The sequence below is a fragment of the Paenibacillus amylolyticus genome (assembly GCF_036894225.1).
Lineage (GTDB): Bacteria > Bacillota > Bacilli > Paenibacillales > Paenibacillaceae > Paenibacillus > Paenibacillus amylolyticus.
The window spans coordinates 2,249,187-2,306,857 of record NZ_CP145892.1; the positions used below are offsets into that span (position 1 = coordinate 2,249,187).

Genomic DNA, 57,671 nt, shown 5'->3' on the forward strand with positions numbered 1-57,671 from the left:
TCCGCATGTTCAGCATGACATGTGACCTGTCAAATCTCTTACTTTTACATATATTGTATGATACTCAAGTGTAAAGGAGAGGTGAGGAACGTGCATCTATCTGTGAATACCTTTGCTGTCATCTCGGGAGCATTTGTTACGTTTGCTTTTGGCGGATGGGATCAATTGCTGAGCCTGCTCGCGGTCGCGATGGCTGTGGATTATATAACAGGTTTGGCAGCGGCGGTAAGAACAGGTACCGGGTTGAATAGCAACATTGGATTCTGGGGGATTGCTCGCAAAGGGCTCATGCTGACAGTTGTTTTGCTTGCTCATCGAATTGATCTGATCATGGGAACCGATTTTATCAAAGGCGGAGCTATTTATTTCTATCTGGTGAATGAACTCATTTCGATTACAGAGAATTATGCCAAAATCGGTCTTCCATTGCCTGCAAAGCTCAGACAGGCCATTGCAGTGTTGAAGAAACAGGAGGATCAGGAGTATCTGACGAATCGTGAATGGTCCAAACCGCAGCAAACCCCGGACGACATCAAACAGCAGGCTGAAACAGGACAAACTTTGCAGGATGACTCCGCGAAACAGACGGAGGATGGATCGCAAAAGAAATCCGAATCGAAAGGAAACGGTTCGGATTAGTTTTTCTTAATCAAGAGAACGTTTCCAAGTATCCTTTCGTAATAGAGAACGTTATGATATATTTTGGATACATGAAAATTCATTCATTTCTACTATTATATTAAACGAGGTGTTTGCCCAGATGATAAAACATATTGTCCTGTTCAAAATGAAAGATCGCTCAGCAGAAAGTATTGAAGCTGCAGCTCAGGTGCTTCGCAATCTGGAAGGTAAAATTGATGTCCTGGTTTCACTTGAAATCGGGATTGATGTGCTTCGCTCGGAGAGATCGTTCGACATTTCACTCACAGCAGAGTTTGCATCACTGGAGGATCTCCAGGCGTATCAGGTACACCCGCTTCATCAGGAAGTTATCAAGTACATGAACGAAGTCAGAGAACAGTCAATTGCAGTGGACTACGAAATCTGATCTATCATTCAAACTACGTTGAGATAAAGGGGACTCTGCATGAGCGATTTAAGAGACGTTATGGAATTTCTATATATTTTTGTTGTGTTTCTAATCGCATGTCCTGTGATGATATTCTGGCTTAAGCGAAGAGGGAAACGGAACCGATAACTCACTGAACGGGAAGTGAACGAATGTATTATGTGAACAGAGAACAGATTGCCCGCCGGCTTGCTGCTGTACCGGAAGTAGCTGAAGGGCTTCGCGGGGCAGCAGAAGCTTGGGATGGCAGTCTCATGCTGGGTATGGTACAGGAACGTTGTCTTCACCTGGCGATCGAGATTGTTACCGATGTGGGAAGTTATCTGATAGACGGCTTCATCATGAGAGATGCAAGCAGCTATGATGATATTATTCAGATTAATTATGAAGAAAAGGTTTTTGATAATCCTACCTATGAGATATTGCGTCAGCTTGTCACGTTACGCAAGCCACTGGTGCAGGATTATTACACTTGGGAGCGGTCTGAGCTCCATCCGCTTAGCGTAGAGTTGCCGAGTATACTTGAACATTTTACTACTCAGGTTAGCGCCTACGTGGAAAAAGAACTTGGTCCTTTCAATACGGCACAAGCCGAGGGACGGCGTAAGGAATGAGGGAAATCGCATGACAAATGAATCAAAAGAATTCAATGAAGCAAATACTGAAAGTAACGAAACAAATGAAACACCTTCCGGATTCCATCCGGTGTATATGGTTGAACTTTTGTTCCGGGAACGTCCAGAGGTGGATCGCCTGCGTTTGCAGGAAGCTATGATCCGTCATACAGGACAAGTCCGACTGGATGTGAAACAAGAGAGCGGAGGGCAAAAGCATGAGATGCTTGTCTTCTATCATCTGGACCACAAGGTATCCTTCCAGGAAGGGGATATCCCTGCTCAGACTTGTATGCTTCCTGTGAATGAAATCGCAGATCGTGCTCGCTTTGGCGGTGCTCTGCAACAAGCATGGCATTGGCCGGATGCAGGACAAGCTGTGGAAGCTGCGCGTTACTCCATTCGGATACATGATATGTTCACGGCTGCCATGCCTCGTAAACAGCGCCTGGAGCTGTTTCAGAAGACTGTACTGGCAATCATGGAGAGTTTGACCTGTGATGCGCTGTATTGGTATGGCAGTGATAAGCTGGTTGAACCGGAAGCATATACGCAAGCTCAGGAACGTGAGGAACATCTGTATGCAGCCATGAATGTTCGAATGTATCAAGCCGGAGGTACAGAGGAACAGCGCGGTTTGGTCATGGATACCGTGGGATTATCTGCGCTGGGTGTACCTGATGTCCAGTGTCACTTCGTCGGTCTTGATCCCGATACGGTGGCTCAGACCTTACTGGGTGCAGCGTATTACATATTTGATCAGGGGGATGTTCTGCAAGATGGACAGACGCTGGGTTCTTCAGGTGGACGTCGCTGGCGTTGTGAACATCAGGCAGCATTGATTGCACCTGGACGATATGTGATTGATTTGGACCCGGGGGATGAGCATGCCGCGGCTGATCTCGAGCCGGCTCGTCAGAACTGAGTTTAAGCCAAGTCATTTGCATCCATTCAAAAAGGGCGTTCAGATTATTTTTAACATCTGGAGTGTCAAGTCAAGCCTGTGCTGCTTATAATGCATCAACAGAGTAGGCATTCGCCCGGATGGCTGAGCGACAGACCGTTGCTTCTAGTCCGGTACTTAAACAATAGTAAAGGGAGAGATGTGACGTGAAGGATTCTAACAAAAGTTTGTTGTGGGGAGCTCTTATTGGCTCCGTGGTTGGTTCAGTAACGGCATTATTGCTGGCGCCAAAATCGGGACGTGAACTTCGTCAGGATATTACAGAAGGTGCTCGTCAGGTATCGGAGAAAGGTCAGGAACTGGCTGGTATCGTGGGAGAACAAAGTTCGCAGATCGTATCCAAAGTTAAAGAGACTGCAGATGTCGTAATTCAGGATATTCAATCCTGGCGCAATTGCGCTGAAGGGAAAGAAATTCGCATATCGGCAGCCATTGTTGATAACGATATCGATAAAACAGTGGATGAACCGGGAATTGACATCGTAGCGAAGCTTCCTGCGGATGAGTCCAAGGACGACAACTAAGCAAAGCTTGGGATAAGCAGGCTTTCCTCTATTTAGAGGAGAGCCTGCTTTGTTGCGTGTCCACACATAGATGACGTAGCGCGTGGATTTAATTTGAACCCTGCGATGAAATCGGGTAAGATGTAGGTACCTTTTTGCCGGAATGTTCATACGGTAGGAAGAAAGCTCTGAGAAACAATCGTTTTGAGAACCAATTCAATGAAGAAGGAAGCGGTGTGTTCGTGCAGCAAGCAATCGCTATATTAGACTCCGGTGTGGGGGGATTGACCGTCGCCAAGGAAGTGATGCGTCAACTCCCGCGGGAAAAGATCATTTATTTTGGGGATACTGCCCGGACACCGTACGGACCCCGTTCGTCCGAACAAGTAAAACAATTTACGGAACAAATCGTTGATTTCTTGATCCAATTCGATCCGAAGGTTATCGTTATCGCCTGTAACACAGCAACAGCAGCCGCGTTGGAGTATATCCGTGGCAAGGTGAATATGCCTGTCATTGGTGTTATACATCCGGGTGCGCGGGCCGCAATCACAGCGACACGTACAGGACGTATTGGGGTGATTGGTACCACAGGTACCATCGGTAGTGGGGCTTATACATCGGCACTCAAGCAGTTGTCCCCCTATATTGATGTGGTCAGTCAGGCTTGTCCGGCGCTGGTGCCGTTGGTGGAACAAGGTGAATTTCGTTCCGAGCACACGACACATACGGTGGAACAATCATTGGGCGAGATCAAACAACAGCCAATCGATTGTCTTATTCTGGGTTGTACGCATTATCCCTTTCTCATGGACACGATTCAGGAAGTTATGGGACAGGAAGTGAAGTTAATCAGTTCAGCAGATGAAACGGCACGTGAAATCAGTACGATTTTATATGATAAACGAAAGCTGGCCAGTGGGGATGAGACTCCGGTGCATCAATTTTTCTGCACGGGTGACCCGAGAATGTTCCAGAATATCACCCGTCGATGGTTAGGGGAGCAGATCTCCAAGACCCCTGTTGTCTGGCAGGTAACGCAATTATCATAGTTATATTCAAATTATGCATGAATAAGACTTTTAATTAATGTATTTTGGCTGTGGACTATCCCGGAACTGTGAAGTTCCGGGATTTTTTGTCGTCATTATGCATTAACCGGAGATAAACATGATTCTTGTCACATGACGGACAACCTGACCTGCATACATATGGTACAGACACGAAATCGGTCAGAACTGGACAGGAGACCTGTCTTTTCCTGTGGAAAGGAGAACAACATGGATCTACAGTGGATTATCGTTCAGCGGGGAGATACGTTGCCGCGAATTGCGTCAGCACACCATATGACCAAAGAGTTCCTTGCTGCACTAAACCCGGAAGTGGCTTCCCAGCCATACTTGCTGGCAGGTCAGATGCTGCGTATTGCCCCCGGGACAGGTCGCAGATACGCTGTACCGCCTGGAGAACGTGTAGGGGAGATTGCAGGGAGATTTGGTATGGACGAAGAGGTGTTGCGCCAGGCCAATCCCGAAATCACCAATATAACCGACTGGGTTGGTCGCTGTATTCATATTCCGGCTTCGAATGGAAAAACTATTGTAAAGATTCAGGGAGAGTATGGTTATCGAGAATTAATCAGGGATATAGACAAGCTGGAGAATCAATACCCGTTTATTGAAACAGGGTCCATTGGAACAAGTGTCATGGGGAAGTCGCTGCCTTATTTGCGTATTGGGCAAGGGTCGAGACATATCCATGTTAATGCTTCCGTTCATGCGAATGAGTGGTTGACAACAGCAGTTCTGATGAAGTTTATCGAAGAGTATGCCGAGGCGTATAGTTCGCATAGGACATGGCATCAATACCAGACAGAACGCTGGATGCAAGAGACGACACTTTGGGCCGTGCCGATGGTTAATCCGGACGGGGTCGAACTGGTTCAGGAAGGTGTGGTCAATCAGCATCCACATGCACAGCAGTTGTTAGCCTGGAATGCCAACAGATCACATTTTACCCATTGGAAGGCCAACATCAGAGGGGTGGATCTGAATGATCAATTTCCAGCCCATTGGGATGAAGAAGCAGCGAGAAGAGGTATAACCTCACCTGGCCCCAGGGATTATGCGGGGGCAGCGCCACTGACAGAACCGGAGGCACAGGCGCTTGCGCAGTGGACGCGGCAACACACATTCGATGCGGTTGTCTCCCTGCATAGTCAGGGACAGGAGATCTATTGGAACTACCGTGATCTGGAACCCAGAGAGAGTGGACCGCTGTCGCGTAGACTCGCCAAAGCTTCCGGCTACAAGGCGGTGAAGCTCGGTGGCAGTGATGCCGGATACAAGGACTGGTTTATTCAAGATTTCGGTAGACCGGGCTTCACGGTAGAAGTTGGATTGGGTGTTAATCCGCTTCCCGTAGAACAGTTTGATGATATTTGTATAGAAGTGGGAATGTTGCTGGCTGAACTTTTATCCAATGGACAATGAGGCAAGACCCCGAATTACGAAGGTGTGAAACTTAACAGTAGATCATTCGTATAACAGGAACGGACGCTATGAGCGACGTTCCGTTTTTATTATTTTTGATAATGACAGTCTACATCATTCGTTCTGAATGGTTTTCGAACGGGTAATGATGGATGTGCCATTTCGGCGACATATATAATGTTACGGAGGGATTCAAATGAAGTGGAGAAGACTGCTGTCGTTCAAACGATGGACACAAGTTTTCAAAAGGCTCCCCCGGCTGCTCCGGGCTCCGCAGATTCCTTTGGGAGAAAAGTTGTTGTTTATTATTCCGGCGCTGTTATACTGGGTACTTCCTGACGTAATGCCGTTTATGCCCATCGATGATATCGGGGTCACTTTGATTCTGATGAACTGGTTTGTAAGCCGGGCAGAACGTAAATATCCTGTGCTTCAGGAGGGGGCACCTTCTTAATTTGCGGCCCAATGGATCATATTAACATTGAATTCGCATCAATGTTATTGCGAAGAGCGGTAACTTTCTTTACAATAGATGCTGTAGTTTAAGAATGCTGAAATTGTTGAAATCTGCAATTACAATATAGGAGATGAAGAGAATGAACTGCAAAATTACGCGTAATGCTGCTAAAGTATTGAAGCTTGAATTGGACAAGCCGGAGAACGAAGGGAAAAACCTGCGCGTTGTCATCACCCATGCACATGGTGACCATGCTCACTACGGGCTTGATATCGACACACCAAAAGAAAATGATACAGTTGTATCTACCGATAAAGAGATTGATGTCATTCTCGCGAATGATCAGCCTTTGTTGAACGGTGTTAAAATTGACTACCTCTACTTCCCGGAAGAGGGATTTGTTATTACGAATCCATCCCAAGGTAATCACGGCGACCACTAAGGGCGCGAAGAAGGGGAACTCATGGCTAACGATATCCGCGTATGCGAAAAATGTAATCATGTCCGACTGAAATCGATTGTGCCCAAGTTGCAAAAAATGGCTCCAGACACGGAGATCAAGATTGGGTGCAAATCCTATTGCGGTCCTTGCGCGAAACGTGCATTTGTCTTTATTAATGGTCGGTATATCAGTGCGCCGACAGAAGAAGAAGTGCTCGCCAAAGTTGCAAAGTTCGTGAAGTAATAGGATATAACACGGTGAGTGGAGAAAACTGTCCACACATCAGAAAGGAGGGGCTACGTGCCTCTCCTTTTTTGCGTTTGGGTAGCAGTGAAAGGATGTGTTACTCCATAGCACCTTTGACCAACTCAGTAATTTGGAAGGTATCTTCTCGAATTTCAATGGCAATGACGGTAGTATCCTTTTTCAGAAAATGTACATGCCCCATTCGTTCTTCCTGCAATTCGACCCAACCTGTATCCGCTAACTTCTGAAAATAATCCATTGGCGGGTAGAGTCCTTGCTCACCTCCAATATGTTTCAGCTCATACTTAACACCTTCTTTAAGAGTGGGATGATCGGAATAAGCTATGTTTTCAATAAGTTTTGCATTGGTTGGAACCGGGATGTCTGGGTTCATGGATGACGCTGTATATCCTTCTATCTCGTATGTTGCAGGAGCGCAGCCTTGTACCCAAATGAGCAAGGGCAACATGCAGAGTGTCAATATTATTTTCTTCAAATGATTGCCTCCTGATTCGTCATGATTATCTAATTAACGTAGTGTAATCAACTAAAGTTACGATAAAAACACAAAAGAAGAATAAGGAAGGCTTGTGTTATCCATCCTAAAGGGGTAACAGGAACATGATAATCCCAAGGAGGAATACTCATGCCGAAGCGTTATGATTCCAGTTTGCAAGCCGATACCACCGTATCTCAGGCGCAAAATGCGGTGAACAAGCTTCATTATGCTGTATCTCAGGCCCTGTCTCATCCGACGGCACAGACCATTTTACAGGCGGAACGTCGTCTGGCACATACGGAGCAGGCGATGCGACAAGCAGAGCTTTCACTCGGAGGGCAAGGTGTTGAGTTGGCAGAGGAAATGTTCATCGAGGAGAAGAGAAGATTGAATTCAATCCAGAGTCAGCACGGTCAAGGGAATTTATAACGTTCCTGTCACATCAGAACCCGCAGGGCAGTAATGCTTTGCGGGTTTTTCATATCTTTTGCAAAGACTCTCGATCATGGGTTTACTCCCACAGTATGTCGAATGGCCGCTTAAAATTCTGTGAGAAGGTTAATAGAACAAGAGCAGGCAAAATTCCATACGGGAGGTACAGAATGACAAAACATATTACAGATTGTACGATTCTGAACAACGGAGTAACGATGCCATGGCTAGGATTTGGAACATATAAAGCAAAAGGTAAGGAAGTACAACAGGCGGTTGAGACCGCTTTGGAGGTTGGATATCGCAGTATTGATACCGCGTCCATCTATGGCAATGAGGAAGAAGTGGGACAAGCTATTGCAAGCAGTGGTGTTGCCCGTAACGAACTGTTTGTGACGACCAAGCTCTGGAACGAGGATCAGGGATTTGATTCAACGTTGAGAGCATTTGAAGCCAGTCAAAAGGCACTTGGACTGAATGTGATTGATCTTTACTTAATTCACTGGCCTGGCAGAGACCAGTATAAGGAGACGTGGAGAGCATTCGAACGTCTATATAGCGAAGGAAGCATTCGTGCGATTGGTGTGAGTAACTTTCAAGTACACCATTTGCAAGATATCATAGATGAAGGTGGCACGGTGCCTGCGGTTAATCAGGTAGAGCTGCATCCGGGTCTGATCCAACAAGAACTGCAAGATTTCTGCGGGGCGCAGGGAATTCAACTGGAGGCTTGGAGCCCGATCATGAAAGGTAAGCTGAACCAAGAGTCCACCCTCAAAGCACTGGCCCAAAAATATGGGAAAACACCGGCACAGATCATTCTGCGCTGGGACATTCAGAATCAGATTGTGACGATTCCGAAGTCGGTTACCCCGGAGCGTATTCGTGAGAATGCGGACATCTTTGACTTTGAATTGACACCGGATGAGTTGAGACAGATTGATGCACTTGATTCCGATAAGCGGACGGGTCCACATCCGGATCAACTGTTCTGGGATTAAGTGGGTAGACGCTAATTGAATATAAGTGTTTGATGAACTACTTGTGGTTGTTCCGGTTACGGATCGTTCTTCGTGGGTTTAAGATGTAGCATAATCGGTCACGCTAAGACACTACTTGTGCAGAACAATCTTTCGATCGCCGTTATCCCCGGATTTTTTTGAAATTCCCTGTATCAAGGGAGAAATCCGGTGATAAATGCGAGCGCTCCGCTTCTCCAGCTTTTTTCTGCCCACTCCGTTATCGTGAAAATTACAAATCCATCTTTAGATTTGGTGGGTAATTAAGAAGTATAAAAAAAAGCAACAGGATCAGGGGATACTCCCTGATCCTGCTGCTTTTTTTGTGAATTGGCTTAATTTTTTTTCGGTACTTCGCAGCCGTCATCTGTGCAGATGCCACTGCCGTCTGTTTCTGTTGTGTTGGATTCAACCATGGTGAATGGGGAACGGTCGTCCCATGCTTTTTGAATGGCATCCAGGAACACCTCGTCAGGCTGAGCGCCCGATACGGCGAACTTGCGGTCGAATACAAAGAATGGTACACCGCGGATACCAAGTTGCTCGCCTTCTGCTTGGTCAGCACGGACATTGTCGGTGAATTGATCACTGGACAGCACTGCCGCAGCTGCGTCACGATCCAGACCTACTTCTTCTGCTAACTGAGCCAACACTTCAGTGTCGCCGGAGTGTTTACCTTCAATAAACACAGCTTGGAAGATTCGTTCACTCAGTTCAAGCGCTTTGCCTTGTGTGTCTGCCCAGTGTGTCAAGCGGTGAGCTGAGAAGGAGTTCGTAGGGATCATGGCATCGATATTGTATTCCAGTCCTGCCGTGCGAGCATTGGCATTCATCTGAGCATTCATACCTTTGGCCTGTTCCACGCTAATATTATATTTGGAAGCCAGATATTCCGTATTGGTTTTGCCTGGGTTCAATGCAGCATTTGGATCAAGCTCGAAGCTTTTGAATTGCAGCTTCACTTCATCACGGTGTGGGAACTGTTCCAGTACATTCTCCAGGCGGCGTTTACCGATATAACAGAAAGGGCACAGAAAATCAGACCATATCTCAATATTCATTTTATTAAAACCTCCATCATTCTTCTCTTTTAGTTGAAACTAATATGGTTACAATTATAAAGCCACTTTCTATAATTCGCAAGGAGATTACTTATTATCCCGATATGCCTTGGACCAATGGTACGGTTGAATCTCATCCAGTCTCTTAAAGAGCAGTTGACCAGAAGGATCGTATACGGCAGCTTTGACTTCTTCGCCCCAGTAAAATAATCGTTCCTGGCATACACCGCAAGGTGTAAGAACCTTAAATTCTGAATGCTCGTCATCACGAGCGATACAGAGGGAGTGGGTGACACGTTCGTTCAATTTGTGGGCTTCCAGATAAGCTCCTGTTTCCATACACAGATGCGTGGCATCGTTGATGACCTCTGGAGCTACGCTAATCAGCAGGGAGCCAGTTTTGGTATAGACGGCACCCGCACCGCCCCATCCCTGAGGATAACGTTGCTTCACAAATTTTGCGGCTGTATCGAACAATTGCTGTTCAATATTGAGTGGTTCATTGTGTGATGTCATGTAATGCAAGTTCCCCTTTTTTAAATCCAATTTAATTCATTTCGTGTATTTGTTTAGCTTGTCATTACGATATTGTTCATTGCGATGTTGCTGCTCCACTGTCTTCCTCTCGAAAGCGCTGAATCAAATCATAAGTAATGACCGTGTCCGAGACATGCAATCGCTTGGTTGCTTCATCATGACCGGGGCGGCAAGCATTGATGTCCGTTTTGTCACGTGTGGACAGGTCATAACAAGCACCGCTCTCATAGATATAATCATCCGATGGAATATAGAATACAGAACCATCCGAGAATGTGCCATTACGTAGCACAACCGTACGCCCAGACCCGTCATATACGTCGTTACCCATATGATAATAGGACTGGTCGGATAAGCCTAGCAAATGCAGTACGGAAGGCGTGATGTCCAGTTGTCCCGAAGGTTCGTTGATGGTTCCGGCAGTTGCTCCGTCCGGTAAATGCACGAGCAGGGGAACCTCGTTCATGATCTGTGTCATATCCAGTTCGTTCAGCGAACGTCCCAGGAACTGTTCGTATTGTGATTGTTCCTTAATTGAGTTGTCGTGGTCTCCGTAGAACATAAAAATGGTATTTTCCCATAATCCCCGATTTTTCAGATCTTCCACCATCTTACCGAGTGCTGAATCCACGTAATGAACGGATTGCAGATAGTTACCAAACATGGTCCCCTGGAACTCGCCTACATCCAGTTGCTGTTTCTCTTTAGGCAAGGCGTATGGATGGTGACTGCTGAGTGTAATGAGGAAGGAATAGAACGGTTCGGTCACCTCACTGCTCATTTTCTCAACGGATTGGCGGAAAAAGGATTCATCAGACAGGGACCAGCCAAGTGGGTCATCCTGTGCAAAATCATTTTTACTATAAAACTTGTCGTACTTCATGTTCTGATACATCGTATACCGATTCCAGAAGCCACTCTCATAAGCGTGAAATACGTTGGTGCTATACCTGTTATCCTTCAGAATGGAAGGAAGGGAATCATACGTGTGGTCTGCATAACGTACAAACGCTGATCCAACCGGAAGTGGATGCAGGGAAATGTTTGCTCCAAAATCGGCATCTGACGTTCTACCCTGACCTGTCTGGTGGTAAAAGTGGCTATAATACTGACTTTCTTTCATCAGTTCATTAAAATGCGGTGTGATCTCCTGACCACCAATGCTCTGGCCAATCATGAAGTTCATAAAAGCCTCACCCTGAACAATGATGACATTGCTGTCTTTATATTTGCCAAACAAGGCATCATTCTGCGGGGCAGTTCCTTGCCTTTCGGCGAAAAACGCCTTTGCTTGTTCAACATCAGCGGGATCAGCCTGCGGCCCGGAGCCGATGTGGTCTTTGGCATAGTTGTATAGATCATAACCGTGAAAAGCGAGCAGTCCGGTCACATTATACATGGATACATTCCACCAGTTGTTATCGAACAGGCCTTTGGCCCATGTTTTGCTGTAGAAATAAATCGGGCCAACCGCGAGGCCAAGTCCCAGCACAAGGGCGATGCTGCCAGCCGTGAGACGGCGGCGCAACCGTGCCTTGCCATCGTTATACGAATAACTCCCGTAACCAGTAACAGATCTACTGGAGTACTTCGAACGGTAACGTCTGCTGAACAGTACGATAGCTGCGAATGGAATGACGACAAGCCAATCGGCAAAGAACCAGAGATCACTTGTGTAGATCAATGTAGCGATGCTGTCACCCAATGCGTCAACTTGTCTTGCCTGCAACAATACCGGGATGGTCAAGAAATCCTGGAAATAGCGATAATACACCATATCGGCGTAGATTAGTGCGGTAAGCAGTAGGTTAAGCACTGCGAGAGACACGATCATTCCTCTACGTGGCAGCAACCAGGTCCAGAAGGATAAGAGTAGTAAAGATCCAATAGCAATGACTTTATCCAGCAGTCCCATCGTAATGTTATAAGCGTGAAGATTGTGATGGAGCCACATGAGTTTGAGCAGCATGAGCACAAGAAAAATAAGATATAACGTTAATGGATGATTTAAAAGCCCGCGTGGCATGGAGCTACGCGTAGGCCGAGTGACAACCATATGTATGTCCCCCTTGCTTTTGTTGTTTTGTTATCGGAATGTAAAATAGGGCTCCATCCATTATAGCGTGGCCTCATGTGTTTTCAACTATGCCTCAGGGAGAATTGATTTCTGCGGAAGCGAAGACCGAAGTCGGTGAATTCATATGACTAGAATAACGCACAAAAAAAAGCGCCCCGGCCATAGATGGCAGGAGCACTTTAGATTCGAAATAATTATGAAGATTGTGGTGTTTTATTTCGTGGGGGCAGTGGGCCCAAATACTGATAGTACTGGGTTTCAATTCGTCCGTTGAACAACTTGCGACGTTTGTCTGCCTTATGACCGAAATACTCCTCAAAAGCTTTGGTCGACGTGATGGCAAAAAAGGACCATGTTGGCATGTCGAGGTAACTGCGTCCTAATGAGCGGAGCAATTTCTGAACTTCTTTTTCTTCACTCAAACGTTCACCATATGGGGGATTGGTAATGATGACACCATATTCACCCTGTGGTCTTGCGCGATGAGCGGGCAGGACGCTGACTTCAATATCTTTGGCAAAGCCAGCACTTTTGATCGCTGCCATAGCAACTTCAATCGCTTCAGGATCAATATCGCTACCTGAAATTTGTAACGGGACATCGTCACGTACAGCATCGAATGCTTCTTCGCGCGCCTGTTCCCACAATTCTTCAGGAATGACAGCCCAGTCCTCAGAGTTGAAGGTCCGACGAAGTCCTGGTGCAATGTTCCAGCCGATCATAGCTGCTTCGATCAGCATTGTGCCTGATCCACAGCACGGGTCATAGAATGGACGGGATACATTCCAGCGGCTGAGCTGAATAAGAGCTGCAGCAAGTGTTTCTTTGAGTGGTGCTTCGGTGACGAGTTTACGATAACCCCGTTTATGCAGACCTGGTCCCGTCGTATCTAAAGTAAGCAGGGCGCGATCGTTCAGCAGAATGACCTCAATCACATAACGAGACCCATCCTCTGGGAACCACTCTGTGTCATAAGTCAGCTTCAGTTTCTCTACGATTGCTTTTTTCACGATCCCTTGTGATGCAGGCACACTGCTTAACTGGGATTTTTGAGAACGACCCTCTACAGGGAATTCGCCGTCGGCAGGAATCCACTCTTCCCAAGGCAACGCTTTGGTGCCTTCAAACAATTCGTCGAAAGTCGTGGCAGGGAATTCACCCATTTTCACCAATACACGATCCGAACTTCTCAGCCACAGATTACAACGGCAAATATCAATATAATCTCCTGTGAAGAAAACCCGTCCATTGTCGATCGTAACGTCTTCATACCCCAGTTGTTTCAGTTCCCGGGCAACAACAGCCTCGAGTCCCATCGCCGAGGTTGCGATCAATTGCAATTGAGCCATGTGATTCATTTCAACTCCATTTCAAGCTGGAGAAGGGAAATCCTTCTCTCTGCTGTATAGTAACGGTGCGGCCTTGCCGCTTTCCGTGAAAAAACTTACAATGAGAAATGCGGTGAACGTATGCACGCCTCTTCGAAGTGATGCATCAGTCAACCGCCTGTGTTGATAACAAACATTTATTATAGAACATTGGCATCCATATGGAAAGCAGTCCAAGTGTCCAAGGAGGATTTTAGTGGTGAATCTGACCCCTGATGAATATGTAAATCAATTATTTCAAGAGGATGAGCTTTTGCTGAAAGTGAAAGAGGCCATCCGTTCGAACGGTATGCCGGAAGTTTCGGTTGCGGCGGCATATGGACGATTGCTCACGTTTCTAGCGAAGACATCCAAAGCAGAAGCTGCGCTCGAAATCGGCGTGCTGGGCGGTTACAGTGGGATCTGCATTGCGCGTGGTTTGCGTGAGAATGGAACCCTGACTTCGCTGGAACTGAAAGAGGAATATGCGGCAATGGCGTGTGGTCATCTGGAGGAAGGCGGTTTTGGCGAAAAGGTAGAGTACCGTATTGGCCCGGCGGCAGACAGCCTGGAGCAATTGGAGCAGGAAGGTCGCACATTTGATTTCTTCTTTATTGATGCAGATAAGGAGAATTATCCGGTATATCTCGATTATGCCATCAAGCTGGCTCGGCCAGGTGCTGTTATTGTTGGTGATAACTGTTTCCTGCGTGGTCGTACACTGAATCCGGACAAGCAGGGCCCGGCCGTGCTTGCTGTTCGTCGTTTCAATGAACAGATGGCAAGTGACCCGCGCCTGGTGACGACCATGTTGCCGGATTACGATGGGCTGGTACTTGCCTGGGTGAAGTGAAGGGAAAAATTTCCTAAAGATAAAACTCCGATGGAGCACGATCTCACGCTTTTGTGTTTGTGAGGGGGCGTGTTCCATCGGAGTTTTTTTAGTGAAGAAGAGATCATAACTAACTTTCAGTTATTTTATGGTAATATTGTATATAATAAGTTATAAATTTCTATATATGGAGGTGTTGAATTGAGACCTTTATTTATTTTTCTTTCTTTGCTTCTGATCTCAGGTTTCGTATTTCATTTTCTTAACGTATACACGCCCTTTTTAATACTGCCAGTTTATATTGTACTTATTGCAACCCTAGTTTTCTTTGTTGTTTATCTGTTTAGGTTTTATTTAACTAAAAAAATAATCATAAAATCTGAAAACACACAAAGAAGAGACGACACACCTTGAATCACAGGGAGTATCGTCTCTTTCTTTGTATTTACAGATATTGTTGTAGTAGTTTTATTTAGACTTCAGGTGTTCCGTACGTTTCAAACCATTTTTTGATGGTGTCAAAATCATCACTGAAGGACAGGCCCAGCATCAATAATACACGAGCTTGTTGTGGACTCAGGTTGTCGCCTGCAATGATACCTTTGCCGCCACCGTACACACTTCCTGAACCCGTCCGAGTGGTGGTCACAAAGATGACACCTTCTTCAATGGCTTTGGTACGAGCTTGTCCCATAGCTCTGGAGATACCGCCAGCTCCGGTACCGGAAGTCACAATTCCTTTGGCACCGCTGCTCACGAATCCTTCAATGGCTCCGCCGCCAGCTTCTTGATACGAGATCGCAATTTCTACTTTGGCCAGATCTGCCTTTGTGATTTTACTTAGATCAAATACGGGCTTTGCTGTGCCTTCAGGTTTCAAGGCACGTGCAGGAGCACGGTAGATTCGGATATTTTCTTCATCAATATATCCTACAGCGCCGAGCATCGGCGTTTCAAACGTATCTGTCCGATAATCATTTGTCTTGGTTACACCACGAGCAAGCTGGATTGTATCATTCAACATGAGTACTGTGCCAAATGAAGTGGTACGACCACTGCCTGCAAGTTTGATGGCGTTGTACAGATTGGCTTGAGCGTCAGAACCGATGACGGTCCATGGACGCATGGAGCCTGTGATCACGACAGGTTTGTCACTCTGAACAGTCATATCGAGGAAATAAGCGATTTCTTCCATTGTATCTGTACCCGTGGTAACGACAACACTGTCATACATTGCCAGAGCTTTGTCTACCGTCTGCGACAAGTCATAGAGGTCGGTCATGCTATAGGAACCTGAACCTGAGTTTCCGAATTGGAGCGTGCTAACATCAGCGATCTTCTGTTTATCCGGTAAGGCGTCTACCATCTCCCCAATCGGAAGTGTACCTGCCTTGTAATTCTGGAAGCTGGTGGCATCCTCGGATTGACCGGCAATCGTTCCGCCAGTTCCGATTACCAATACATTAGGAAGTGCAGAATGTTTGGAAGAGTCTGGTATTGCAGGAATGGAAGTATTGCGAGCCGGAGTAGTAGTTGCTGTCTGAACAGCACCTGTTGTGCCTTTCACCTCTACCGTAGCTGCGTGCGCGGCGTAGGTTCCAATGGGGGACAACGAGATGGTCAATGCTGTTAAAGCTGCGGTACTCCATACCGCCCAGGGGCGAAGATTGGATGTTTTACTCATGAATAGCACTCTCCTTCAAGTAAGTGTGATGTTAAGTTTGTTAAGAAGAATATGTATACCATTTCAAATTGATTGTATTTTATGTTAAGTAATATGACAAATATAGATAATGGTAGAGTAATCGATTACATTCGTAGATAATGAGAGTAAAATGATTGTTTATAAGGAATTATGAAAGATTATTCATTTTGATTAGAGATAGAAAAGAAGCGGTTTTAGTATTTTTGAAGGAAAATAAGCCCTTTTAATGTTAGTTAACATTACATAATGAGTCTTTTGTCCTGATAAATGAAGCATTTTAATAAAAAAATGTCGAATTGGGACTCATATCAGAAGTAGGTAACAGAATGAGAGGATGATAGTAACGCATATTAGGTAATGGGGCTCAATTACGGTCTAAAGAGTGGTTTCGTAATAGAGTTATGTTTATAATAGGGGTGATCAACATATGTAAATAAATATATAATATTGATTGGAGGAGAAACGATGAAACAGGCACCGAGAAAGTATGCAAATTACATTCCGATTCGGGAACTGGAGACTTTGGAAGAGAGGTTATCTCCCTTCAAGGTGTATGCAGAACTTCGTGATAACACTCCAGTCCGCTATGATGAGCATCGAGAATGTTGGGATGTTTTTGGTTATGAAGATGTGAAGTACGTTCTGAAAAATCCGAAACTATTCTCTTCTGCACGTGATCGTGCCAATACGAGCATGTTGACGACAGACCCTCCCAAACACAAACAGCTGCGTGATCTGGTGAACCAGGCGTTTACACCCAAGGCAATTGAAGCATTGGCTCCGCGTATTCAGGAAATCACAGATGAGTTAATTGCTCCACACCTGTCAGAAGGACATATGGAACTTATTGATGACCTTGCAACACCATTGCCCGTCATTGTCATAGCGGAATTGATCGGAGTCCCTGCGGCGGATCGTCAAAAGTTCAAAGACTGGTCTGATGTGTTGGTGAAAGGCGCGCGTGACGATAGTGAGCAGGCCTTCCAGGAGTTATTGGAGGAGAAAAAAAGAAATATGCAGGAGTTGCATATCTATTTCACTGGCATTATGGAAGAACGTCGGTTGCAGCCAAAGGATGATCTGATCTCATTACTGCTTGCTGCGGAGATTGATGGTCAGCAATTGACTTCAGATGAAGTGGTAGGCTTTTGTATTCTCTTACTTGCTGCCGGTAATGAAACAACAACCAACCTGATTACCAATGCGGTTCGCATTCTGTCTGAACAACCCGAGCTACAACAGGAGTTGCGCGAACATCCAGAACGGATTACTTCTGCGATTGAAGAGACGCTGAGATATTATCCGCCAATTGTCGCGATTGGGCGGGTCGCCAAGGAGACTGTAGAGTTGAATGGCCAGACGATTCAAGCTGGAGAGCAGGTGATTTCCTGGGTTGGAGCAGCTAATCGGGACAGTGCCCAATTTGAAAACCCGGAAGATTTCATCTCTGATCGCAAGCCGAACAGGCATATGGGGTTTGGTTTTGGCATTCATTTTTGTTTGGGCGCACCACTCGCTCGATTGGAGGCAAGGGTAGTTCTTCATACATTGCTTCAGCACATGGGAAACATTCAACTTGTGTCTGGAACGGCTCTGCAACCGATACAAAGTGCTTTTGTATTTGGTGTGAAACATTATCCGATAGAATTCAATCTAATAAATAAATGATGAATGGCGCATGAATGACAAAAGCCGCTCTCAGGCCAATTAGGCGCTGGAAGCGGCTTTTTCAAATGAAAAATTAAGATGGACTATTTAAGAAATGGATAGGGAATCAGGATTCCTGAATAGAAGCAGGTTTGTTATACAATTTGAATCGGACCCAAACCATATTAAGCAGCAGCAGTCCGCCAGAGACGATAAACAGACCTTCGATCCCGATGAATCCTGCCATAAAACCTCCAATGATCGCTCCAAGCATGTTGCCCAGCGCCAGAGTACTCGTATTAAAACTGAATGCACGGCTGATCATGCTATCGGATGTATAGGAACGGATCAGGGCATTAACGCTCGGAAGCAAGCCACCCATGAACACACCCATCATGAAACGAACAAGAATGAGCTGCCACACGGTCTGAACAAATGCCTGCGGAATAAGCATGAGTCCTGTTCCTATGAGAGAGAACGTCAGCACCTTGTGAGGACCAATCCGGTCACTCAGCTTCCCGAGAATCGGAGACATGGCCATATTGGATAGTCCCGTAACTGCACCGACAAGTCCTGCCCAGAAGGCCACATTTACATCCGAAGCATGCAATTTTTGCACATACAGCGGCAAGAGTGACATGGGGCTAATCATCGCAAACTGCAACAGAAACGTCACAGCAAACAGTGCGGGCAGTTGAGGTGACTTGTTCAATTCCTTCAGACCGGATAATACGGATTGTGCCGGTAGTTTGGCTGCTTCTTGACGGTCAAACTTCTCTCTCACCAGGAACATGGCGAGCATGGAAGCAACAAAGATCAGTCCACCTGTAATGTAGAAAATGGGGCGGAAGCCTACCGCATCCGCTAACAAGCCACCAATGAGTGGACCCAGGATGGTGCCGGCAACCTGCCCGGACTGACTGATTCCCATGGCAAAACCCATGCGGTCTTTCGGAGTGGTACCCGATATCAACGCAACAGCTGCAGGATTGAAACCGGAGATGGTACCGTTAAGCAAACGCAATAAGAGAAGCTGCCAAGGATTCTGTGCCAGACCCATAAGGGCAATTACGATGGCCATCCCGAATCCCGAACGCAGCAGCATAACTTTACGGCCATACTTGTCCGATAACTTGCCCCAGAGCGGTTGGAACAAAAATGAGGTGAGGAAATTGGCTGCAAAAATAAATCCCGCCCATATGCCAATTTCATGTTCGCCAACAACGCCCAGATCTCTTGCGAGATAAAGAGACAAAAATGGGGTAATCATGGTCATGCCCGAATTGACCAAAAATTGTCCGAACCAAAGCACAATGAGGTTTACTTTCCACGTTTTCAAAGTGCTTTCACTTCCTTTCAAAGATATTTCTGTAATTCTCAAAAAAACACCATTCTTTCATTATAACATAATTGGCATATGAGGGATGGGTGTAAGGAATGTCATAGTATTGTCACGTAGAACGCATCTGCATGTGGTTGTTACGGCTGTTTAAAAAGGGCATAATGGTAATTATGAGTCCAAAAACTATTGGAGGCTTCTTACATGAGCTATAATGATCGACTGATTCGGGCAAGTTTCAAACAACAGGTAGACCGTGTCCCGGTATGGTACATGCGTCAAGCTGGACGTTACGATCCTGAATATCGCAAAATTAAAGAAAAGTACTCCTTGCTTGAAATCTGCAAACAACCCGAGCTGGCGGCTGAAGTTACACTCATGCCGGTACGCAAACTTGGTGTAGATGCGGCTATTTTGTATTCCGATATTATGAATCCGGTTGCCTCTCTGGGCATTGATTTTGACATTGTAAAAAATATTGGTCCAGTTATTGATAATCCTATTCGTTCTGCTGCAGATGTGGATCGGCTGCGCCCCATCGACGTAGAAGGAGATCTGTCACATATTCTGGAAACCATTCGAATTCTGGATAAGGAGCTTGATGTGCCTCTTATTACGTTTGCGGGCGCACCATTCACGATTGCGAGTTATCTGATTGAAGGACGACCTTCGAAAGGTTATATCCGCACCAAAACGATGATGTACAGCGAGCCTGAGGTGTGGCATAAGCTGATGCAGAAGCTTGGTGATATGGTTATTACATATGTCCGTGCGCATATTGCGAATGGCGGTAAGGCATTCCAGTTGTTTGACAGCTGGGTTGGAGCACTTTCTCCCAAAGACTTCAGAACATATGTGTTGCCTACGATTACCCGTATCTTTACCGAATTATCGGATTTGAATGTACCGAAGATTTATTTCCCTGGTGTTGCATCCGGTGAGTTGTTGCCAGCACTGCATAATCTGCAAGCCGATGTGATTGGACTCGACTGGAGAGTATCCATTTCGGAAGGGCGTCAACGTCTTGGTGGCAAATTTGCAGTACAGGGTAACCTGGACCCATATTTGCTGACTGCCCCGATGGAACTGATCAAGGAGCAAGCCAAAGTGATTATTGACGAAGGAATCAAGGAGCCGGGTTATATTTTCAACCTCGGACACGGATTATTTCCTGAAGCATCGCTAGAAAAGCTCAGAGAACTAACGGCGTATATTCATGAATATTCTGCCGAAGCAATGAAGACTGGGGTGACGGTAACCAATGACTAATACTGTAGGTGTACTGGTGATGTCGTATGGCACACCGGAAAATATGGAGAGTGTTGAAGCGTATTACACACATATCCGCAGAGGACGTCCGCCTGAACCAGAGCAATTGAAAGAACTGACGGATCGTTATGAAGCCATTGTTGGCGGTGTTTTCCCACTTCGGGAGAACACAGACAATCAGGTCAAGGCCCTTCAAGAGACATTAAACCGCGATGAGCGTGGCACTGATGTGGAATTCCGTTGTTATCAAGGTCTGAAGCATGCCTATCCGTTTATTGAGGATGGCGTGGAGCAGATGGCGAAGGATGGAATTCAGACAGCGATTGGTATTGTACTGGCTCCTCATTTTTCCACGATGAGTGTAGGCAGTTATATCAAACGTGCGCGTGAAAAAGCAGAAGAGCTGGGCGTTCATATGTCCTTTATTGAAAGTTATCATCTGCATCCGAAGTTAATTCAGGCGTTGTCCACACGTGTCAGTGCCAAGTTGGATGCGTTCGAAGAAGCTGGAGCAAAACGCGGAGATGTGAAAGTGTTGTTTAGTGCGCACAGTCTGCCGGCGCGTATTGTGGAGATGGGTGATCCATACCCGCAACAATTGCTGGAGACTTCGGAAGTGATTGCCTCACGTGTAGGCATAACCAATTGGCAATTTACGTGGCAGAGTGCCGGACGAACAGCTGAGCCTTGGCTTGGACCGGATATTCTGGATACGTTACAGGAGCTTTCTCGTGAACAGGTAGAGGATGTGCTTGTGGCACCAATCGGGTTTGTCTCGGATCATCTCGAAGTGCTCTATGATCTCGATATCGAGGCCAAATCGATTGCCAAAGAGATCGACATGCGCCTGATGCGTATTGACTCTCTCAATAGCGATCCTCTATACATGGAGACGTTAAGCGACGTTATTATAAGCCAATGGCAGCAAGGGTCGGATGAGTAATGGGTGATAAGAAACGCCGTGTTGTTGTTGTCGGCGGTGGCCTTACCGGCCTCAGCGCGGCATTTTATATCCGCAAGCATTACCGGGAAGCGGGCGTTGAACCCGTGATTACTTTGGTCGAGAAAAGCTCGTCCATGGGAGGCATGATTGAGACACTGCACCGGGATGGATTTGTGATTGAAAAAGGGCCCGATTCTTTCCTGGCTCGCAAAACAGCAATGATTGACCTTGCTAAAGAATTGGAGATTGATCATGAATTGGTCAGTCAGAATCCGGAGTCGAAGAAAACGTATATCATGCAGCGTGGCAAGCTTCATCCTATGCCAGCAGGACTTGTGCTCGGTATCCCGACAGAACTAAGACCATTCTTGAGAAGTGGACTGGTCTCTCCGGCAGGCAAACTGCGGGCGTTGATGGATTTTGTAATCCCGCCGCGTCGTACAACAGAGGATGAATCGCTCGGTTATATGATTGAACGCCGTCTTGGAGCAGAAGTGCTGGAGAACTTGACGGAACCACTGCTCGCGGGAATCTATGCAGGTGATATGCGGCGATTGAGCCTCCAGGCTACCTTCCCGCAGTTCGGAGAAGTAGAGCGCGATTACGGCAGCTTGATCCGGGGCATGATGACGGGTCGCAAACCAGCTGAGACGCATACCGGAACAAAACGGAGCGCTTTTTTGAACTTTCGTCAGGGACTTCAGAGCCTTGTTCATGCACTCGTCCATGAGTTGCAGGATGTGGACCAACGTCTGAACACTGCAGTGAAGTCGCTGCAACGCCTTGATGGAGCGCAGACCAGATACCGTGTTGAACTGGGGAATGGCGAAATGCTTGAAGCCGATGATGTAGTGGTTACTGTGCCGACGTATGTTGCGTCGGAGCTGTTGAAGCCTCACGTGGACACAGCGGCACTGGATGCGATTAACTATGTGTCTGTAGCCAATGTAGTGCTCGCTTTTGAGAAAAAAGAGGTGGAGCATGTATTCGACGGGTCGGGTTTCCTTGTTCCGCGGAAAGAGGGCCGTAATATTACGGCTTGCACTTGGACATCGACGAAATGGCTGCATACGAGCCCGGATGATAAGGTGCTGCTTCGCTGTTATGTTGGTCGCTCCGGTGACGAACAGAACGTAGAGCTTCCGGATGAAGCGCTGACGAATCTCGTTCTCAAGGATCTGAGAGAGACGATGGGTATTGAAGCAGTGCCGATCTTCTCCGAGATTACAAGGCTACGTAAATCCATGCCACAGTATCCGGTGGGACACCTCCAACATATTGCCGCCCTCCGTGAGGAGCTTGGCAGCAAATTACCGGGTGTGTACATTGCAGGTGCAGGTTATGAGGGCGTAGGTTTGCCTGATTGCATCAGACAAGCGAAGGGAATGTCTGTTCAGGCTACACAAGAGCTTGCAGCAGATTAAGTACAGCAAGAGAGCTGTCTCAAACGTAGAATTATCTACTGGAGAGATGGCTTTTTTTATGTGAAGATCTGGAAGCTAACTGAGTTCATACCCTTTCAATCGATACAGTTCCAAGGAATGATGGAAATCCAGAATATGCCTGATATAATGGTATGTATGGCTGTGAAGAAGAAGAGGAGTTGCTTATGTATCCCCCAAGATCAGAGCGAAGTGTAAAGAAGAAAAAAGGTAGTAAACGCACCCGCAATACAATCACAATCATCTGGACAGTTAATATTGTATTGATCATTGCAATTGGTCTGGTGGGCATTTTTTATGTCATTAATACACGTCAGCAACAGGCAGACCAGCCGGTGAAACAAGAAATCGTCGATCAGGATCAGCCTTCCATTGGAGACGATGCCAAAGGCGGCGATCAAGTAACTTCTCCAGACTCGGAATCCGATGAGACTTCGGAAGAAGAACCCGAAGCTACGGATGAAGAGACAACAGCGGATGCAGATAAGACATCTGGAGTAGCGACACCTGACACTTCAGGCAATACCAATAGTGAGAAAGCAGAATCCGGAACGAAAAAACCTACGGCAGATTCGACACCGTCCGGCACCAAGGGAAATGCAGGTGTGGATCAGGAATCAGGGACGTCGAAACCTTCCAATTCAGCGAAGGATGTCACGATTAACTTTGTTGGTGATATTCAATTTTCGGGCAAAGTTGCTGAACTGCTGGATAAAAACGGTTATGATTATCCCTTTGCCAAACTCGGCAGAGTATTCAAGGATGATGATCTTACCATCGGTAATCTGGAGACACCAATAACTCATGGTGGTACCAGTGCAGCTGATAAAACCTATGTCTACAAATCATCGCCCAAAGCATTGGCGGCAATGGCCTCTGCGGGTTTTGATGCTGTCAATTTGGCTAACAATCATATTTTGGATCAGGGCGTAGAGGGCTTGGTGGATACGTTAACTTATCTCAAGGAATATGGCATAGCTCACACCGGGGCAGGTATGAATAGGGATGAGGCCTATGCACCAGCATATCTGGAACGCAAAGGCATGAAGATTGCATTGCTGGGGTTCTCCCGAGTTGTACCGGAAACGAGTTGGAAGGCGGAAGGCAATCGGGCTGGCGTGGCTGAAGCCTATGATTCCACAGGAGCAGTCAAAGCGATCCAGGAGGCCCGTAAGAAGGCTGATCTGGTGATCGTGGTTGCACATTGGGGAGAAGAACGTGTAAGTACTCCGAATAGTGACCAGACCCGATTGGCTCATGAGTTTGTAGATGCTGGCGCTGATCTGGTCATAGGTGGTCATCCTCATGTGTTACAAGGGTTGGAGTACTATAAGGGGAAGTGGATTGCATACAGTACGGGAAATTTCATTTTCTCCAGATCAACAACCGAAGAGACTTGGAAAACGGCGGTATTTCAGGCTCGCTGTAGTCAAGATGCAGCTTGCAGCATGAAAGTTATCCCTTATGAGGCCGGGCTAGGTCAGGCCATTCCAATGATTGATGAGGCGAACAAACTGCTGTTGGAACAGATGGCAAAGCTCTCCCCGGGTATTCGATATGATGGGAATGGAGTCGCTTCGCCTAATTAAAAACCTTTTTGAGGAGGGAATCGAATGAACAACCTTTGTGTAGCACACCGTGGATTTTCTTCTATTGCACCAGAGAATACGATGGCTGCATTCCTGATGGCCATGGAGCGGCCTGAAGTTCAGTGGATGGAGCTGGATGTGCAGTTGTCGCGTGATGGTGTACCAGTGGTCATTCATGATTTTACAGTGGATCGCACGACGAATGGCAAGGGTCTGGTTCGGGAAACTGATTGGGCTGATCTGCAACGTCTGGATGCCGGAGCATGGAAAAACAAGTCTTACAAAGGCGAACGGATTCCGGCGCTAAGTGAATTGTTAGATCGCTCGTGCGGCAGAGTGCGTTTGAACATTGAACTGAAAACGCAGGGAGACATGTACCCGGGTCTGCCTGCGGCTGTTATACATGAAGTGAGAAAAAGACATATGCAAAATGATGTTGTGATCACCTCATTTGAACCAGCCGCTCTGATCGAAGTGAAGAAACTTGCACCGGAGATCCAGACAGGGCTGATTATCGATGCACGACCAGGCGATCTGTTAACCGCCCTGCGGCAGATGAATTGTACATTCCTCTCGATTGGATACACCAATGTAGACAAATCCTTAATGAACGAGATGCGGAGTGCAGGCATTCGGGTGATGGCTTGGACAGTGGATGACAAGACCATTATGAAGAAACTGGCGGCGGTTGATCCAGAACTCATGTTATGTACGAACCGTCCTGACGTATGGGAGCTGGCATTTCAGGAGACGAGCAGCCGATTTTTCAGACCTTAACTTTACTATATGCACTAATGAATCCGATAAAGGTGGTAATATACCCATGTTGACTAACATTCGCAATGTATACTGTGTAGGACGCAATTATAAACTTCATGCGGAAGAATTGGGTAACGCGGTTCCGGATGAGCCAATGATCTTTATGAAACCTTCCCATGCAGTCGTGCCCCTGAATGGTGAAACGCTTGAATTGCCTGCTACCAAGGGTGAAGTTCACTATGAAGCTGAACTGGTCGTGCAAATCGGCCGGAGTTATGAGCCGGGTATGGCGGTAGATGAGCTGGTGGATGCGTATGCGTTTGGTATTGATTTTACGTTACGTGACGTACAGAGCGTGATTAAGAAAAAAGGCCACCCGTGGACAGCGGCCAAAGGGTTCAGAAATTCCGCTCCGGTTACTGCATTTCAGGCATTCCCAGGTGCGGCAGCTTTACTTGAGAAAGACTTTACATTGACCAAAAATGGTGAGGAAGTCCAGCGTGGTAACATTCGTAACATGATCTTCAGTTTACAGGATATTGTGGATTATGTAGGTCATCATTACGGCCTGGGGCCGGGCGATGTCATTTTTACAGGAACACCGGAAGGTGTTGGACCAACACAAGCAGGAGATGTGCTCGAACTGGCATGGGACGGCGAATCCTTGGGTGCCTGCACGATTGGGGCAGCGCAATAAGGATTACACATCATACCTGCTTGAGATGAATAGGGTACAAGAAAGGGGCGTGAATACGCTCCTTTTTGCTGTGTTATCGTGGATATAGGTTTATATCTTCATCGTACGGATACGCTACTAATTTAGGCCAAGCTGTATGCTGTGTTTGCACTCCGCGTGACCAACTCTTCCAGTTCAGCTTGTTGTGCAGCATGTTGCTCCGAGCTGATACTTCCACTTGCGAGCCGTTCATCCAACTGTTCCTTGAGCTGCCTTACTTGTATAGCAATGACCTCATCCAAATTCCCGTTGTTTTCTTCCGTAATCGTCCTCAGCGATTTGCCGTTGTACAGTTCCTGGTACAGATCCACTTCTGAAGCCTGATTCAGAGCGTCGAGCAGCTCATCACTGCTTCCCTCACGAGTGTCCAAGTCAACGATGGACCATTTAGCAGTAGGTATGGGAGAGATGGCGGATTGGCCCCATGCTGTTCCAGCGAAGGACATAGTGACAATCATTGTGCCTATAATAATGACTCTTTTCATATTCATATGGATAATCCTCATTTCTGTAGTTGAGTACGAACTGAATCGTAGCTTGTCGTTGATGTAGTTGTTGATGTTTCGATCTGAGAATAGTGTAAACGGGAAACCTGAAGTGAAACTTAAAACAGGATAAGTAATTTCAAACCAGCGGGTAATGACGGTAAAAGTAGATCTATATTTTAATTCTCACTTGACAGGTTGGGTTAGTTGGTTATATGATAATCTCAATTATTTTAATACTCATTAAATGAACAGTGAACTAATTTGAACTGAAAACTGCATTGAGCTGATTGGACCACCAAAGGCTCCCGGGACTACTCCTCTAAGGAATGTCCTCGGGGGCCTTTTTTCGTATCTTTATTGAAGCTTCAAACGATCAGGGAGGTTATGAAATGAGTGATAGAGACTGGGAAGCGTTGGAGCGGACGGATTGGTTATTTCGCAAAATGGTCAGACGATTTGTCAAAGAGCGGGATCGCATCTCTGTAGAAGGTATCAGCCTGCCAGGCATGCTTATCCTGCACAAAATCATTCGTGAGGGAGAACAGCGGCTTGGAGATCTGGCAGAACAGTTGGACTTTACATCCGGTGCCATTACTGCTCTAACCGATAAGTTGGAAAAAAAGGGACTCACCATCCGCAGACGAAAGGAAGACGATCGCCGGACGGTTTTACTGGACATCACATCCAGCGGTCGGGAGATGTATGCGAGAAACAGCAATATAGGTGCCCGATGTATCACGCTTCTGTTTGAGGGTTTTACGAGTGAGGAACTGGAGCAGCAAAGTCAATTCTACGAGCGGGTAGTAGCGAATCTGGAGGGGTTCTCGGATACGGTGCTGGAATTGGCGGAGAGCAACGGGATACAAGAACATGATCGGTCCTCCGCAAGTGACCTTGAGCAGAAGCAACGGGAAAATACCGGGAAGAGGAACTATCTCAGTTATTGAGGTTGGGTCAAAGTAACGACATTTGATATACCACAAACATTCTAGGGGAGAGATGATCAATGGGACACTCAACAATATATCCAACTGGAGCGACGTTATACAATCCGGATAAGGCTTGGGGCGGTTATACCGTTTATCAGGCAGGTGAGGAAGGCGTAGTATTGATCGATATGAATGGCAAGGAGGTTCACCTGTGGAAAGGATTGTTAGGTTTTCCGGCCAAAATATTACCTGGCGGCTACGTGCTGGGCAGCACGGGTCGGAGAGATCCGAAGTTCGGTATTCAGGATAATGTTGATCTGGTTCAGGTGGATTGGGATGGCAACATTGTATGGAAATACAATAGCTACGAACACATCGAAGATCCGGGGTATGAGCCACTATGGTATGCCCGCCAGCATCATGATTATCAGCGTGAGGGGAATCCGGTAGGTTATTATGCACCTGGCCTTGCGCCAAAGACGAAGAGTGGTAAAACACTTATTCTGGCTCACAAAAATGTGAGTAACCCTCAAATTTCAGATAAGCCATTGCTTGATGATGCCATTATCGAAGTGGATTGGGAAGGGAAGGTACTCTGGGAGTGGCTGCCTAACGAACATTTTGAAGAATTAGGTTTTGATGAAGCTGCTCGAAATGTCCTGTTCCGTGATCCGAATACACGTTCTTTCGGTCATCTGGGTGGTGGTGTTGGTGACTGGTTACATATTAATTCTGCTTCTTATGTCGGACCCAACCGTTTCTATGAGGAAGGAGACGAACGGTTCCACCCCGACAATATTATCTGGGATGCCAGGGAGGCCAACATTATCGCCATTACAGACAGACAGAGTGGAAAGATCGTGTGGAGATTAGGGCCAGACTATACTTCACCTGAAGTGAAAAACATCGGCACAATTATCGGGCAGCATCATGCACATATTATTCCCCAAGGTCTACCGGGTGAAGGGAATTTGCTCGTATTCGACAATGGCGGGTGGGCAGGTTACGGCCTTCCAAATCCGGCTTCTCCATTTGGATTGAAACATGCGATTCGTGATCACTCCCGTGTACTGGAGATTAACCCGGTCACCCTGGAGATTGTCTGGCAATATACCTCGGCAGAAGCAGGTTTCTCGGTTCCGACGGATTCTTATAAATTTTATAGCCCATACATCAGTTCCGCCCAGCGTTTACCTAACGGCAACACCCTAATAACCGAGGGTTCCAATGGCAGATTGTTTGAAGTCACAGCGGAGCATGAGCTGGTCTGGGAGTATGTCTCCCCGTACACAGATGGGCGGAATACCAATATGGTCTATCGCTCATATCGAGTTCCTTATCAGTGGGTTCCGCAGTTGGAGAAACCGCAGGAAGTTGCCATCGAAGTCATTGATGTCTCCACCTACAGGGTCCCGGGAGCAGCACCCAAAGGTTCTGCATCCATCGTGAGCGTAGAGATAACTCTTCCATTTGTGGAGGGTGCAGCCTGTGTGGCAACGTCGGATGAAGGCAAGTCGGACGGTTAAGCGTCAAGAATCATGACTAGATCGAATGGGGTGTATATTGTGAGAAAACCATCCATAGTAACTGGCATATTGATATTATTTCTGGCAACGGCACTCCTATTATCCGGATGCAGTTCAAACGCAGCAGGATCTGGAGCAAAAGATGCTACCGGCAAGAATACCGATAATGTAAAAATTCGAATCGCAGATACAAGTACGAATCCAACGTTCAGGGTAGCCATTGCCAAAGGTTTTTTTGAAAACCGGGGCATTGATGCAGAGAGTATTACGTTTGGCTCACCGGCTGAAGGTGTAAATGCACTATTTATCAAACAGGTAGATATTGCGTACGGGGCGGACTTCCCTGTATTAAATGCTTTGTCTAAAGGGGAATATTCAGTCATCGCTTCTGCAGGCCAGACTACGGATGAAGCGGCAGCCGCCTGGAAGCTGTATGCAAGGGAGGATATTCAGAGTGGAGCGGATTTGAAGGGCAAGAAAGTGAGTTTCATTCGAGGCACATTTATTCCGTATCTATGGGATGAATATTTGAAAGATCAGGGGGTGGCGCTGAGTGATGTGACGCAAATTGGTCAGGGGGCTTTTGATGAAGCCTACATCGCACTGAAACAGGGAGACCTTGATGCCGCTTGGGTTATAGGTTCCGCGTTAACCGATAAATTCGATGCACTCGAAGGAGTACATCAGCTGACGGATATGTCTCAGACCCCTATACGCCTTGGTATGGGAGTGGTATCGAGTGATGAATTCATCCAGGCAAACCCTGAAAAGATCAGTGACTTCCTTGCGGCGCTGGATGAAGCATCCACGTATGCTCAAGCGCATCCTGAAGAAGTTGCGGATCTGATGTATCAAGAGACCAAACAGCCTAAAGATGCCACGTTGAAAGACCTTCCGATCAATCCATGGGAAGTTGGATTTACGCAGGCTGCTTATGATAGTTTGGCAGGTCAGAAGCAATATATGGTGGACACTGGAATCATCGAACAGGATTTTGATCTCGACTCCAAACTCGATCTGACTTCTCTCCAGCAGGCTCTGCCGGATAAAGTGACATATAGTAAATAATTTATATTGAAATGGGAGGTGTCCGTTATGTCCTTACCTGCAACTCAGCATACCATTCATATTGAACAGCTTCGGAAAACGTATCATGCCCCGACCAATGGGGATGTGCATTATATCATTAAGGATGTCGATCTGGTTATCAAGGGAGGAGAGTTCTTTGTCCTGCTTGGTCCCAGTGGGTGTGGCAAGTCAACGCTGCTGAATATGATTGCGGGTTTTATCTCCAAGTCGGGCGGACAGCTCAAGGTGGATAACAAGGAGATCGACAGACCGGGCAGGGATCGGGCAATGGTATTCCAGCAGGCGGATTCTTCTCTCTTTCCATGGCTAACTGTGAGGGAAAATGTTGAATTCGGACTTCGAATGTCCAAGGTGCCTAAGACACAACGACGTGAGATCTCTGATCGTTACATCCAGCTTGTGGGACTGAGTGCTCATGAGGGGAAATTTCCAAAAGAACTATCAGGTGGTATGAAGCAGCGTGTTCAATTGGCCCGCGTACTTGCGAATGACTCGGCGATCTTGCTGATGGATGAGCCATTCGGTGCGCTGGACGCCATGACGCGGCGGACCATGCAGAAAGAACTGGTTAATATTTGGAAAGAAACCCATAAAACCGTTATCTTTGTCACACACGATATTCAGGAGGCGTTATTGCTTGGTGAGCGCATAGGCATTATGTCTGTAGGTCCGGCTTCGAATATAACGGATAATTACCACAACAACTTACCTTACCCGAGGAACATCGCCTCGTCTGAGTTCAACACCCTGTACGACCGGATTCAAGGCCACTTTGAAGAATAATTGAGGTGATATACAAGATGAAATGGTTGGAGAAAAAATGGGTGTCTATCCCGCTTCTATGGGTAACGGTCATCTTAATCTGGCAGCTCGGTGCCCTCATCTATGGGCCTGACGTAATCCCTGGTCCGTGGCAGACGATCCTGGGAGCACGCGAACTGATTGCTGACGGTACGCTGATGGAGTATATCGGAATCAGCTTCACTCGTGTACTGGCGGGCTGGGTACTCGGAAGCATCATTGCTATCCCGGTAGGGCTGATTATTGGTAAAGTTCATCTCATCCGGCTGTTCGCGGAACCGTTCCTTAACTTTATACGTTTTATCCCGCCGATCGCCTTTATTACCTTATTTCTGGTGTGGTTCGGTATTGGAGAACAATCCAAGATCGCGCTTATTATGTACGCAACCTTCTTCATTGTTGTATTGAATACACTGACAGGTGTACTCTCCGTCGAAGAGGACAAAATCCGGTCGGCCCGCAGTATGGGAGCCAATGAACGGCAGATTCTGCTGCATGTGATTGTTCCGGCGACAACCCCGTATATCTTCACGGGTGTGCGACTGGCGATGGGAACCTCGTATATGGCCATAATCGGTGCTGAGATGATTGCCTCGAATGAGGGAGTGGGTTACTTAATCTGGAATTCCAGACTCTTTTTCCGAACAGATTGGATCTTTGTCGGGCTGATTTCCCTGGGTTTTATGGGATTCCTGACGGATCGATTGTTCAACTGGTTTGGTCGCAGAGTACTCTACCGATATGGGGTCATTGGAGGAGCGAAGCGGGTCTGAAACAGAACCTGGGAACACCGAATTCCAGACGTTACTTGAAGAGGGAGGGTATCTTGTTTTAACGTTTGATCAAAAACCTGTTTTGGCACTTCTACACGAGGCCAAAACAGGTTTTTTGTGTGCTGGCGTAAGGAGTTTCGGCATTGGGATCAAACCGTGGTATAATTGAATTTCAAAAATACAATAAACGTCATGCGGGCTGTACATACGCTGCATGCAGGAGACATTATGGATTGGATTATTGGCGCCGTATGCGCTTCTATGGTGGCAGGTGCTGCCTATGCGAAAAAGTCGCTAACCTTGTCTGGCTGCCTGGCAGCCATCATGATGGGAACGATATATTACGGAGCGGGTAACCTGTTCTGGTTTGGCACGTTATTGTTGTTTTTCATTACTTCAACGTTGCTCTCCAGGTTTCGTAAAGATCGGAAGCAGGAGCTGGAGAAATCCTATGCCAAGTCAGGAAATCGGGATGCCGGACAAGTGATGGCTAATGGTGGAATGGGTATGTTCCTATGTCTGGGATACTGGATATTTCCACATCCGGCATGGGTGTATGCTTTCATTGGTGTAATGGCTACCGTTACATCGGATACATGGGCAACCGAAATTGGGAGTCTCAGTCGCAAGCCGCCGCGCTCTGTTCTCACGTGGAAGGTACTTACGCCAGGTGCTTCAGGAGGTGTCTCACTTCTTGGCACCGTGGCTGCAGCCGTAGGCGGGGGTCTGATTGGTGCGGGAGCATTCTTGTTTTCCTGGATCGCCGGGATAGAAGGGCTTAGTCTGTTTAGTTGGACTTTTGTCGGTCTTGCAGGCGGGTTGGCAGGGGCTTTTGCCGATTCCTATCTGGGCGCAACGGTGCAGATGATGTATCGTTGTACTGTGTGTGGCCGTGAAGTTGAGGTACATGAACATTGCGGGCATCCAACGGTTCGGGCTCGTGGCTGGGCATGGATGAGTAACGACCTGGTGAACGTGCTTAGCTCGGTGATCGGCGGATGTGTGGCGATTGGTTTAGGTAACATTTTGGCGTTGTAAGGGGGAGTACATTTGAGCACTGTACAGGGAGACAAATCGGAGGCTATTTTGGATGCGGCCTATGGTATTTTTGGCTCGAAAGGTTTTTATGAGACCAAAATGTCTGATATTGCAGACGAAGCCGGCATCGCAAAAGGCACCATTTATTTATATTTCAAAAGCAAGGAACAATTATTTATCGCAGTATCCAAGCGGGACTGTAACAGTTTTATCAGCCGTCTTGAATATGCTTTGAACTCGTATGAGAACACAGGTGATAAACTTGGAGCAATAGCCAAGACCCACCTTACGTATTATTATGAGCGTCGCAATCATACCAAGCTCTTTTTTATGGCACCCAATAATGATCCGGATCTGATGAAATTCATGAAGGCATTCATGAATCAATACATGAGTATGGTGTGTGAGGTACTGGAGAGTGCAAGTGTACCTGAGCCTGTATTGCTCGCTGAAGCATATATCGGAATTCTGGACCGGCTGAAGATGGATATCATGTTAAATCCAGAGTTTAATGAGGAACATCTGAACAAACGAATTGCTTTTGCAGCAGCATTGTTTCTGGATGGATGCCGTTCTTTTTTACAAGTTTAAAGTAAGTGCGCGGATGTACGTAATATTGAATTTTAATTCACAGAGAAGTGGGTACGAGCAATGAACATAATGACGGTAGAGCAAATTGCAAAAAGTTATGGCGAAAAAATATTGTTCAAGGATGCTTCATTTGGCATGGCTGATCAGGACAAGATTGGTGTCGTTGGGGTAAATGGAACCGGTAAATCCACGTTTTTGCGTGTGATATCTGGTATGGAACCTGCAGACGCGGGACAGATCTCGATCGGTAATGACGTACGTATTCAGTTCCTGGCGCAAAATCCGGACTTCAATCCGGATAATACGGTACTGCAACAAGTATTCGAAGGTGACAGCATGGAAATGAGAACCGTGCGTGAATATACGGAAACGATGGAATTATTGGAACTGAATTCGTCCGATCCAGCGTTGCAAGAGCGGTTATTACGTTTGAATCAGCAAATGGAGCAGCTTCAGCTCTGGCAGATGGAGAGTGAAGCGAAGAGCATTTTGTCCAAATTGGGTATTCGTCAATTCGATGCACTGATGGGCACATTGTCTGGTGGACAACGCAAAAGGGTAGCACTTGCTGCTGCACTGATTCATCCTTGTGAACTGCTCATTCTGGATGAGCCTACGAACCATATTGATAATGATTCGGTCGTTTGGTTGGAGCAGTACTTGCAGAAGCGCCGCGGCGCACTGCTTATGATTACGCATGATCGGTATTTCCTGGATCGTGTGGCGAATGTCATGCTGGAATTGGATCATGGACGTTTGTTCCGATACGAAGCGAACTATACACGTTTCCTGGAACTGAAGGCGGAGCGCGAAGAACGGGAAGCTTCTTCGGAACAGAAGCGTAAGAACTTGCTTCGGACGGAGCTTGCATGGATTCGTCGTGGTGCCAAGGCACGGACGACGAAACAAAAAGCGAGAATTGATCGCTTCGAACAACTCAAAGACCAACAAGGAGTCCAGCGCTCGGGTTCATTGGAAGTATCCGTTGGCTCCACTCGTTTGGGTAAAAAGATTCTGGAGATCGAGCATCTTTCCAAATCCGTGGGTGGCCGCACGCTGATCGAAGATCTGAGTTATATTGCCGTACCTGGAGATCGGGTAGGGATTGTCGGACCGAACGGTAGTGGTAAGTCCACGTTGCTACAGATGATATCTGGCAAGCTGGAACCTGATGCAGGTGTGGTTGACGTTGGTCCTACGGTCAATCTGGGTTATTTCACACAGGAACATCAGGAGATGGACGAATCTCTTCGTGTGATTGAGTACATCAAGGAAGTGGCCGAGAATGTGAAAACGGCCGATGGCTCTCTGATTACAGCATCCCAGATGCTGGAGCGGTTCCTGTTTACCCCGGCATCCCAGTGGACGCCAATCTCCCGTCTTTCTGGTGGAGAGAAGCGTCGTCTGTATCTGCTGCGTGTGCTGATGGCTGCTCCAAATGTATTGCTGCTGGATGAGCCGACGAATGATCTGGACATCCAGACACTCGCTGTACTTGAAGACTATCTGGACGATTTTCCTGGTGTTGTTTTTGTCGTATCCCATGATCGCTATTTCCTTGATCGTACTGTGGATAAAGTTTTGTCTTTTGAGGGCAACGGTGCTGTACGTGTACACGTCGGCGACTACAGTGAATATGCGGAATGGATGCTGAAAAATGCGCCTGGAACTAATCAAGAGAGTGATACAGGAGTAGCGAAGGTGAAGCAGTCATCGGAGAAAACGACGCCTGCTGTGTCAGCGGCTAAACCGAAGTTGAAATTCAGCTTTAAGGAGCAACGTGAATACGACCAGATTGATGAAAATATTGAGAAGGCTGAAGCCAATCTTGTCCGGATTAACAAAGAGATGGAAGAGTCATTTAGTGATTCTGCCCGTCTGCAGGAGTTGATGGCGGAGCAGGTTGAGGCTGAGCGTCATCTGGATGAATTGATGGAACGCTGGACCGTTCTGAATGAACTTGCAGAGCAGATTGAACAGAGCAAGTCTTGATTTATGGTTAACCATCGCCCTTTTTCCTTCGTGACATTATGTCGCATAGGAGGAGAGGGCGTTTTTTGTCTGCAAATTTGCGGATTAAAGTGAAACGTTCTGTATGTTCATAACGTTTTATAAGTAAAGAATTCCATAGAAGGGAGAGAACACCACACTTATGTATAAGGAAATTAATGAACAATTGGCAGTGCTCAAGGAAAAGGGGAGAATTTACGAGAAATGGACCAAACGTCTGGAGAAGCTTCAAACGGAGGAAAGCGAATGGGAAGCAAAGGTAAAACGTCGTCTGGAGCATCTCCAGAAGGAGCAGAAGGACGTTGATCGACTGAACAGTATGACATTGTCAGCATTTTTCTATCAATTGATTGGCAAAAAGACAGAACGGCTGGAGAAGGAAGAACTGGAATTCATGGAGAGCAAGGCTGCATACGACACCGCTTGTCGCATGTTACAAGACGTACAGGAGCAACGAATTCATGTGGAGCAGGAGTTGGAGGGCCAACGGCAGTATCAGTACTGGCAGAGTGACTACAACGCTCTGTGGGGGAAGAAGGAAGGTCGTCTGCTGGACCAGGATGCGGAATTGCAACAGATGGCTGAGAATCGGGAACATCTGGCGAGCGAGCTACAAGAACTGGATGAAGCTTTCCGGGAGGGAGAATATCTGCTCTATGCTCTTGAACGTGCCGAGAAGGCTTTGTCTTCGGCAGGTAATTGGGGGATATATGACATGATGGGCGGTGGAGTCATCTCCACGCATATCAAGCGAGGAAGAATGGATGACGCTCAGGTCGCCATCATGGATGCAGGTAAGCGTCTACGACGTTTCCAGAAGGAGTTGGAGGATGTAGAGATGGCTGTACACGCGGATCTGCATCTGGGAGGTCTGCTTTCATTCGCAGACTATTTCTTCGATAACCTCTTCGTGGACTGGATGGTTCAGGACAAAATTCGCAAAGCCGAACGTCAGGTGAAGGATGGACTGAGTGCAGTTCGGAAAACCATGCATGTGTTAAGAAATGAAATGCGTGACCATAAGGCAGAGTTAGAGATATTGGATCGTAAGTATCATGCATATGTCGAACAGGCAGATTAAAAGATATGACAACAAAGGCCCCTTCCAAGCACACCGAATTGTGTGCTTGGAAGGGGCCTTCTGCTTAGACGAACATGTGGATATTATTCATGACAATTTCGTCGATCAATGATTCTGTTTTACTTGGTTGTAATGTAGGCTGCGAGCAATCGTGCCGTATTCAGGACAGCATCCTTATGTGTACGCTCCATGGAATGAGACGCGTGAACCCCTGGACCGATCAGTGCTGCTCGGATATTGTTTCCTCCGCGCAATGCTGCACTGCCATCTGAGCCATAGTGGGGATAAATGTCCACGACGTAATCCATTCCATCTTGTTTGGCCAGTTCAATGAGACGGCTAGTCATATCATAGTCATACGGTCCAGAAGAATCTTTGGCACATATGGAAACGTCGGTTTCTTTACAGCTCAGGTCATCACCCATAGCTCCCATGTCTACAGCGATCATTTCACTGATTTCCGCAGGGATATATGATGCGCCATGTCCAACTTCTTCATAGTTCGAGATAAGCAGAGAGACGTTATGTAATGGTTTCCAGCCTTCACGATGTGCAGACTCAAGGATGCCAAAGAGGGCAGCCACGCTGGCTTTGTCGTCCAGATGACGTGATTTGATATAACCACTCGGCGTGATGACTGCGCGAGCATCAAAGGAGATAAAGTCGCCGACAGAGATCCCGAGTTTCAACACATCTTCCTTGGAGGAGACGACCTCATCGATTCGAACTTCCATATGGCTCTCGGACCGTTCAAAGGTACGTGCATCCGGATAGACGTGGACAGACGGATGAAGGGAGAGAATGGTGCCTGTGTATGTTTTTCCATCCCGAGTATGGATGCTGCAATATTCGTTTTCGATACTTTGCATCGAAAATCCACCGACAGAGGTAAGCTTCAATGTGCCGTAGGATGTAATTGAGCGTACCATGGCCCCTAGCGTATCCACGTGAGCGCTTAAAGCGATTGTCTTGGAAGTGTCCTGTCCGGGCAATGTAAGCACAGCACCGCCCTTGTTATTCAGCTCACAGGCGATGCCCAGTGCGGCTGCTTCCTTCCGGATCATCTCGATAATATGATGTGTGTAACCACTTGGGCTTGGTGTGTCCAGCAATTTTTTCAGGAAAGACAGAACGTATGATTCATCAATTGTAAAACTCATTGTGTAATTTCCTCCTCGGATCATGGGTATGGTGTGAAACAAAATACAGCCTGTCTGGGGGAGAGAATGTGATACTACCATTCCTGACTCGCCAGCAGGCTGTCTCTGATTGGTTACAGTGTTCCCGTAGGGTTTCCTTTGCGCTGACTCTGGATCGAATCATTCTCCAATAGGCTGTCGGATTCATTTGAGTCAAGCGAATCCATCGATTTGAAAGAATCCAACGTAGATTTGCTTGTCGCAGAACTTTCCAATTCAGATACACGCAATTTCAATTGTTTATTCTCACGTTGCAGTCTGTATTGGCGATAGATGCCATATGACCCTACAATAATTCCACCGATCAGGGTACAGCCGAGAATCAGCAAGATCAGCGGGATTTGTACCGTGTTAAATAACAGGTTGACTTGTACGGAATCCACATTAATAACCGCAAAGATTCCCGTGAGCAGTGCAAAAACAAGACCTGCTATGAGTGCCCATTGCATTTTCATGGTGTTGCCTCCTTGTTGAACAATTGAGAACTAGATATGCATTACCCATATTCGGGTATGTTGCATCTTGCAATGATGATAAAATCCCCTGCCCGAACGGGCAAGGGATGCAGGTCACATGGAAAGACAACCTTATTTGGTTAGTTGCTCCATCTGTTCAATCAATTCCTTGAACACACTCATAGCTTCACGAATTGGCTGTGGTGTAGACATATCCACACCTGCTTTTTTCAGAATGTTGATGGAGTAATCACTGCCACCACTCTTCAGGAAGCCAAGATATCGGTCAACAGCCGGTTGGCCTTCTTCCAGGATTTGCTTGGAAAAGCTTGTTGCTGCGGAGAAGCCTGTAGCATATTTGTAAACGTAGAAGCTGTTATAGAAGTGGGGAATACGAGCCCATTCCATTTCAATTTCTTTGTCAACAGCCATGCCTTCTCCGTGATATTTAACGTTCAGATCATAATAGATCTCGGATAACAATTGTGGTGTTAATGCGTCACCTTGTTCTGCACGTTCATGAATGATTTTCTCGAATTCAGCAAACATGGTCTGACGGAATACCGTTGTACGGAATTGGTCGGCATAATAGGTCAACAGATACAATTTTTCCTTTGGATCTGTTGATTTGTTAAGCAGATAATCCATCAGCAACGCTTCGTTGGTTGTGGATGCAACCTCAGCCAAGAAGATGGTGTACTGTGCATCACGATACGGAAGTGTTGTATCCGAGTAATGTGAATGCAGAGCGTGACCCATTTCATGTGCGAGTGTGAACATACTGTTTAGGTTATCTTTGTGGTTCAACAAGACATACGGGTGAGTGCCGTAAGCGCCCCAGGCATATGCGCCTGAACGTTTATTTTCATTCTCATATATATCGATCCAGCGGTTATCATATCCATTCTGCAATGCGTCAGCATAGTCCTTGCCGAGTGGTTTCAGACCGTCTTTAACCGTTTGTTTCGCTTCCTCATAGGTAATATCCATTTTGTATTCGTCTACGAGTGGAGCGAACAGATCGTACATGTGCAATTGATCCACACCCAGCAACTTTTTGCGCAGGTCCATATAACGATGCAATAACGGAAGGCTCTCGTGAATGGTGTCTACCAGATTGGTATACACATCCGTTGGGATGTTATCTCCATATAGGGACATTTCCATCACGGAAGGGTACTTCCGAACATTAGCATAGAACATATTTTTGGTTACATTTGCATTCAAGGCAGCCGCAATTGTGTTCTTCTGTTTGGCATAGGTTTCGTATACCGCTTTGAAGGCACGTTCGCGAACTTCACGGTTAGGGTTCTCCAGGAACTGAATGTAGCTGCCGTGTGTCAGCTCAACTTCGTTACCATGTTCATCCTTGATTCTTGGGAACTTGAGATCGGCGTTATTCAGCATGCTGAAGATTGTCTGTGGTGCTTGTGAAAGGTTGCCTACCTGTGCAAGCAAAGCCTCTTCTGCTTGGCTAAGAACGTGGGCTTTTTCACGTTTCATCTCTTCCAGCGTAAATGTATAAGCAGAGAGTTTTTCGTTCGCAATAAATGCGTCCAACTGATCATCCGGCAAGGAAAGAATCTCCGGTGTGACAAAAGAAAGTGCTTCACCAACCCGTACGCCTAATTTCTGGGCTTTTTGGGACAGGTTTTGATATGTAGGATTAGCTGTGTCTTCATCTTGATGCATACGTGCGTACACAAAGAGGCGTTCTATTTTGAGGCTGATCTCATCTTCGAATTCGAAGCAAGATTTGAGTACATCGGGTTGATTCAATTTGCCTTGGAATTCGGAGGCCTTCTTGGTCAAAGACGATACTTCTTCATATTCCTGATCCCAGGCTTTCTGATCGGCAAATAAATCTTCCAGTTTCCAGCTATGCTCAGCTGGCACCTCGGAACGTTTCAATAATTGACTCATGGAAATCCTCCTTTGATGATCTGATGAATGTATGGACGAAGCTGCCTTCGTCTCGCTTGCCTGTGCGGAGAGAGACGAAGGAATCAGACTAAGTACCAGGATAACAGATAGCGATTTCTGGTATTTCAACGGCCTTCCTCCTTACGATACGAATAATTTCGTATAGTATGACCTTAGGCACGTTGAAATATTTGAGCATCTGGGTCCCCGTGATTAGGCTCCCATGTTATACAGAAAATAAACGATCAGGAAAAAGGCGAAACAAATGAGCAGGGTAGCAATAAGCGCCATTCCCCGTCTTAATCGATCCGGGATGGAATTGCGTCCTAGAATAAGCACAATACCAAGAGAGAAGGCAAGGATAATAAAGATGACGACATTGCTTGAGTCAAGCTGCATGGGTTAGACCCCTTTGAAGGCAGCCATCAATTGACGCCATTCATCCTCACGGTTCTCAAAATCTGCTTTTGGGAAACGGCGTTCAGCCCAGTGCATTAATGCAGGACGGCTAAGGAATGTATGGCATTCTTCGCCCCACTCTTCCGAAATTTCTCGCAGTACGAGATATTTGCCTTGAACTTCTACGGTCATCATATTCCACTTGTCTGTTTTGTATATTTCATGTTTTTTTATCATAGGTAGTCTCCAAACTAACGGTTTTGGTAAAATGATACCGTACCCTACGATTCAAAGCAAATTTTTTCGACATTTATGGAAAGATAAATTGCAAAATGGAAGCCCATACAGTATAATAAGGGTATTCGCCATAGATGGCGATATTTTTAGGAGGTTTTTCATTTGAAAGGTACAGTTAAATGGTTTAACGCAGAAAAAGGCTATGGCTTTATTTCAGTTGAAGGCGGCGAGGACGTATTCGTACATTTCTCCGCAATCCAAGGAGATGGCTTCAAAACATTGGAAGAAGGTCAAGCGGTAGAATTCGAAATCACTGATGGAAACCGTGGTCCTCAAGCAGCTAACGTAAACAAACTGTAAGAATTTATCCGGCTAACGGACTTCTTATATATTATAAATTTATAGCTGAATATTAAGAACCTAAGCACAGTCCCCCACGGGAGGCTGTGCTTTTTTTGATTCTAAAATTTTCAGTGTAAATAACGGTTGAATACGGTGTAAGTAACCCTGTGTGTTCAGGAGACACGATTGGTCATGCTGGACCATAACTTTAATCCGAAACCGATCAGTGCAGCCAGGGAGAAAGCCATAGCGGTGAGATAGAAGGTTTGTCTGCCTGCATGTTCCAGCAGCAGTCCGCCCAACGTTCCACTAAGAAGTCCCGAAGCACTGGACCAGACAATGGTGAACAAAGCCATACCTGTAGCTCTGTAGCCGTCCGGAACTAGGCGAATGATGTAGCGGACCGCCGTAACGTAAAAAATACCAAAGGTAACACTGTGCATCGTCTGAATTGCAACAACGGCTGCAGGTGTATCGGATATGGACATGAGAAGCAAACGAACCGTATACATCAGTGCAGCAAAAGCAATTAGCGGCAGTTCTTTATAACGGTTTCCATACTTGCTGAGCAGTAGAAAGATGGGGATTTCACTTACGGAAGAGATCAGCAAAGACCAGCCGATCAGCCCCTCGCTGGCACCCAGATCTTTTAGCGTGATGGTAAGAAATGCTTCGTTCATGCGATGTCCCATGGCAAGCAAAAATACACAGCCAAAAAAGGTGAGCACATCTCTGCGTTTCAAAATAGCCCATAACCCCGATAGATCCATTTTGCTACTGCTTCCCGAAGGTTGATCCTTCAATTGAAAACTGATCAATAGTGTAGTTGCAGCAAGACCAACGCAGACCCAAATCGTCCATGCTGGACCAAAAGATCCAAGGAAATACCCGATACTTAATGCAAAGAAGGCATAACCGATCGATCCGAAGACTCGAATGGAAGTGAAATTTCGGCCGTACTTGCTGGCCGTTGTAATAGCCATCGTATCGGAGAGTGGATAGACCGGATAATAGAAAAAGTAAAACAGGGTCACGAGTACAAATACCTGACCAAAAGTTGTTGCATTGGCGAGCATGATTCCTGTGATCAATTGACCACCAAGCAGAATGATCATCACTTTGCGTACCGTTTGGTAGCGGTCGCTGGCCATGCTCCAGAACATATTGGAGAACACAGAAATGAGGGGGCCAATTCCGTAGAGATATCCAATCTCAGCCCGACTGAAGCCCAGATGACTGAAGTAAAGCTGGAAGTAGGATACCACCAGGACGGTGGAACCAAAGATGGTGAACATGAGAGCCCGCAGCCAGTTCTGGTCCGGGCGGGCGTTGTGACTTAATTTCATGATGAGAGACTCCAATCCTGATAACAATTCAATGATTTTATTACCCTTTCAGGGATGTTGATTTACGGGCTCTAGGCACGGACATCGTAGGTTCTTGCTTCGTGCGCCGGATGACAAGCCAGACAATGATAAGTTCGGCGAGCAGGCCAAGGGATTGGGCTACAGCGCCAATCATGCCGTTCCACGCAGGAAAAATACTAACCAGTATAAGCAGCACAATCACCGTGCAGATTGCATTCGCCGTTTGCGAACGAAACATCGTTTTGGTCTGACCGCGAAGCAGAATGAGGCCATTGCTGAAATCCAGAAAAGGGAAGATCAGCGGAAATAAGACGAACGCACGCAGTGTCCACAGACTTTGTTGCAAAAGTTCGCCCTGAACGCTCATGACATTTTCGAGTACCCATGGTCCCAAGGGGGTATAGGCAATCGACACCATCATCGCAAACGGAATAAATCCGGTGACAAGTGCGAATTTTCGTACCAGTTTGGCGTCCACAAGGTAGAAATTCAGCACGATCTGATGGATGTATGTAAAGAAGCTTAGCATCAACTGCATCAGACTGCTTGCTATGGCAAAGGATGAAATGGCTAGTGCGATCCCGGTCGTTTTGCCAAGTACGATGTTAATAACCGGTCCTATGAACAGCGCTACAAAGCTGGATAACAGCAGTGGCTTATAAAAGCGAAATACGTCTCCCTTGCTCTCGACGGGATGATCCTCAAGCTTGGCTGGCATCTTGCGCTTGATGCTGTTTCCCTCCAGAAAGCTGACGAGCGCTTCAATCATCATGCCAGCAGCAAAAATGATAGCGCCTACACGTCCACTGTTAATGCTGTCTGTATATATGAAATAGAGGGAAAGGCCGTACATACCGGCTAAACGGAATACCATCCCGATGGTTAACCACTTGGTGCGGTTATTCGTAATGATGATCCCCTGATAGATGTTGCGGATCACTGAAAAGATACTTACATACATGAGAATTTCATACACGTCGATGACTTTGTTCAGCAGATCCGGACTTACACCAAACAAGTATTTGAACACCCCGGTACCAACGGGAGAGTATACGATAAGAAACCCAATGAGAAGCACACAGGCAAGAAATATTTTGGTCACAAACGTGAGGGCCTGAAAGGAAAGGCGATCGCGGACCAGTGCGGAACAGGTTTGCCGCAGCAGGGTGGAGGGGCGTTCCGTGAGGGTTAACAAGCTACCGGCGATGGCATAGCTGGCAATAACCGTCTCGGGATGAGCGGAACGTGCTAATGTGCTGTTTATGATGACGTGAGAAATGGTGACGAGAGAGGCGGAAATGCCAAGTGGCACAAAAAAAGAAAATAACCGTCTCCACGAAAGTGATTCACTTGACGACATGTCAACGACTCCTTTGATGGATGAAATATGCCTAGTATATCACAAAGCTTTGGGCGCGGATGCGATTTTTTATGCGGAATATGCGGCAGATCATTTGTACAATTAAGGGGATCATATTATAATAGGAATGGTTAAAAATCGCTCTAATACGTATTCAACCAAGTGGAGGCACATTTATTTTGAGCCAATCAAATCGAAAACGTCATCAATATCCGCGTGGACCGCTGGCATTGATGAGAGGGGTGTACAAATACACCATTCCGGAAACACGGAAGGCACTGAATGGATGGCGCGCTCAAGCTGAGGCGATTCCGAATGAGGAGTTGCGTACACAGGCACTTGCCAGTCTGAAGGATAAACAGTTTCACTGTGAAGGCGGAACCGTCTACGCATTGGCTGATTTGCCCAACAGACACATTCTGATTCCGCTGATCGTTTCATATCAAACTATTAGTGATTATTTGGACAATCTGTGCGACCGCAGCACGTCGATGGACCCGGATGACTTTCGTCTTCTCCATCAATCCATGCTTGATGCGGTAGATCCCGAAGCAATTCCCGTCAATTATTATGCCCTCCGTGAGGAGCAGGATGACGGTGGATATCTGCGGAATCTGGTGACCACATGTCAGGAACTGACCCGTCAGTTACCAGGCTATACGTCCGCCAAGCCCCAAATTCAGGATCTGGCAGGCCTATACACGGACCTGCAGGTATATAAGCATATCAAGCCGGAACTGAGAGAAACGGCACTGCTCGAATGGTGGTCGGAGCATCGTCATCGCACACCTCAGTTTCGTTGGAACGAATTTGCTGCTGCAACTGGCTCTACACTGGGCGTTTTCATGCTGTTTCTGGCTGCGAGTGACGATCAGTTGACTGAAGAGCAAGCGGCCTCGATCCACACGGCCTATTTCCCACATGTATGCGCATTGCACATTATGCTCGATTATTTAATTGATCAGGATGAGGACCGCATCGGGGGAGATCTCAACTTCTGCAACTATTATGAGAATGTGGAGACAATGCTGGACCGAATTGCTTTTATTGTGGAGATGGCACGCAGCGATGTACAGAAGATTCCGGGAAGCTCCTTTCACCGGATGATCATCGAAGGACTGATTGCCATTTACCTGTCTGATCCCAAAGTCAGCGAACAACAGGAAGTTCGCGTTGTATCCAAACGTCTGCTGAAAAATAGTCCGATCACAAGAATATTTTTCTTCATTTTCAGTCGCTGGATACGGAAAAATATGTAAGTCAGGTGTGATATTGCGGAGCCTGAAGTGAAACTAGAGGAGGAAGAAACATCATGACAGCAGTAAAGAAAATCGCAGTATTAACGAGCGGTGGTGATTCACAGGGGATGAACGCGGCTGTTCGTGCGGTTGTTCGCAGCGGACTGTTTCACGGTCTCGAAGTATTTGGAGTTCAACGTGGATACCAGGGTCTTTTGAATAATGACATTTTCCCAATGGATTTGCGGAGTGTAGGGGATATCATCCAACGTGGGGGAACGGTTCTTCAATCGGCACGTTGCAAGGAGTTCTATACCGCTGAAGGTCAGCAAAAAGGTGCGGACATTCTGCGTGCGCGTGGCATTGACGGTCTGGTTGTTATCGGTGGGGATGGTTCCTACAACGGAGCAAACAAACTGAGCAAGCTGGGCATTAACACCATGGGTCTGCCAGGAACGATTGATAACGATGTTTCATTCACCGACTATACCATCGGATTTGATACAGCTGTAAGCATAGTGGTTGATGCAGTAAACAAATTACGTGATACGATGTCTTCACACGAACGTTCTTCCATCGTGGAAGTTATGGGTCGTCACTGTGGAGATATCGCTCTGCATGCCGGACTTGCTTCGGGTGCTGAAACGATTCTTGTCCCAGAAGTTCCGTTCGACATGGACGAAGTAGCAGATCGGATGAAAGCTAACTTTGCACACGGCAAACGTCACAGTATTATTATCGTTGCTGAAGGCGTGGGCAAGGGTGAAGATGTAGCAAAAGAACTGATGGAACGTTGCCCAACGTATGAGCCGCGTGTAACCGTTCTGGGTCACATTCAGCGTGGGGGTACGCCAACACCTTTCGACCGTAACCTGGCAAGTCGTCTTGGCGACTTCGCTGTCCGTAGTCTGATCGCAGGCGAGACAGACAAAGGTTGTGGCATTATCAAGGGTGAACTTACCCTGACAGATATTGATAAAGTTGTTAACACAAAAAAAGATTTCGATATGGTGACTTACGAGCTTGCACAACGTTTGTCCCAATAATTCGATTCATAAGCAAAGAGCACAATCCCGCATTGACGAGGATTGTGCTCTTTTTGTTGTTTTCCAAAGTAAGTAAGTGTTCCGATGTTACGCCTTGCGGAGTGCGGCTTGTTTTTGTACCAGGAAGAGTCTCCAGAGAAGCGCTGTTGCTCCTACAGCAAGGCCGGCAATGAGGCCGATCCAGTATCCGAAGGCACCGAGTGAAGTATACGTAGCAGTTATATAACCTACAGGCAACCCAATAATCCAATACGCTATGAACGTAATGATAAGTGCCGGATTAACATCTTTGTAGCCACGCAATGCTCCTTGGGTCGGTGTAGCAATCGCATCCGAGATCTGAAAGAAAATGGCGTAGATGAGGAAATGCTGCGTAAGTGCAATGACCTCTCGATCGTTTGAATACACGCCTGCAATCTGTTCGCCGAACACAATCAACACGATCGCTGTCAGCAGTGAGAGTCCGATGGCTCCACCAATTCCAAGCAGACTGTATTGTCTGGCATCTCTCAGACGCCCCGCACCTGCCTCATAGCCCACAAGGATCGTAAGAGCCATACATATACTCACAGGCAGCATGTAGAGCGTAGAAGCGAAATTCAGCGCCGCCTGGTGGGCAGCAATTGTTGTGGTATCGAAACGGCTCATCATTAAAGTCACAGCAGCGAAGATGGACGTTTCGAAAAAAGTCGCAAATCCGATGGGCACTCCAATCTTGAGTAACTCTTTCCATTTGGAGAATGAGACACGGGTCCATTGACGGAAAATGCCATACTGGGCGAAAGGTTCGACCCGATGGACAAAAAAGAGACTAATAAGAAAGATCAGCCAGTATGTACATGCTGTAGCAACACCAGCACCAACACCGCCCAATTGTGGAAAGCCCCAGCGGCCGAATATCAGCAGATAATTTAGAAAGATGTTAACGGGCAGGGAAACCAACGTAATGAACATCGTAGTCCGTGTCTGGCCAAGTGCATCCATGAAGCTGCGCAGCACTGTATATCCGAAGAGCGGAATAATGCCAAAAGCGAGTGCGCACAAAAAATAGAAGGCGACTTGGGCAACCCTGGGCTCCAGAGGCATTCCGTTCAGTATAGGGCCAAGTAACAACGCCCCGGCTCCGATAACGACGAGACTGACTGCAATCCCGAGATACAGCGCCTGGATGACGTTATACCCAATCTGATCATTACGTTTGGAACCTAACAGATGGGAAACGACAGGTGTAATACCGATCAGAATCCCGCTTAGTCCAGTTTGAACTGGCATCCACAGACTTGTGCCGATTGCAACTCCTGCAAGGTCGGCTGGGGAAAACTTGCCTGACATATTGGTGTCGAAGAACGACATGGCAGAGAGGGCGATTTGAGTGGTGAAGATGGGCAAAAATATAATCAGGAATTGCTTCACTTTTTGGGAAAAACTTGTTGTGTTCATGTTCACTGGCAGTGCCTCACTATTCTATAGAGATGTCATCCAAGTGTCATATCTGGACAGCTATTTATTGTAGTGGATTTTGTTCAATTTGAATAGGGACAGAAGCAGAGTAGGGGGCAGAGAAAAATGAACACCAAAAAACCTCGCTCCGCTTCAAGCAGAACGAGGTTGGATGAAATGAGAAGTATGAAAGAGTGCGGATTACTTATATTGTACACCTGATGTATAACGGTTGGACGCATTCCAGAGCAGATATTCATGTACATCCATGTCTTTCATTGCTCTAATCTGGTCTTCCACTTGTTTCTTGCCATACTTGACATAATGCCCACTGCCCAGCCAGCTTGCTGTGAAGTCCTGGATCCACGGACGAATGACGGGTTTGAGTTCTTTGGTAGGGTCTAGTTTCTTGTGTGTATCTTCCATTGAACCCTTGATGGTTGTGTAAGGATCTTTGTCAGGATCCTTGACCCCATACCAGCCAGTTGAATAGTGACTCGGATATACCATCGGTGAAATGACATCCACATTTTCGGATATTTTAACAAAATCCTGTCCAATGCCTTCAGCCGCAGGTACAGAAGCGGCATAACCGAAAATATCAACCGAGACACGAACACCTAGCGGGGCCAACTCCTTGCGTGCATATTGCACGAATTCAGCCACAACATCCACGCGTGACTTGTCAGATTTGGTATATTTCAGTACATCGGCTCGAGTTTCGAAACCTTCCGGGAAACGAACGTAGTCAAATTGAATCTCTTTAAATCCAAGCTTGGCAGCTTCCTTGGCAATCTCAATGTTATAGTCCCATACTTCCTTGCTGTACGGATTCACAAAGCTGTCGCCTTTGCCATTTGCCCATACAGATCCATCCTTGTTACGGAAGGAGAGCTCCGGATTTTTCTTGGCAAGAATCGTATCTTTGAATACAACGACACGTGCAATCGGATAGACCTCATGTTTTTGCAATCGTTTCATCAAGGCATCGATATCCCGAATAAAAGGTTGGGATTTACCCATTTTCTGAAGCGCTTTGTTTTCTGTGGGATAAGTTATGTATCCGAGATCGTCTTTGATATCAATGACCATGGCATTCAGTTCTGTACTGTCTGTCAGTTCCAACAATTCTTTCATACGTGCGCCGCCTGCGCTGTAGGCCGTTACATAAATACCTTTGACCACAGGTGCATCAGGTTGAGGATCAATTTTGGCAGGTGGGTTATCGGCATCAATAACAACCTGATCTTTTTGAGATTGGATAATTGCGGTGTTAAAACTGTTGGTTAACGATTGGAATTGAGGATTTCCCTGGTCCGCCACTGCGGGGGCACCACCAAAGCTTCCAAAGGCCATAGCCATTAAAGCCCAAAACATGTTCATTCATTTCCACTCCCTTATGTGTGCATTCCATGTATGAATTATACATTAGAGCCTCTGGGCTTTTAACCATATTAATCAAGTAATGAAACACATGGAAAAAATGAAAACCGCTTCCTGCTGAGGAAATCCCCTGCAAGAAGCGGCGTGATCAATCTGAAAAAAATTATTGAATGTAAATCTCATTTTGATGCTCACAAATACTGTACTGAATGATTTCCATTGCGTCTCCCTGTTCCAGGATGCCCAGCCCATCCCGGAGGACAATCAGTGAGTCGAGTTCATTCGGTTTCAAGAAAGGGAGCATTTCCGGGCACCATCTGTTGACAATCTCAAACAGTTTTACCGTTTCCATATCCACAATAATCACCCTTTCCTACTCGAATTCCAAAATGGTAAGTCATTCGGCGCGATTCGGGAAAGCATATGGCCTGTGAAATTGAAGGGTTGAACCTGCTATACAACATATTTAGGAGCCGTACACCGTTATTATACCACAATGTTGTGAATTGTTAACCGTACAGGTGTCTCAACTTCTGCGAAATGAACCCATAACACCAACCGTTTCCACAATGTTAACAAAAGCGTTTGGATCTGTATCCTTGATAATACGTTTAATTTCAACCAACTCGTAGCGGGTGGTGACGGTCATGAGCATGTCCTTCTCAATATCCGTGTAGGCTCCCTGAGTCTTAATTTTGGTAACTCCACGAGGCCGAACAAGTAATTTTTTTAACATGGCTTCGGTTTCGTTTGTAATAATGTACAGTGTTACTTTGACGTGACTGATATGGATCAGATCAAGCACTTTGCCTGTAATGTAGATGGATACCATCGAGGCCAAGGCCGTATTCCAATTGTCACTCAGGTATCCTGCAAGCATAATGATCGTACCGTTCATACCGGCCATCACTGTACCAATCGGAAAGTCTCGTTTACGCGTGAAAATGGACCCAACAATGTCGAGTCCTCCTGTGGAGCCGCCGACTCGGAAGGAAACGCCAGTACCCATTCCAATAAGCACACCGCCAAATACAGAACTAAGTAAAGGGTCTGTAGCCACAGCAAAAACAGGCAGAAGCGCAATGAACCAGGAAGTGGCTGCTACCGAAAGAATACTTAATGTAATGAAGCGTCGTCCAAGAATAAACCAACCTGCAATGAGCAGGGGAATGTTAAGAACAAAATACATTATACTAAGATTCAACGTTGTAAAATAACCCAGAAGCATTGAAATACCGGACACCCCGCCGCTTAAAAGCTGATGGGGGACCAAAAACCAGTTGAAGCCGCAGGCAATAGCTGCAGCACCCAAAATGATCACTAAAGAGTGCCAAATTATTTTGGGCAATTTAATCACCTCATTTATATTTAAAACCAGATTGCTGGTAATCTTGAATTGTTTTGTGATATAATAATTTGTGGATATTCTTGAGTAGGAAACTTTTCCTAAATGGAGCAATAAAATTTTGAAATGTTTCAAACACATGTATGTAGTTTTAGTCTTATGTTGGGGACCCATTCATGGAATTATATTCGTTAGTGAAAATAATTCGTCCCGTTGGGATACCCTATAAATATTAACGCTACTTAAGAATACAGACAACAAAGTGGATTGTCCACCATGTCCACCATATAAAAGGAGCATGAATAATTTTGACAAATTTAAACTTTACAGATTTCAATCTTGAACCACTGGTGCTGCAAGCCATCACTGAGCTCGGGTTTGAAGAAGCAACACCGATCCAATCCAAAGCGATTCCTTTGGCACTCGAAGGCAGAGATTTGATTGGTCAAGCTCAAACAGGTACGGGTAAAACAGCTGCATTCGGTATTCCGTTGATCAGCAAAATCTCAAAAAGTGACGAGAAAATCCGCGCCCTTATTATGGCACCTACACGTGAACTTGCAATTCAAGTTGCTGAAGAGATCGAAAAACTTACTCGCTTCAAAGGTCTTCGCTCCCTGCCAATCTACGGCGGACAAGATATCGTGCGTCAAATCCGTGCACTGAAAAGAAAACCACAGATCATCATTGGTACACCTGGACGTCTCCTTGACCACATCAACCGCAAAACAATCAAACTAGATGATGTACAAACTGTTGTACTGGATGAAGCAGATGAAATGCTCGACATGGGTTTCATGGAGGATATCCAATCCATCCTGAAACAAGTTCCAGACGAGCGCCAAACGATGCTGTTCTCAGCAACAATGCCTCCTAACATTCAAAAATTGGCACAACAATTCTTGAACAATCCTGAACACATTTCTGTGATTCCGAAACATGTTAGTGCACCATTGATTGACCAATCCTATATCGAAGTACCTGAGCGTCAAAAATTCGAAGCATTGAGCCGTTTGTTGGATATGGAATCTCCTGAACTGGCGATCGTATTCGGACGTACAAAACGTCGTGTTGACGAATTGGCTGAAGCTTTGCAAAAACGTGGATATTCTGCAGACGGTCTTCATGGTGACTTATCCCAGAATCAACGTGATGCGGTAATGCGTAAGTTCCGTGACGGCAGCATTGACGTACTCGTTGCAACAGACGTGGCTGCACGTGGTCTCGACGTATCTGGTGTAACTCACGTTGTTAACTTTGACCTTCCGCAAGATCCGGAGAGCTATGTTCACCGTATCGGTCGTACAGGTCGTGCGGGTAAAGAGGGTGCTGCTTGGTCCTTCGTTACACCGCGTGAGATTGATCACTTGCACTTCATCGAGCGTGTAACACGTCACCGTATTCCACGCAAACCACTGCCAACAATGGCAGAAGCGGTTGAAGGTAAACAACGTTTGACAGCAGAGCGCTTGCTGGAAATCGTACAATCAGGCGAACTGAACGAATACAAAGGTATTGCGATTCAAATGCTTGAGCAATATGATTCTGTTCAACTGTTGTCGGCTGCACTGAAGCTCCTGACAGGTGACAAGAAAGATGCTCAAGTTGATCTGACTCCTGAAGATCCAATCCGTGCAAAACGTCGTAAACCGGATGTTCGCTCTGGCGGACGTAAACCATCGGGTTACAGCGGTAACCGCACAAGTGGTAGCGGCGGCAGTGGTGGTGGTTACAACCGCGATCGCAACAGCAGTGGCGGCGGACGTGGCGGTTACAACCGTGATCGTAACAGCGGCAGCAGCACTGGCACTGGCGGTGGAAGCAGAGAAGGTGGTTACAACCGTGACCGCAAACCGCGTCCAAGCAGTAACGAAGGACGTCGTCCAGCGAAAGATTCTTCTTTCGAGTAATATAAACGTATGATCTGAAAAATGGAGCGGGCAACTGCTCCATTTTTTTATTTTCAAAGTGACTGCATCATTTTATTTCACTGCCAGAAGCGGCCAGAAGCGCTAGCTAAGGACAATGACGATCTCTTTTCGGGAAGTACTGGCTTTTCCTATCTATAATAAGGTATATTAATATTAGACTTCAGGTAATTCGCAAGGCTGCAGAGGAGGAGAAATGTTTGGAATTTAAAGGAGCTATGGGTGGGATCTACCGGCTTACAGAGTGGATTACGAGACTGGCCGCAACCAATCTGTTGTGGGCTATTTGTTCGTCTCCGTTCTTGTTTTTCTTGATTATGAAACTGCTCGTGATGCAGCAGAACCTCGCAAACGAATCATTGCAAATGAACTGGGCTATAGCTATTGTGGCACCGCTTACACTGTTCCCGGCGACTTCGGCGCTGTTTACGGTTGTTCGTAAATGGAATATGGGTGATACGGATGTACCGATCTTCCGTACTTTCTTTGTAGGTTACAAGGAAAACTACAAGCAAAGTTTAATTGGGGGTATTTTTTACACACTGCTGTTCGCGATTATGTATCTGGATTATACAGTGTACATGACGCAGTTCCGCAATATGCAGCTCGTGGGAATCATCATGTTAGTACTGCTTCTCTTGTTATTTGTATCACTCTTTAACTTTTTCTCGATGGTTGTACATTATCATATGTCCATCGGACTCATTATCAAAAACGCGGTATTGCTTACGCTGATCAGACCATTCCGTGTATTTTCCACATTGCTGGGAAGTGGATTGCTGTTCTACATCGGTTTCCGTTATCCGGTCTTGTTTGTTTTCTTCATTATCAGCATCATTGCTTGGTTTGCTTTCTTTAACTTCTACGCAACCTTCAACAAGATGCAGGAGCAGATGGAGAAGATGCAACTCAAGAAGGAAGAAGAGGAAGCTGCTGCGCTGGCTGAACAATCAGCAGAGAATGGTGAAACATCTGAGCCATCAGACGACAAAAACATTACATTGCAAAAATAAAACATGATGAATCGCCATTTACTTTTTACACAGTTAGGGATATAATAATTGTACATCCTGCGATGTACGTTTCGGTTATTCGTTGTTTTGAACCAATGATGATGTCTTCGGGAGATCAACACAGAATGTTGCTGAAAAGCCCTGTCTATACGACATGGGGACTTCAAAAAGCATTTTTGCGGTCACCCACCTGCCAAGCAGGTTCATAAGACAATGTAGCCGGACGGCATAGGCGGGTTCCTAAATCTTCATGTACAGCACCCTGACTTTTCCTCTACAAAAGGAATTTCAGGGTGTTTTTAAGTTGTGATGAATGTTTTTGATTGGTTTTATGATAAATATGATGCTTGCCCTTTTGTTACTACTTGAACAATGTTACACTAAGATACATAAATGGAACGGTTACAATCAAAGGAGGAAGGGTCTTGACCTTAAAGAGAACGCTCGTCGGTATCATCCGCAGCATGGAGGGGACCAGCGATCGAGCCAAGGATCCCAAATTAAAAACACGGTATTATAACTTATCCAAAGACAGAGCCTGGGAAGAGGTCTCTTCGACACTCAAAAAGATTCCGGGTTATAAAGTGCTGCATGAAGTGCCTTCTGTTGGAGAAGTTATTCTGGAGAAGCGGACTACCTTTGGACGGACGATGGATATTACAGTTTCCATTATCTCAGTAAGTCCTGTTCGCAGTGCGGTGGATATGTATTCAGCTTCACGTGGTTCACTTGGAGACTTGGGTTCCAATTATCGCACGATTATGAACTTATTCTCTGTACTGGATAAAAAGCTAAGCAAGTATAAAGCAAATGATTGAAATAGATGATAAATAACAAAAAGCGAGTGAAGGTTAACCTTCCTCGCTTTTGTTCTGAACGTATGATAACTTCTACAGCAAAGCTTTTACAGCAGCAATCGCTTGTTCGAAGTTAGGGGAGTCTGTCATTTCAGGCAAATACTCCACATATGTAATCCGGTCTTTGGCATCCAAAACAAAAATGGAGCGCATGTCGAGTTGGAATTCTTTGATCAGAACGCCGTAGTCTTCACCGAAAGAACGTGTTTTGTAGTCTGACAATGTAACTACGCGGTCAACACCAGCTGCTCCACACCAACGAGCCTGAGCAAACGGAAGGTCAACGCTGACTGTCAAGACAACAACATTGTCTCCGAGTTCTCCAGCTTCCACGTTGAAACGACGAGTTTGCGCATCGCATACGCCAGTATCCAGAGAAGGAACAACGCTGATTAATTTGATTTTGCCTGCGAAGTCTTTCAGGGAAGCATCCTCAACCAGGTTCTTGCTCAGTGTAAAATCAGGTGCTTGATCGCCGACTTTCAGTTCGGGTCCGATCAATGTAATAGGGTTGCCTTTAAATGTGGCTGCGCCTGTACGTTCTTGTGTCATAATAATGTTCCTCCTTATAAATTGGTGATCCGTGCCAAAATCCATTATAATCTTTTATGAAAGGCATTGTCCAATTCGGACATGTACCATTACGATGGATCAGAGATGTAAGTCCGATCTGAACAGGGTGGAGTGAAAGAAGAAATTTATGATATTTATTCGCTATGAGAACTGGAAAGGTTATTTGAAGTATTTCCCTTTGACGTCGCTTTTTCTAATTGCCAATGTAGTCATGTTTATTGTGTTAACGGTGAACGGTGGATCAACGAACAATATGGTGCTGCTGAAATTCGGGGCACTTACGAATCATGAACTGTTCGCACATGAATGGTGGCGTTACATTACATCCATGTTCCTGCATGCGGGCTTCAGTCATTTATTGTTTAACAGCTTTGCGTTAATTGTATTTGCTCCACCGATGGAGCGTTTGCTCGGGTCGGTAAGGTATGGTGTATTGTACCTGGGTGGCGGTGTATTGGGTAATATTCTTGCTGTTGCGTGGTACAACTCGGTTGGGAGTATTACCATCTCGGTAGGTGCTTCAGGAGCGATCTATGCCGTCTATGGTGCATTCCTGTATGTAGCGCTGTTCCAGCGAACGATGATGGACGAGGCTTCGCGCAAAACGATGTACACATTGCTTTTGTTCGGAATCATATTCTCCTTCGCCATGTCGGGCATCAACTGGATGGCTCACCTTGGCGGATTGTTGGGTGGATTCTTTATTTACGGACTGTTGATCAGATTGTGGAAACCCCGCAGCTTAAAGCGGTAGTCAGAACGTTCTCAAGATGGAATGCAATCAAGGATAAGTAGGGTATAACAGATTGGAGCGATCAGGCGAGTGGAATTAAGACAGTTGCATTACTTTTTAAAAGTGGCACAGAAGGAACATGTAACACAGGCTGCTGAAGAGTTGCATGTGGCACAGTCGGCGGTGAGTCGTCAGATTCATCAGCTGGAAGAAGAACTGGGCGTGGACCTTTTTATGCAAAAGGGACGAAACCTGCAGTTGACTGCAGTGGGGCAGCTTTTTTGCAAACGAATTGAAGGTATATTAAAAGATTTGGACAAGGCAGTCGGGGAAGTTCATGAGTTTCTGGACCCGGAGCATGGAGAGATTCGAATTGGGTTTCCGCATAGCCTGGGGATTCATCTCATTCCTTCCGTGGTGGCTGCTTTCCGTCAGCGCTACCCTAACGTGAAATTCAGATTCAAGCAGGGGATGTTCCCTACGCTGATTCGTGATGTGTTATCCGGAGAGGTAGACTTGGCGTTCATTTCTCCTTTTCCAGAGAAGCATGATCAAGTAGATGGCGATATTGTACTCACGGAAGAATTACATGCCATCCTTCCTCCTAATCACCCGTTAGCTGGTGAAGAGACAATTGCGCTTGAACAGCTCAAGGATGATAAGTTCGTATTATTCAGCAAAGGTTATTCTCTTCGTCCTATTGTATGGCATGCCTGTCTGGAAGCTGGTTTTACACCCAAGATCGCTTTTGAAGGGGAAGAGACCGACACCATCCGCGGATTGGTCGCTGCGGGCATGGGGGTCAGTCTGCTGCCTGAGATGGCGCTATTCCAGACGAACCCTTTGCAACCGGCACATGTGGCTATCTCCCATCCAAAAGTAACGCGAACTATCGGGTTAATTCATCGTGCACATGATAAACTGCCGCTGGTTGCTCAGTCCTTTCGTTCATTCTTGCTTGATTATTTCGGTTTACAACAAAACAATACCCCATCCGATTAACGGTGGGGTATTGTTTTTTGTTTTTGTTGTATTAGGTACCCAATTAATCGCGGCTGTTGAAGATTCCGATGTAACGAATCAACTCAAGCAGTGAGATCAACGCTGCAGCAACGTAAGTCAAGGCTGCGGCATTCAGAACTTTTGCAACACCTTTTTCTTCTTCATTACGGATGTACCCTTCGGATACCATAATCTCTCTAGCGCGATTACTTGCATTGAACTCAACCGGTAAAGTGATGAGTTGGAATGCTACAGTTACGGAGAAGAAAATGATACCGATACCTACAAGGTTCATGGCATTGAAGATGAATCCTGCAATTAACAGGAATGGAGCTAATCCGGATGCAAAGTTCACAATTGGGAAGATCCGGTGACGCAGTGCCAGCATCGGATAACTTTCTTTATGCTGAATGGCGTGGCCAACTTCGTGACACGCTACCGAAACAGCTGAGATTGAGTTTTCATAATATACTGGTTCTGATAAACGTACAACCCGATTGATCGGATCATAGTGATCAGAGAGCGTGCCGCGTACAGGTTCAATTGGAACATCATGCAGGCCGTTAGCATCAAGCATCTGGCGAGCGGCATCGTAACCAGTCATTCCGTTCTGGTTCGGTACCTCCGACCAACGTCTAAACGTACCTTTAACGCGAAATTGCGCCCATAAAGAGAGCAAAAAGGCGATAATGATCAATACGAACATACCGTTATTAAAACTCATATTCATTCCTCCGCTTTCTAAGAATAAGCTACATCATGGTGTTCTCAAGCAAGATTTTTAGTGCCTCCATTGTACCGGCACTTTTGGTGAGGAGTCCTGCCATCATTTTACGTGCTTGTACAGGTTTCATCTCTCCAAGTAGCGGTTTGAGTTCGTTAACCTCTCGCTCAAGTTGTTGTACGTGAAGTTCCAATGTTGTCAATTTGCTGGCAACTTGTTCTTCTGTACTAACCAGACGCCACTTCTCAAGAGATTGCTTAATCTCGTCGAGACTATACTTCTCTTGTTTCATCTGTACAATACGTTCAAGCCTCGTTAAAGTTTCATTACTATAGAGACGATAATTTTTTTGTGTACGTTCTTCGGGAGCGATTAGTCCAAGCTTTGTGTAATAATCAATCGTCCGTTCACTAACACCAGCGGTCTTGGCAAGTTCGCCAATCCGAAAAAGTTTCATATCCCCAATGATATTCACCTCGCTTGCAAGTTCAAATGTAGGGAATTGTAGTTTCCACTTGTGAATTTCTAGACTACGCCCAATTTTTCTTACTAATAAGTATGATACATGATCTTTAACCGTACAGTCAAACGTTATGCTTTGGCAATCAGCATACTGCATTTCTATATCTATGTACTCATAGAATGTGATTATGTACTTAAGTGCAAGAAAAAGACGTATGACTTTATTCCCAGAAATAATTTTCAATTTTGATGAAAATACTCTTGTCAACTTTCCTCTCT

Annotated in this window: 58 protein-coding genes, 1 other RNA gene and 1 pseudogene; 38 read left to right on the forward strand and 22 right to left on the reverse strand. The window is 46.2% G+C overall.

Features of this window, described 5'->3' with window-relative positions:
• Positions 1-90: 90 nt before the first annotated feature.
• The 10 genes and pseudogenes from V6668_RS10175 to V6668_RS10220 all read left to right on the forward strand — a co-directional run.
• A pseudogene (locus V6668_RS10175) lies at positions 91-474 on the forward strand (phage holin family protein); the annotation flags it as partial.
• Between the two features lie 286 nt (positions 475-760).
• Positions 761-1,048 (forward strand): Dabb family protein, encoded by a 288-nt coding sequence (locus tag V6668_RS10180; protein ID WP_017689429.1) that lies wholly within the window; start codon positions 761-763, stop codon positions 1,046-1,048.
• 173 nt (positions 1,049-1,221) lie between these two features.
• Positions 1,222-1,683, forward strand: coding sequence for a DUF86 domain-containing protein (locus V6668_RS10185; RefSeq protein WP_338708328.1), 462 nt, complete (start codon positions 1,222-1,224; stop codon positions 1,681-1,683).
• 10 nt (positions 1,684-1,693) lie between these two features.
• Positions 1,694-2,608 carry a DUF4261 domain-containing protein gene (locus V6668_RS10190; RefSeq protein WP_076326966.1) on the forward strand — a complete coding sequence of 305 codons (915 nt, stop codon included), beginning with the start codon at positions 1,694-1,696 and terminating at the stop codon, positions 2,606-2,608.
• A gap of 185 nt (positions 2,609-2,793) precedes the next feature.
• Complete coding sequence (locus V6668_RS10195; protein WP_017689426.1) at positions 2,794-3,171, forward strand: YtxH domain-containing protein; 378 nt, start codon at positions 2,794-2,796, stop codon at positions 3,169-3,171.
• A 221-nt stretch (positions 3,172-3,392) separates the two neighbouring features.
• Positions 3,393-4,202: a glutamate racemase gene (gene racE, locus V6668_RS10200; RefSeq protein WP_076249991.1), complete on the forward strand. Its 810-nt coding sequence runs from the start codon at positions 3,393-3,395 to the stop codon at positions 4,200-4,202.
• A gap of 228 nt (positions 4,203-4,430) precedes the next feature.
• Positions 4,431-5,642: a M14 family metallopeptidase gene (locus V6668_RS10205; protein WP_338708329.1), complete on the forward strand. Its 1,212-nt coding sequence runs from the start codon at positions 4,431-4,433 to the stop codon at positions 5,640-5,642.
• Between the two features lie 196 nt (positions 5,643-5,838).
• Positions 5,839-6,096 (forward strand): hypothetical protein, encoded by a 258-nt coding sequence (locus V6668_RS10210; protein ID WP_017689423.1) that lies wholly within the window; start codon positions 5,839-5,841, stop codon positions 6,094-6,096.
• A 142-nt stretch (positions 6,097-6,238) separates the two neighbouring features.
• On the forward strand, positions 6,239-6,541 hold the full coding sequence (locus V6668_RS10215; RefSeq protein ID WP_017689422.1) for a heme biosynthesis protein HemY: 303 nt from the start codon (positions 6,239-6,241) through the stop codon (positions 6,539-6,541).
• A gap of 21 nt (positions 6,542-6,562) precedes the next feature.
• Entirely contained in the window at positions 6,563-6,784 is a 222-nt protein-coding gene (locus V6668_RS10220) for a DUF1450 domain-containing protein (RefSeq protein ID WP_017689421.1), read from the forward strand.
• Between the two features lie 100 nt (positions 6,785-6,884).
• On the opposite strand, the gene V6668_RS10225 is transcribed toward V6668_RS10220, so the two are convergent.
• A complete protein-coding gene (locus V6668_RS10225; protein ID WP_338708330.1) occupies positions 6,885-7,283 on the reverse strand; it encodes a hypothetical protein in 399 nt (132 codons plus the stop codon).
• A 150-nt stretch (positions 7,284-7,433) separates the two neighbouring features.
• Between V6668_RS10225 and V6668_RS10230 the strand changes: the two genes are divergently transcribed.
• Both V6668_RS10230 and V6668_RS10235 read left to right on the forward strand, forming a co-directional pair.
• Positions 7,434-7,715: a hypothetical protein gene (locus tag V6668_RS10230; protein WP_338708331.1), complete on the forward strand. Its 282-nt coding sequence runs from the start codon at positions 7,434-7,436 to the stop codon at positions 7,713-7,715.
• 173 nt (positions 7,716-7,888) lie between these two features.
• The gene (locus V6668_RS10235; RefSeq protein WP_036670089.1) at positions 7,889-8,719 is read left to right on the forward strand and encodes an aldo/keto reductase; all 831 of its coding nucleotides are present in this window, start codon (positions 7,889-7,891) and stop codon (positions 8,717-8,719) included.
• Positions 8,720-9,072: 353 nt separating this feature from the next.
• Here V6668_RS10235 and V6668_RS10240 read toward each other — a convergent pair whose 3' ends face one another.
• From V6668_RS10240 to V6668_RS10255, 4 genes are all read right to left on the reverse strand, one after another.
• On the reverse strand, positions 9,073-9,798 hold the full coding sequence (locus tag V6668_RS10240; RefSeq protein ID WP_338708332.1) for a DsbA family oxidoreductase: 726 nt from the start codon (positions 9,796-9,798) through the stop codon (positions 9,073-9,075).
• Positions 9,799-9,885: 87 nt separating this feature from the next.
• On the reverse strand, positions 9,886-10,314 hold the full coding sequence (locus V6668_RS10245; protein WP_338708333.1) for a cytidine deaminase: 429 nt from the start codon (positions 10,312-10,314) through the stop codon (positions 9,886-9,888).
• A 76-nt stretch (positions 10,315-10,390) separates the two neighbouring features.
• Positions 10,391-12,391, reverse strand: a complete 2,001-nt coding sequence (locus tag V6668_RS10250) for an LTA synthase family protein (protein WP_338708334.1) — start codon at positions 12,389-12,391, stop codon at positions 10,391-10,393.
• A 215-nt stretch (positions 12,392-12,606) separates the two neighbouring features.
• A complete protein-coding gene (locus V6668_RS10255; protein ID WP_036609715.1) occupies positions 12,607-13,761 on the reverse strand; it encodes a THUMP domain-containing class I SAM-dependent RNA methyltransferase in 1,155 nt (384 codons plus the stop codon).
• 238 nt (positions 13,762-13,999) lie between these two features.
• Between V6668_RS10255 and V6668_RS10260 the strand changes: the two genes are divergently transcribed.
• On the forward strand, positions 14,000-14,632 hold the full coding sequence (locus V6668_RS10260) for an O-methyltransferase (protein ID WP_338708335.1): 633 nt from the start codon (positions 14,000-14,002) through the stop codon (positions 14,630-14,632).
• A gap of 451 nt (positions 14,633-15,083) precedes the next feature.
• Here V6668_RS10260 and V6668_RS10265 read toward each other — a convergent pair whose 3' ends face one another.
• Entirely contained in the window at positions 15,084-16,295 is a 1,212-nt protein-coding gene (locus V6668_RS10265; protein WP_338708336.1) for an asparaginase, read from the reverse strand.
• Positions 16,296-16,781: 486 nt separating this feature from the next.
• Here V6668_RS10265 and V6668_RS10270 point away from each other — a divergent pair, with 486 nt between their 5' ends.
• Positions 16,782-17,984, forward strand: a complete 1,203-nt coding sequence (locus V6668_RS10270) for a cytochrome P450 (RefSeq protein WP_076318406.1) — start codon at positions 16,782-16,784, stop codon at positions 17,982-17,984.
• A gap of 106 nt (positions 17,985-18,090) precedes the next feature.
• Here the strand turns inward: V6668_RS10270 and V6668_RS10275 are convergent, their stop codons facing one another.
• Positions 18,091-19,302: an MFS transporter gene (locus V6668_RS10275; protein ID WP_076249916.1), complete on the reverse strand. Its 1,212-nt coding sequence runs from the start codon at positions 19,300-19,302 to the stop codon at positions 18,091-18,093.
• Positions 19,303-19,506: 204 nt separating this feature from the next.
• Here V6668_RS10275 and hemE point away from each other — a divergent pair, with 204 nt between their 5' ends.
• From hemE to V6668_RS10305, 6 genes are all read left to right on the forward strand, one after another.
• Positions 19,507-20,571, forward strand: coding sequence for a uroporphyrinogen decarboxylase (hemE, locus tag V6668_RS10280; RefSeq protein ID WP_074094433.1), 1,065 nt, complete (start codon positions 19,507-19,509; stop codon positions 20,569-20,571).
• Positions 20,564-21,514 carry a ferrochelatase gene (gene hemH / locus V6668_RS10285; RefSeq protein WP_036609705.1) on the forward strand — a complete coding sequence of 317 codons (951 nt, stop codon included), beginning with the start codon at positions 20,564-20,566 and terminating at the stop codon, positions 21,512-21,514. Before hemE ends, hemH begins: the two co-directional genes overlap by 8 nt.
• The gene (hemY, locus tag V6668_RS10290; protein WP_338708337.1) at positions 21,514-22,938 is read left to right on the forward strand and encodes a protoporphyrinogen oxidase; all 1,425 of its coding nucleotides are present in this window, start codon (positions 21,514-21,516) and stop codon (positions 22,936-22,938) included. Before hemH ends, hemY begins: the two co-directional genes overlap by 1 nt.
• Before the next feature lie 185 nt (positions 22,939-23,123).
• The gene (locus V6668_RS10295) at positions 23,124-24,545 is read left to right on the forward strand and encodes a CapA family protein (RefSeq protein WP_338708338.1); all 1,422 of its coding nucleotides are present in this window, start codon (positions 23,124-23,126) and stop codon (positions 24,543-24,545) included.
• Between the two features lie 24 nt (positions 24,546-24,569).
• Positions 24,570-25,322 carry a glycerophosphodiester phosphodiesterase gene (locus tag V6668_RS10300; RefSeq protein ID WP_047842367.1) on the forward strand — a complete coding sequence of 251 codons (753 nt, stop codon included), beginning with the start codon at positions 24,570-24,572 and terminating at the stop codon, positions 25,320-25,322.
• 46 nt (positions 25,323-25,368) lie between these two features.
• A complete protein-coding gene (locus V6668_RS10305) occupies positions 25,369-26,001 on the forward strand; it encodes a fumarylacetoacetate hydrolase family protein (RefSeq protein WP_338708339.1) in 633 nt (210 codons plus the stop codon).
• Positions 26,002-26,123: 122 nt separating this feature from the next.
• Here the strand turns inward: V6668_RS10305 and V6668_RS10310 are convergent, their stop codons facing one another.
• On the reverse strand, positions 26,124-26,531 hold the full coding sequence (locus tag V6668_RS10310; RefSeq protein ID WP_036609695.1) for a hypothetical protein: 408 nt from the start codon (positions 26,529-26,531) through the stop codon (positions 26,124-26,126).
• A gap of 386 nt (positions 26,532-26,917) precedes the next feature.
• Here V6668_RS10310 and V6668_RS10315 point away from each other — a divergent pair, with 386 nt between their 5' ends.
• The 9 genes from V6668_RS10315 (at position 26,918) to V6668_RS10355 (ending at position 36,366) form a co-directional block, all read left to right on the forward strand.
• Positions 26,918-27,475, forward strand: coding sequence for a MarR family winged helix-turn-helix transcriptional regulator (locus V6668_RS10315; RefSeq protein WP_074094440.1), 558 nt, complete (start codon positions 26,918-26,920; stop codon positions 27,473-27,475).
• A 59-nt stretch (positions 27,476-27,534) separates the two neighbouring features.
• Positions 27,535-28,983 carry an aryl-sulfate sulfotransferase gene (locus tag V6668_RS10320; RefSeq protein WP_338708340.1) on the forward strand — a complete coding sequence of 483 codons (1,449 nt, stop codon included), beginning with the start codon at positions 27,535-27,537 and terminating at the stop codon, positions 28,981-28,983.
• Positions 28,984-29,022: 39 nt separating this feature from the next.
• Positions 29,023-30,051 (forward strand): ABC transporter substrate-binding protein, encoded by a 1,029-nt coding sequence (locus V6668_RS10325; protein WP_338708341.1) that lies wholly within the window; start codon positions 29,023-29,025, stop codon positions 30,049-30,051.
• Positions 30,052-30,078: 27 nt separating this feature from the next.
• A complete protein-coding gene (locus tag V6668_RS10330; protein WP_338708342.1) occupies positions 30,079-30,855 on the forward strand; it encodes an ABC transporter ATP-binding protein in 777 nt (258 codons plus the stop codon).
• Positions 30,856-30,872: 17 nt separating this feature from the next.
• Positions 30,873-31,646 carry an ABC transporter permease gene (locus tag V6668_RS10335; protein ID WP_036670122.1) on the forward strand — a complete coding sequence of 258 codons (774 nt, stop codon included), beginning with the start codon at positions 30,873-30,875 and terminating at the stop codon, positions 31,644-31,646.
• Between the two features lie 228 nt (positions 31,647-31,874).
• On the forward strand, positions 31,875-32,684 hold the full coding sequence (locus V6668_RS10340; RefSeq protein WP_076326951.1) for a DUF92 domain-containing protein: 810 nt from the start codon (positions 31,875-31,877) through the stop codon (positions 32,682-32,684).
• 12 nt (positions 32,685-32,696) lie between these two features.
• A complete protein-coding gene (locus V6668_RS10345) occupies positions 32,697-33,275 on the forward strand; it encodes a TetR/AcrR family transcriptional regulator (RefSeq protein ID WP_036609680.1) in 579 nt (192 codons plus the stop codon).
• A gap of 60 nt (positions 33,276-33,335) precedes the next feature.
• Positions 33,336-35,267: an ABC-F family ATP-binding cassette domain-containing protein gene (locus V6668_RS10350; protein ID WP_338708343.1), complete on the forward strand. Its 1,932-nt coding sequence runs from the start codon at positions 33,336-33,338 to the stop codon at positions 35,265-35,267.
• Positions 35,268-35,427: 160 nt separating this feature from the next.
• A complete protein-coding gene (locus tag V6668_RS10355; RefSeq protein WP_338708344.1) occupies positions 35,428-36,366 on the forward strand; it encodes a hypothetical protein in 939 nt (312 codons plus the stop codon).
• A gap of 119 nt (positions 36,367-36,485) precedes the next feature.
• Here the strand turns inward: V6668_RS10355 and V6668_RS10360 are convergent, their stop codons facing one another.
• From V6668_RS10360 to V6668_RS10380, 5 genes are all read right to left on the reverse strand, one after another.
• The gene (locus V6668_RS10360; protein WP_338708345.1) at positions 36,486-37,526 is read right to left on the reverse strand and encodes a M42 family metallopeptidase; all 1,041 of its coding nucleotides are present in this window, start codon (positions 37,524-37,526) and stop codon (positions 36,486-36,488) included.
• 113 nt (positions 37,527-37,639) lie between these two features.
• Positions 37,640-38,020 carry a LapA family protein gene (locus V6668_RS10365; RefSeq protein ID WP_047842377.1) on the reverse strand — a complete coding sequence of 127 codons (381 nt, stop codon included), beginning with the start codon at positions 38,018-38,020 and terminating at the stop codon, positions 37,640-37,642.
• 132 nt (positions 38,021-38,152) lie between these two features.
• Positions 38,153-39,943: an oligoendopeptidase F gene (gene pepF / locus V6668_RS10370; RefSeq protein WP_127543947.1), complete on the reverse strand. Its 1,791-nt coding sequence runs from the start codon at positions 39,941-39,943 to the stop codon at positions 38,153-38,155.
• A gap of 213 nt (positions 39,944-40,156) precedes the next feature.
• Complete coding sequence (locus tag V6668_RS10375; protein ID WP_036609669.1) at positions 40,157-40,342, reverse strand: hypothetical protein; 186 nt, start codon at positions 40,340-40,342, stop codon at positions 40,157-40,159.
• Between the two features lie 3 nt (positions 40,343-40,345).
• Positions 40,346-40,579, reverse strand: a complete 234-nt coding sequence (locus V6668_RS10380) for a hypothetical protein (RefSeq protein ID WP_017689395.1) — start codon at positions 40,577-40,579, stop codon at positions 40,346-40,348.
• 162 nt (positions 40,580-40,741) lie between these two features.
• Here V6668_RS10380 and V6668_RS10385 point away from each other — a divergent pair, with 162 nt between their 5' ends.
• Positions 40,742-40,939, forward strand: a complete 198-nt coding sequence (locus V6668_RS10385; protein ID WP_017689394.1) for a cold shock domain-containing protein — start codon at positions 40,742-40,744, stop codon at positions 40,937-40,939.
• Between the two features lie 155 nt (positions 40,940-41,094).
• Here the strand turns inward: V6668_RS10385 and V6668_RS10390 are convergent, their stop codons facing one another.
• Entirely contained in the window at positions 41,095-42,267 is a 1,173-nt protein-coding gene (locus V6668_RS10390; RefSeq protein ID WP_074094449.1) for an MFS transporter, read from the reverse strand.
• Positions 42,268-42,307: 40 nt separating this feature from the next.
• On the reverse strand, positions 42,308-43,648 hold the full coding sequence (locus V6668_RS10395) for a multi antimicrobial extrusion protein MatE (RefSeq protein WP_076249903.1): 1,341 nt from the start codon (positions 43,646-43,648) through the stop codon (positions 42,308-42,310).
• Between the two features lie 179 nt (positions 43,649-43,827).
• Between V6668_RS10395 and V6668_RS10400 the strand changes: the two genes are divergently transcribed.
• Positions 43,828-44,907 carry a tetraprenyl-beta-curcumene synthase family protein gene (locus V6668_RS10400; RefSeq protein ID WP_017689390.1) on the forward strand — a complete coding sequence of 360 codons (1,080 nt, stop codon included), beginning with the start codon at positions 43,828-43,830 and terminating at the stop codon, positions 44,905-44,907.
• A 53-nt stretch (positions 44,908-44,960) separates the two neighbouring features.
• A complete protein-coding gene (gene pfkA / locus V6668_RS10405) occupies positions 44,961-45,932 on the forward strand; it encodes a 6-phosphofructokinase (RefSeq protein WP_036609663.1) in 972 nt (323 codons plus the stop codon).
• Positions 45,933-46,019: 87 nt separating this feature from the next.
• Here pfkA and V6668_RS10410 read toward each other — a convergent pair whose 3' ends face one another.
• The 4 genes from V6668_RS10410 to V6668_RS10425 all read right to left on the reverse strand — a co-directional run bounded on the left by V6668_RS10410 (position 46,020) and on the right by V6668_RS10425 (position 50,103).
• A complete protein-coding gene (locus V6668_RS10410) occupies positions 46,020-47,372 on the reverse strand; it encodes an MATE family efflux transporter (protein ID WP_338708923.1) in 1,353 nt (450 codons plus the stop codon).
• 201 nt (positions 47,373-47,573) lie between these two features.
• A complete protein-coding gene (locus tag V6668_RS10415) occupies positions 47,574-48,755 on the reverse strand; it encodes a putative glycoside hydrolase (protein WP_036670137.1) in 1,182 nt (393 codons plus the stop codon).
• A 163-nt stretch (positions 48,756-48,918) separates the two neighbouring features.
• Positions 48,919-49,107 (reverse strand): hypothetical protein, encoded by a 189-nt coding sequence (locus tag V6668_RS10420; protein WP_029880762.1) that lies wholly within the window; start codon positions 49,105-49,107, stop codon positions 48,919-48,921.
• A 174-nt stretch (positions 49,108-49,281) separates the two neighbouring features.
• Positions 49,282-50,103 carry a YitT family protein gene (locus V6668_RS10425; protein WP_036609659.1) on the reverse strand — a complete coding sequence of 274 codons (822 nt, stop codon included), beginning with the start codon at positions 50,101-50,103 and terminating at the stop codon, positions 49,282-49,284.
• A gap of 305 nt (positions 50,104-50,408) precedes the next feature.
• On the opposite strand from V6668_RS10425, the gene V6668_RS10430 reads away from it, so the two are divergent.
• The 4 genes from V6668_RS10430 (at position 50,409) to V6668_RS10445 (ending at position 53,859) form a co-directional block, all read left to right on the forward strand.
• Positions 50,409-52,010 carry a DEAD/DEAH box helicase gene (locus V6668_RS10430; RefSeq protein ID WP_036609657.1) on the forward strand — a complete coding sequence of 534 codons (1,602 nt, stop codon included), beginning with the start codon at positions 50,409-50,411 and terminating at the stop codon, positions 52,008-52,010.
• Between the two features lie 218 nt (positions 52,011-52,228).
• The gene (locus V6668_RS10435) at positions 52,229-53,041 is read left to right on the forward strand and encodes a YesL family protein (RefSeq protein WP_017689383.1); all 813 of its coding nucleotides are present in this window, start codon (positions 52,229-52,231) and stop codon (positions 53,039-53,041) included.
• Between the two features lie 51 nt (positions 53,042-53,092).
• Positions 53,093-53,284: non-coding RNA, 6S RNA (gene ssrS, locus V6668_RS10440), on the forward strand.
• 182 nt (positions 53,285-53,466) lie between these two features.
• Positions 53,467-53,859 (forward strand): DUF1499 domain-containing protein, encoded by a 393-nt coding sequence (locus V6668_RS10445; RefSeq protein ID WP_017689382.1) that lies wholly within the window; start codon positions 53,467-53,469, stop codon positions 53,857-53,859.
• A gap of 72 nt (positions 53,860-53,931) precedes the next feature.
• On the opposite strand, the gene tpx is transcribed toward V6668_RS10445, so the two are convergent.
• Positions 53,932-54,450: a thiol peroxidase gene (gene tpx, locus V6668_RS10450; RefSeq protein ID WP_076318421.1), complete on the reverse strand. Its 519-nt coding sequence runs from the start codon at positions 54,448-54,450 to the stop codon at positions 53,932-53,934.
• Between the two features lie 148 nt (positions 54,451-54,598).
• Here tpx and V6668_RS10455 point away from each other — a divergent pair, with 148 nt between their 5' ends.
• Both V6668_RS10455 and V6668_RS10460 read left to right on the forward strand, forming a co-directional pair.
• On the forward strand, positions 54,599-55,225 hold the full coding sequence (locus tag V6668_RS10455; protein WP_036609651.1) for a rhomboid family intramembrane serine protease: 627 nt from the start codon (positions 54,599-54,601) through the stop codon (positions 55,223-55,225).
• A gap of 69 nt (positions 55,226-55,294) precedes the next feature.
• Entirely contained in the window at positions 55,295-56,206 is a 912-nt protein-coding gene (locus V6668_RS10460; RefSeq protein ID WP_036609648.1) for a LysR family transcriptional regulator, read from the forward strand.
• A 43-nt stretch (positions 56,207-56,249) separates the two neighbouring features.
• Here the strand turns inward: V6668_RS10460 and V6668_RS10465 are convergent, their stop codons facing one another.
• Positions 56,250-56,930 (reverse strand): zinc metallopeptidase, encoded by a 681-nt coding sequence (locus V6668_RS10465; protein WP_036609646.1) that lies wholly within the window; start codon positions 56,928-56,930, stop codon positions 56,250-56,252.
• Positions 56,931-56,958: 28 nt separating this feature from the next.
• A complete protein-coding gene (locus V6668_RS10470) occupies positions 56,959-57,387 on the reverse strand; it encodes a MerR family transcriptional regulator (protein WP_017689377.1) in 429 nt (142 codons plus the stop codon).
• Between the last annotated feature and the right edge of the window lie 284 nt (positions 57,388-57,671).

Coding starts and splice junctions, on each gene's coding strand:
- V6668_RS10375 (WP_036609669.1), bottom strand. CDS start 40,342: ATGCAGCTTGACTCAAGCAATGTCGTCATCTTTATTATCCTTGCCTTC.
- V6668_RS10205 (WP_338708329.1), top strand. CDS start 4,431: ATGGATCTACAGTGGATTATCGTTCAGCGGGGAGATACGTTGCCGCGA.
- V6668_RS10310 (WP_036609695.1), bottom strand. CDS start 26,531: ATGAATATGAAAAGAGTCATTATTATAGGCACAATGATTGTCACTATG.
- V6668_RS10245 (WP_338708333.1), bottom strand. CDS start 10,314: ATGACATCACACAATGAACCACTCAATATTGAACAGCAATTGTTCGAT.
- V6668_RS10240 (WP_338708332.1), bottom strand. CDS start 9,798: ATGAATATTGAGATATGGTCTGATTTTCTGTGCCCTTTCTGTTATATC.
- V6668_RS10350 (WP_338708343.1), top strand. CDS start 33,336: ATGAACATAATGACGGTAGAGCAAATTGCAAAAAGTTATGGCGAAAAA.
- V6668_RS10355 (WP_338708344.1), top strand. CDS start 35,428: ATGTATAAGGAAATTAATGAACAATTGGCAGTGCTCAAGGAAAAGGGG.
- V6668_RS10360 (WP_338708345.1), bottom strand. CDS start 37,526: ATGAGTTTTACAATTGATGAATCATACGTTCTGTCTTTCCTGAAAAAA.
- V6668_RS10410 (WP_338708923.1), bottom strand. CDS start 47,372: ATGAACACAACAAGTTTTTCCCAAAAAGTGAAGCAATTCCTGATTATA.
- hemY (WP_338708337.1), top strand. CDS start 21,514: ATGGGTGATAAGAAACGCCGTGTTGTTGTTGTCGGCGGTGGCCTTACC.
- V6668_RS10230 (WP_338708331.1), top strand. CDS start 7,434: ATGCCGAAGCGTTATGATTCCAGTTTGCAAGCCGATACCACCGTATCT.
- V6668_RS10265 (WP_338708336.1), bottom strand. CDS start 16,295: ATGAGTAAAACATCCAATCTTCGCCCCTGGGCGGTATGGAGTACCGCA.
- pepF (WP_127543947.1), bottom strand. CDS start 39,943: ATGAGTCAATTATTGAAACGTTCCGAGGTGCCAGCTGAGCATAGCTGG.
- V6668_RS10315 (WP_074094440.1), top strand. CDS start 26,918: ATGAGTGATAGAGACTGGGAAGCGTTGGAGCGGACGGATTGGTTATTT.
- V6668_RS10215 (WP_017689422.1), top strand. CDS start 6,239: ATGAACTGCAAAATTACGCGTAATGCTGCTAAAGTATTGAAGCTTGAA.
- V6668_RS10420 (WP_029880762.1), bottom strand. CDS start 49,107: ATGGAAACGGTAAAACTGTTTGAGATTGTCAACAGATGGTGCCCGGAA.
- V6668_RS10220 (WP_017689421.1), top strand. CDS start 6,563: ATGGCTAACGATATCCGCGTATGCGAAAAATGTAATCATGTCCGACTG.
- hemH (WP_036609705.1), top strand. CDS start 20,564: ATGACTAATACTGTAGGTGTACTGGTGATGTCGTATGGCACACCGGAA.
- V6668_RS10340 (WP_076326951.1), top strand. CDS start 31,875: ATGGATTGGATTATTGGCGCCGTATGCGCTTCTATGGTGGCAGGTGCT.
- V6668_RS10335 (WP_036670122.1), top strand. CDS start 30,873: ATGAAATGGTTGGAGAAAAAATGGGTGTCTATCCCGCTTCTATGGGTA.
- V6668_RS10320 (WP_338708340.1), top strand. CDS start 27,535: ATGGGACACTCAACAATATATCCAACTGGAGCGACGTTATACAATCCG.
- V6668_RS10470 (WP_017689377.1), bottom strand. CDS start 57,387: ATGAAACTTTTTCGGATTGGCGAACTTGCCAAGACCGCTGGTGTTAGT.
- V6668_RS10300 (WP_047842367.1), top strand. CDS start 24,570: ATGAACAACCTTTGTGTAGCACACCGTGGATTTTCTTCTATTGCACCA.
- V6668_RS10330 (WP_338708342.1), top strand. CDS start 30,079: ATGTCCTTACCTGCAACTCAGCATACCATTCATATTGAACAGCTTCGG.
- V6668_RS10250 (WP_338708334.1), bottom strand. CDS start 12,391: ATGGTTGTCACTCGGCCTACGCGTAGCTCCATGCCACGCGGGCTTTTA.
- V6668_RS10365 (WP_047842377.1), bottom strand. CDS start 38,020: ATGAAAATGCAATGGGCACTCATAGCAGGTCTTGTTTTTGCACTGCTC.
- V6668_RS10185 (WP_338708328.1), top strand. CDS start 1,222: ATGTATTATGTGAACAGAGAACAGATTGCCCGCCGGCTTGCTGCTGTA.
- V6668_RS10190 (WP_076326966.1), top strand. CDS start 1,694: ATGACAAATGAATCAAAAGAATTCAATGAAGCAAATACTGAAAGTAAC.
- V6668_RS10395 (WP_076249903.1), bottom strand. CDS start 43,648: ATGTCGTCAAGTGAATCACTTTCGTGGAGACGGTTATTTTCTTTTTTT.
- pfkA (WP_036609663.1), top strand. CDS start 44,961: ATGACAGCAGTAAAGAAAATCGCAGTATTAACGAGCGGTGGTGATTCA.
- V6668_RS10390 (WP_074094449.1), bottom strand. CDS start 42,267: ATGAAATTAAGTCACAACGCCCGCCCGGACCAGAACTGGCTGCGGGCT.
- V6668_RS10270 (WP_076318406.1), top strand. CDS start 16,782: ATGAAACAGGCACCGAGAAAGTATGCAAATTACATTCCGATTCGGGAA.
- V6668_RS10295 (WP_338708338.1), top strand. CDS start 23,124: ATGTATCCCCCAAGATCAGAGCGAAGTGTAAAGAAGAAAAAAGGTAGT.
- V6668_RS10235 (WP_036670089.1), top strand. CDS start 7,889: ATGACAAAACATATTACAGATTGTACGATTCTGAACAACGGAGTAACG.
- V6668_RS10380 (WP_017689395.1), bottom strand. CDS start 40,579: ATGATAAAAAAACATGAAATATACAAAACAGACAAGTGGAATATGATG.
- hemE (WP_074094433.1), top strand. CDS start 19,507: ATGAGCTATAATGATCGACTGATTCGGGCAAGTTTCAAACAACAGGTA.
- V6668_RS10210 (WP_017689423.1), top strand. CDS start 5,839: ATGAAGTGGAGAAGACTGCTGTCGTTCAAACGATGGACACAAGTTTTC.
- V6668_RS10415 (WP_036670137.1), bottom strand. CDS start 48,755: ATGAACATGTTTTGGGCTTTAATGGCTATGGCCTTTGGAAGCTTTGGT.
- V6668_RS10465 (WP_036609646.1), bottom strand. CDS start 56,930: ATGAGTTTTAATAACGGTATGTTCGTATTGATCATTATCGCCTTTTTG.
- V6668_RS10180 (WP_017689429.1), top strand. CDS start 761: ATGATAAAACATATTGTCCTGTTCAAAATGAAAGATCGCTCAGCAGAA.
- V6668_RS10455 (WP_036609651.1), top strand. CDS start 54,599: ATGATATTTATTCGCTATGAGAACTGGAAAGGTTATTTGAAGTATTTC.
- V6668_RS10305 (WP_338708339.1), top strand. CDS start 25,369: ATGTTGACTAACATTCGCAATGTATACTGTGTAGGACGCAATTATAAA.
- V6668_RS10255 (WP_036609715.1), bottom strand. CDS start 13,761: ATGGCTCAATTGCAATTGATCGCAACCTCGGCGATGGGACTCGAGGCT.
- tpx (WP_076318421.1), bottom strand. CDS start 54,450: ATGACACAAGAACGTACAGGCGCAGCCACATTTAAAGGCAACCCTATT.